Here is a 54,964-nt window from a genome sequence, read left to right on the forward strand (position 1 = left end):
GTCTCGGCGGAAATCGCGAATCCGAAGAAGAGATACTGCCCCACCGAACCGGTGGGTGCAGTCCTGCACAAACCCGGAGGCCCAGTGGCGAAACGAACGCACACGCCCTCGCGGAATCGGCGGTGGTAGCTGGCTGAATCGGCGCTCTCGCGCCGCTACCGTCTACCGCGTCCACCGACGAAACGATTCGGCTGAAATCGGCCATCGTTTAAGTTTCCTGGCCCCAAGTCGAAACGTACCGAACCAGGGCGTCGGCCGCCTCATCCGCCGAAAGCCGGTCGGTGTCGAGGACGAGGTCGGGATTGTGCGGAACGTCGAACTCGGCGTGGACTACCCGGACGCCCGTCTCGGATATCGGGTCGTCGCGGCGGTGGTTGCGCGCCAGGCACGTCTCCAGCGAGGCAGTCACGAAGACGAGGTGGGTGTCCGGGAGCGCGTGAAACCGTTCTTGCCACTCGCGTCGGTAGAAAGTACCGTCGAGAATCCAGTCGGCGTCCGGGTCGGCGTCGTCTCCGGCGACCTCGTCGTACAGGCGGTCGTACGTGTTCCGCGAGTAGTCGTCGGAGTGGAGCAGTCGGAAGTCGTACCCGGCCGCCGCGAGGCCCTCGCGGAGTCGCTCGGCGACGGTAGTCTTGCCCGCGCCGGGCGGGCCACAGAGCAGGAGTTTCACGGGGTCGGGCGAGTCAGCGTCGACCCGCGAGGGCCGGCGGGCACTTCTCGGCGGACGTTCACGACAGCGACTTCTCCATCTCGACGTGGGGGATTCCGGCCTCCTCGAAGACGTCGCTCGTCGTCTCGTAGCCGAGTTCTCGGTAGAACCCCTCGACGGGCGTCTGGGCGTGCATCACGAGCGTCGAGAACCCCCGCGCTTCGGCCGTGGCTTCGAGTTCGTCCATCGTCGCTCGGCCCCAGCCTTCGCCGCGCCGGGACTCAACGACCGCGATGCGCTCGACCTTGCCCACGCCGTCGTCGACCGCTCGGAGGCGACCCGCCGCGACCGGGACGCGCGAGTCCTCGCCCGACGCGTCGGCACGGTCGTCGGCGTACCCGACGAAGTGAATCGCCTCGTCGTCCCGGCCGTCGACCTCCAGCTCCTCGGGCACGCCCTGCTCTTCGACGAACACCTCGCGACGGACGCGGAGGGCGTCCTCGCGCTCGGCGTCGGTTTCGGCTCGGCGGACCTCTGGCGTCATCGGTCGTCGTTGCCTCCGGAGTGACCTGAACGTTTGGAAAGGAGAGAAGGAAGTCGGGCGTCGCTACTCGTCTACCTGCCTACTCGCCGGGGCTGTAGTTGGGCGCCTCGTCGGTGATCATCACGTCGTGGGCGTGGCCCTCGGTCTGACCGGCCGCCGAGACGCGCACGAACTCCGAGCGCTCCTTGAACGTGGGAATCGTCTCCGCGCCGACGTAGCCCATCCCGGATTTCATCCCGCCGACGAGCTGGTGGAGTTCACCTTCGAGCGTGCCCGTGTAGGGCTTGGCCGCCTCGACGCCCTCGGGGACGTACTCCTCCTCGTCGTCGGGTTCGTCCTTGAGGTAGCGGTCGCCGTCGCCGGATTTCATCGCGCCGACCGAACCCATGCCGCGGTACTGCTTGTACTTCTTGCCGTCGATGGTGATGACCCGGCCGGGCGCCTCGTCGGTGCCCGCGAAGTACGACCCGAGCATCACCGCGTCGGCGCCCGCCGCGATGGCCTTGATGGCGTCGCCGGAGTAGCGGATGCCCCCGTCGGCGATGACCGGCACGTCGTGGTCGACCGCCACGTCGGCGACCTGCGAGACGGCCGTAATTTGGGGCATGCCCGACCCGGAGACGACTCGCGTGGTGCAGATGGAACCCGGACCGATGCCGACCTTCAGCCCGTCGGCGAAGTCGACGATGTCCTCGGCCGCCTCCCGAGTACCGATGTTGCCGACGACCACGTCGGCCGCGACCGACTCCGCGATTTCGCGCGCGCCGTCGATGACGTTGAGGTTGTGGGCGTGGGCGCAGTCGATGAACAGCACGTCGGCGCCCGCCTCGTCGGCCGCTACCGCGCGGTCGGTCTCGAAGGGACCGACCGCGACGCCGCAGCGCAGGCGACCGTCGTCGTCGCGGGCGGCGTTGCCGTACTCGCGGCGCTGGAGGATACCCTGCATCGTGACCAGGCCAGTGAGTCGCTCGTCGTCGTCGACGACCGGGACGCGCTCTATCTTGTGCTCGTACATCAGTTCGAGCGCCTCGCGGGCGGTGACGTCCTCGGTGGCCGTGATGACCTCGTCGGTCATGGCCTCCCGGACCTCGTCGCGCTCGCCGACTTCGAGGTACGGCCGGATGTCGGTGCCCGAGATGATGCCGAGGACGCGGCCGCCGACGACTTCGTCGTCGTCTCGCTCGTCCGAGGCGTCGTCGACGGGGTCGACCACGGGCGCGCCCGAGACGCCCTCGCGGTCCATCATCTCGTCGACCTCCTGGACCGTCTGGTCGGGGCTGGCGGTGACCACGTCGCGGATGATGAGTTCGTCGGCGCGCTTGACCCGCTCTATCTCCTCGACCATCACGTCGACGTCCATGTTGCGGTGGAGGACGCCCAGGCCGCCGTGGCGGGCCATCGCGATGGCCATTCCGCTCTCGGTCACGGTGTCCATCGCGGCCGAGAGGACGGGGACGTTCAGTTCGACGTTGGTCGAAACCCGGGTCGAGACGTCGGCCTCGTCGGGTTCGACGCGGCTCTCCTTCGGGCGCAACAGCACGTCGTCGAACGTGAGCGCCTCGGGGACGCGGAGCTTGTCCGTGAACTTCCCGTCGGGTCGAGAATTCTTCTCCATATAAGCCGCACGCACCGACCTCTCAAAAACGTTGCGAGATACTGCCCGTTTGACGGACGATGGCAGCCAGGATGTGCACGGGCGTGCATCACCCCGATAGTCGAGCGCGGTCGCGTGTCGGCCGGTCCCGGGTCGAGCATCGGTCGAACGCGGCCGGACGCCGGTCGGACATCGGACGGGCACCGGTCGAACGACGCCGGAATTTCCCTTCGAGGATTCCCAGATTTCCGCCGCCGAATCTGAGGATTTCCAGTTCTGATTGAAGTACGTAAACGGATACGCTGTCGATTGAGGTTCTCTCTCACGCAACGTTTATACTCGAAACGGCATTCCAAACGAGTATGGACTCTACCAGTCCCTTCGCTGTACGCATTGCCGGTCAGCCGAGCGCCGACTCCGGCAGCTTCTTCAAACCGCTCTTTACGGGCGGAACGCTCACACTGGTAGAGAATATTTCCGTGGGACGACGGTGGAATCTCGGATTCTGCGGCGGCCGCTGCGACGACGGCCTCCACCACCGTAGGTACCGCGACTATCATCACCGTTCGGCCGCAGGGTACGGCCGCGCCAGCTAGTGCGCCATGAGTAGCTCCGAACACCCGGTCGCACTCAGTCTGGAGCGACAGGTAGGCGGCGCGACGAAGTTGCTGGCCACCGTCATGGGCCTTCCGCTGGTCGACGGTATCTTCCCCGCGCTCGTGTTGGCGGGCGCGCTCGACTCGACCGTCGGCATGGTCCAGGTCGGCCTGCTGGTCTTCGGCGGGAGCGCCACCGTGGCGGTCATCCTCGCCGAGATGGACGGCAGTCGCCGGGAGCAGATTACGTCGGTGCTGCTGGTCGGCGTCGGCCTAGTCGCACTGGCCAGCGTCGAGGCGTGGCTCGCGCCGACCATCGAGAGCGCACTCGACCCGAAGTTCAAGCGCTTCGCCGCACTGGTCATCGCAGCCATCGCCGCCAAGACCGCCAGTTCGCGCATCGGGGAGATACTCCCCCGGCCTGCGGTCATCGTCGGCCTGGGCTTCGTCGCCTGCCTCCAGCCCGCAGGCTTCCACATCGGGACCGTCGATTACGAACTCGTGTGGCGTGCGGCCGCGGCCGCCGGCTCGGGCGTCGCGTTCGCGCTGGCCGTCGCGATGGCCGGCCCGCACCTCCGGGGCGTCGTCGACATCGACCGCTTCCGGTTCGGTAGCTCCGTCGCGCTGGGCCTGCTGGCGCTGACGGTGGTGTTCCCGATGCCGGGCCACGCTCCGCTGGCCGTGCTGGTCGTGACCGCCCTACTGGCGTTCGACCCCGGCTCCGCCGATGCGGACCTCGCCGAGACGGACGACGACAACGCGTCCGAGGCGGCCGCGACCGCGGCCGCCGACTCGACGGTCGACCCGTCGGCCGAGGACGTGAGTGCCCGCGCAGACGCCGGAGATGCGGGCGCGGACGGAACGTCCGTCGGACGACTGGCCAAGCGCAAGGCCGCGAAGGCCCGGACGATGGCCACCGACGGCGCCGGCGACGAGTCGGATTCGCCGGGGTACGGCTACCCCGGCGAGGAGTCGACCGACGAGCGCGAACCGTGGCTGTGACCGGTCGGTAGCCCGACCGCGGACTTCGGCGGCCCAGTTCTTCTGCGGAATCCCAGTCGACAGCGATGCGAGCGCAGGCTTTCGGAGACGGGAATACTTACCCGTCCGGGGCGCTTTCGTCGGCCTATGAGCGATACCCGCGTCGTGCAGGGTCGGATGGTCACGCCGAAGGCGCTCGCCGAACTCATCGAGGGCGAGGACGTGATGGAAGCCGAAGCCATCGAGGACGCAGACCGCGAGTGCCCCGAGTGCGGCGGCGACGTCCTGGAGGTCGGCTACATGCCCAGCGTCACCTCGTTCGTGACCGGTTGGAAGTGCCAGGAGTGCGACTGGGCCGAGTCCGACGAGTCGTAGCGAATCGAAATCCCTTTAGGGCGGTTGGACCAACGGAAACCTGCGGGGTCGTGGCCAAGCCAGGGATGGCGACTGACTCCAGAGGCCACGCGCCCGGGACGAGACTCCAGCTGATATACCGAGCGAACCGACTGATCATCGGATCGCGACGACGACCCTCTGGAGTTCCGAGGCGCAACACCGGAGATATCAGTCGATCGGGGGTTCAAATCCCTCCGACCCCACTACCTTTTCGCGACGCAATGCGACGAATAATAGGCCGAGCCACTTCCAAAGCGCCGGACCAGCCCGTGTCTCGATACTACGTCTTAGACTGGACTCGCTACTCCTCGCCCGACCGCTGTACCTCGTAGGTAAGAACAGCAAAGACGTCTCCCTGTTTTTTCACGTCGGTCAGCTTCAGCGGCGGGGAGGTAATCGTGCGCGGCAGTAATGGCGCGCCCGAGGCGAGCGTGACGGGAGCGACGCTGAGAATGAGTTCGTCAAGCAGTTCTCGGTCGTGGAATTGTCCGACGAGGTCGCCACCACCGACGAGCCAGACGTTCTTGCCGTCTGCGGCCTCCACCATGTCCGCGTGGACGGGCGCGACGTCCCCCTGCACGAAGCGAACGTCGGCACCCGCCACCACCGGTAACTCCCGAGTGCTAAACACCCACGCCGGAACGTCGTACGGCCACTCTTCCGGATTCTCTAGAAGGTCCTCGTGCTCGAGTATCCACTCGTAGGTCGTCGAGCCCATCGCCAATGCACCTACTTGGTCGATGAACTGCGGGTAGTCGTCCTGCACGCCCTCGATGTCTCCGAACTGGAAGAGCCAGTCGAGCGAGTTGTCCTCGTCTGCGAGATACCCGTTGATGGTCGTCGCTGTGTAGTATTGGGTCTTCATCTGTTCGACCGCTACTCAGGAAGCGTTCTAGCGGTATAGTGATTTTCACCAGCGTTGCCGTGAGGTGCCGCTTTGGCCGGTCGTGAGCGCGCTATTCTAGTTCGGACTGGGCGGCGTGCTCTGGCGCGTCTTCGCCTACACGACAAGCCTCTGGGCGGTCCCGTTTGTGTTACTGCCGGTGGTCGCTGCGGCGTGGTGGCTTCGGCGCGTCGAGGCGACCTACGGACTCGGAGAGGGACTGCGAGCTAGTGGCTGGCTTCGCGGGCGGCCGGTGGCAATCTGTCTGCTGTGGTTGGGGAGCGTGCTGGCGGTGTGGGGTGTCCAGAGTCTGTTGGCGTTTCCGCCGTTCGGGGGAGGGACGAATACGTTGTCGCACATCGTGGGGGTCGTAGCGAGGCCTGGAATGTTCACATGATAATCCACGGAGGGGTGCTCCGTTTGACCAGGGAGGTTCCTTCAGATACCGGAACTTCTTCAGGTCAGGGTATGGCCCTCATCCTCTCGTGCAGTTCCTCCAAAACGGTTCTACACTCTCGGTACTGACCGTCAAGAATAATCTTTCGGAGCTACTATTCCCTAGTTCCATTGTTAACCCAATATAATGAGTGAAGCAATGAGAGGAAAACCGGTCAAGATTTCGATCGCGGTGTGCTAAGATGAATCGTTTACTTCCAATCCTCGGTTTTGTTATTTTTCTAGCTCTAGCAGGTTGTACAGTTCCCTCGTTGAATGGAGGATCTGGTCAAGAAACACCGGTAAGAGTACTTGTAAACAATTCCGATAATGTCTCCTACACGTTTGAAATATCCGTCGTGGAATTACCTGCGCAGATTACGGTCCGGAGAAGTGATGGTCTGGAGACATCAGCCAAAATCAGTCAAGGGCTAAGCGGCCACGAGTCCGGTGATTATCATACCTTCACAGGAGTTCAATTACCTGACTCAGCCAAGCTCACATCTACCCACACTCTCGAACCAGGGAATGAAACTCAAAGTACCATCAAAGAGTTCCCTCAGAACTTTGCTGTGGTGGTCGTCGTTCAAAAGGAAGAAAACGAAATCATCTCTTGGATAAGTGCGAACTGTGACGACTCTCCCTTAGTTGGTCTTCGAGTCAGGACGCGACCTAGTTCAGAAGGTGGTACCAGCGCAACGTATTCCTGTCATTAGCCCATCGCGGTCGTAGGCCTCCTTCGGAGCACGAGCGACCGTGATGCGTCACTGTGGCCGGTCGTGAACGTACTGTTCTGGCTCGGGCTGGCCGGCGGGTTTCCACACGTCTTTGCCTTGAACACGAGCTGGGCGAGCGAGGTGGAATTCTAATCAAGCCGTCGGGTGAAGAGACAGTTGGAGAACAAGAGTGAAAAATAAATGTGACCATACATTATAAACAGTGTTGATGTGACTACGAACTGATGGCAACAGCTGAGAAAATGATGAGCACGGCAGGCAATGAAATCAGCGACTACCTGATGAAGGGTGAGGAGATCGCGTACTCCTTCAAACACCGCCCTACTGGGCTAATACCGTGGTTGAAATCCCTGCTCGGATATGGAGAGAGCCACTGGTACGTTACGGACGACCGGCTCATCAAGTACGACAAGATGGCGGGCGGCTTCGGCTTCCGAGAAGTCCCCCTCGATAACATCACGTCAGTCGAGTACGGCCGACAAATCGACTTTCAAGCGTTGGTGCTCGGAGTTATCACGATACCGATTCTCATCGGTATCCTCATCATTCTCGTCGCACTCTTCCAGCGACCACAGGTTCTCGAGTTACACGTCTCTGGCGGATCGAACCTCAAAGTGGAAATCTCGAAGGGGACCGACATCGAGGAGGTTCTCTGATACCTGCCCGCCCAGCGGAAGATCGACTCGGCGAAGCACCGAGTGTAACTAGCATCCGGCGATCTATCTGCTTTGGTTGGGGAGCGTCGTGACGGTGTGGAGCGTCCAGGGAAGAGATGGTACACGGAACTCTCCTGATCGCGACCCCACCCCGACGGTCGATAGCGGCTATTCAACGCGAGTCCTGCTCTGCTCACGCATGAACTGCTGGAGGTACCAGTAGCCGCCGGCAAACTTGCCGGTCGTCCCGGAGAACTTCCAGCCGCCGAAGGGCTGGGCCTGCACGAGCGCTCCCGTGGTTGCGCTCTGGGTTCGGTTGGCGTAACACATTCCGGACTCGACCTCGTCGAACCAGCGCTCGACCTCCTCGTCGTCCTCCGAAAAGATGCCCGCACAGAGGCCGTAATCGCTGTCGTTGGACTTCTCGATGCCCTCCCGCAAGCCAGACACGGGATGAACGGTCACGAACGGGAGGAAGTGCTCCTCTCGAGCGAGGTCGTGCTCGTGGGGGATGTCGGTAACGACGGTGGGTTCGACGTATCGCCCCTCAGGCAGGTCATCGTCGTCGACGACGGACCCGCCCGTCCGGACCGTCCCGTCGGTCCGTGCCTGTTCGGTGATTCGCCGATATCGTTCGAGCGCACCGTCGTCGATGACGGGATTGACGACGGTTTCGAGTTTCTCACTGCGACCGATCCCCAACTGCTCGGTCGCGTCCACCAGTCGATCGGTGAACTCGTCGAAGATGTCCTCGTAGACGTACACGCGAGAGGTCGCCGAACACTTCTGGCCGCTGAACGAGAACGCGCCCTTCGTGACCCCTTCGACCGCACCGTCGAGGTCGGCCTCGTCGCTGACGATGACCGGATTCTTCCCCCCGAGTTCGGCGATGACGGGCCCGCGCTTGCCCCGCTCCCGGAACGTCCGCTCGATATCGAGGCCGACTTCGCGCGATCCCGTGAACGCCACACCCGCGACGTCCTCGTGTTCGGTGAGGGGTTGGCCGACCTCCCGACCGCCTCCCGTGACCAAGTTGCACACCCCGTCGGGAATCCCCGCGTCGGTGAGAATGTCGACGTACTTGTGAGCGATCAACGGCGTCGCGCTCGCGGGTTTGGCGACGATGGTGTTTCCGGTGACCATCGCACCGGTAGTCATTCCGACGAGGATGGCCAACGGGAAGTTGAATGGAGCGACGACCGCAAAGACGCCGTACGGGCGTAGCAGGTTCGTGGTGTGCTGGTGCGGCGTCGGTTGGCCGGTATCGAACCGATAGCCGTCGGAGCGCTCCAGTTCCCGGCTATAGAACCGGAGGAAGTCGATAGCCTCGTCGACGTCGGCCATCGCTTCGGTCCGATTCTTCCCGTTTTCGAGGGACATCGTCGCCGCCAACTCGAACTTACGGTCACGCATGCGGTCGGCGGCGGTCCGGAACACCTCGGTGCGCGCGTCGACATCGCGACGCTCCCACTCGGGGAACGCCGCCTTGGCGGCGCTCACCGCGGCGTTGACCTCCGATTCGCCGCCCGCGGCGAACTCGCCGATCTCGAGGTCGAAGTCCCCCGGACTCGTCACTTCGAATCGGTCGTCTGTATCGACGTTACTGCCGTCGATGTGTAGCCCGTGGTACGCTCCCAGATCAGCCTTCACGGACTCCACCGCTGTCTCGTAGGCCTCGTGGAACTCGTCCTCGTCTCCGTTCTGTTGATAGGTGAGAAGCGTCAGTTCGTTCTCGAACTCTTCGGGGTGCACGGGCCTATAAGGCCCTTGGCGTGTTTATATGTTCGTCTCACTATACTGGTGGATTCCACGTTTGCCCACCATATTCCCGCTCGAAGTCGGAACTTGCGTGTTTGAGCCTCAGTATAGGTGTTATCTGACGCTCCGAATCGGCTATTGACGGGGTGAGTGAGCTTAACCGAATACCACTCGAGGTGCTTCGAGGAGGTCACACCGAGGAGTGACCACACCGTTATCCGTATCGGTCGCCTACTGAGAAGGATGCCAGATGACAAACAGGGCCGAGATGAGAACGCGGATGACGAAGAGGGACGCCAGCCAGAGCGGGAGCAGGAGGAAGTACGTGACCGCGCCCATGAAGACCAAGCGAAGCTTGGCGACCCTAGTGGCCAGCTCGGTGACCTCGATGAAGCGCTCGAAGCACAGGAGTATCCAACCACGACGAACGAATTGGTCGAGGCCTACGGCGACTACGAGATCGAAACTCAGCGAGGGACGGAATCCCTCGAAGAAGTACTTGCTTCGACTGAGAACCAAACGTTCGACTCTGCCGATGACGTTCGAAGTCGGATACTGGGACTGATACACCGCTAGTGAACGCGGCCCAATCACCCCCGTCTCGCTAATCGGGACATCCCTGAATTTGAGACGTGTATTACTCTGTATACAGCCCGGCGGATACCAAGCTCTCTCGTGTGACTGTGGGGCGTACTGACCCGACGTACCGCGATGGTATTCAGCAGGTTCCCACGAAGGAAATGCTTTTCCTACTCAGGTACGGAGAAGGGGCAATGAGTTCTGGGGGCATCACTCTCGACGAAGTACTCGCCGCCTGTGAGCGAGTGGGGAAGGTCTGCGACCCGGTAACCGCCAGCGAAGTCGGAGAGGAGCTCGGATGTACGCGTCGTGCCGCCCTCAACAAACTCGACGAACTGGCCGAGCGTGGTGACATCGAAAGTAAGACGGTCGGCGCTCGGAGCCGCGTGTGGTGGCGGCCCCCCGACCGTAGCTCTGCTTACGAGCAAGCCGATACCGACGACGCTCCCGCGCCCAGTTCCGTCACAGTCGATGAATCACTCGATGAGATCGACAAACGCCTAGAAGCCGAACTCGACAAGGTGTTCGGTCGGATTTCGGAAGGATTCTACGCACTCGACAACCAGTGGAAATTTACGTATGTCAGCGAACGCGCGAAGGAGCTAATCGACGCCCAGGATATGGATCTCGTCGAAGAGAGTTTCTGGGAGGTGTTCGACGACGAGGCCGACACTGCGTTCTCCGAGAATTATCGGACCGCTATGGAGACGCAGGAACCGACCTTCTTCGAGGTCTACGACGAGACGCTCGACGCGTGGTACGAGGTCCACGCCTACCCCTCCGAGTCGGGCCTGTCGGTCTACTTAAGGGACGTAACCAACCTCGTCGAGCGCGAGCGCGAACTCGAGCAGTCCGAGCGCCGGTACCGGGCACTCGTCGAGCACTTTCCGAACGGCGCGGTCGCCCTGGTCGACGAGGACCTCCACTACCGGACTGTCGGGGGCAACCCCCTCGACGTTGCCGACGTCACTGTCGAGGCCATCGAGAATCGTCCGGTTCGAGAGGCGCTACCACCGAAGTTGGCCGACGAACTCGTCCCGCGCTACGAAGCCGCCATGGAGGGCGAGTCCAACTCGTTCGAGGCCGAGTACGACGACCGCACCTTCGAGTTCCACATCGTGCCGGTCCGGGACGATGACGGCAACGTCTTCGCTGCCTTGGGGATGTCCCAGGACGTCACCAAGCGGAAGGAGAGCGAGCGCGAGCTCGAACGGGCACTCGACCTGCTCGAACGGACTGAGCGAATCGCGGACGTCGGCGGCTGGGAAATCGACGTGGATACCCAGGACGTGTTCTGGACCGACCACATCTTCGAACTCCTGGAGGTGGACGCTGACGAGGAACCGCCGCTGGACGAGGCCCTCAACATGTACCACGAAGAGGACCAGCCAATCGTCGAGGCCGCCGTCGAGGACGCACTCGCCTCCGGCGACTCGTTCGACATCGAGGTGCGGATTCATACGGATCACAGCGGGATACGATGGCTGCGGCTCCAAGGCGTTCCTGAAACCGTCGACGGTGACGTCGTGTCGTTCCGCGGGGCAGCCCAGGACATCACCGAACAAAAAGAGCGTGAGCGGGAACTCCAGGAGCGCAACGACCGCCTCGACAGTTTCGCCAGTATGCTCGCGCACGAACTGCGCAATCCCGTCACCATCGGTCAGATCTACAGCCAGCAATTGCCCGACGAGACGGAGTCAGATGCGGTCGAGTACGTCACGGAGGCGTTCGACCGCATCGAGGATATGATCGATGTCTTGTTGGTGTTGACCCAAGGCCGCGAGGCGATTGGCGAGAGAACCCCAATTCACCTTGCGGACGCCGCACGCGAAGCGTGGGATAAAGTCGAAGCGCCGGAGGCGACGCTGAACATCGAATTTGATTACACGACTCAGGCCGACAAGACGTACGTCCAGCACCTGTTCCGGAATCTCTTCGAGAATGCTGTGGAGCACGGTGGTAGCGACGTCACGATTACGGTCGGCGGTCTCCCGACCGGGTTCTTCGTGGCCGACGATGGCCACGGAATCCCAGCGGGAGAACGAGACGGCGTATTCGAAGCAGGCTACACGACTGCCGCCGACCAAGGCGGCACTGGATTGGGATTGGCGTACGTAAAGGAGTTAGCCGAAGTGTACGAGTGGGAGTATACGGTGACCGAAAGCTCAACCGGGGGTGCACGGGTGGAGTTCACGAACGTAGACCAGGCCGCACCCAGTAACTGAGGACTGTCGGAGCAATGGGGAATCACGCTAGACCTAAGTATTGATGGTTCCCTGAGCGAGGTATGGGGGATGCCATGCGAGAAGCGAACAAAGCCGACCAAGGCGCTGTTCAACATCTGTACCGAGCACTAGAGAACTGCGATTCTAACGAAAAAGACTACCACGTCCGCCAGGCATTGCAACTACTAGGCGTTGCATCTGGCGATCAGAAGCAGTAAAGTTCGATTCTGTGACCTAGACCGTCTCCGATGCAGTCATTTCGGCTATCGCACCCACCAGAGGTGTGAACCCCGCACATCGTCTGTCGTACCGAGAGGGAACTTTCGTCTCATCAACTAGAAGTGCTCGTCCAGTGAAATCGGCCGGACTGTCGTCCCCCATCACGACGACAGCCACGAGGGATACTACGACGAGTTGCGCAAGAAGAGCCTCGAAGAACTCGTCAACCAACTCGATAGTTCACGTCCAGCGTTCGCTGATCGCCTTCGATACGGTACCCGAAATCTTCTCGAAAGCACTATCGCTTACCACGTACCCTCGGACGACGTTGACGAGTAGGCGGTAGTTTATAAACGTGTTCCATAATGAATGGTAAGCGGCAACCTCGTACTACGCGAAGGGATGAGTGAGAATGTGCGAAGAGTCTCCTACTGACGGAGCGATCGGCACCGAGAACGTCAATCTCGAATATCACATTAGCAAAGGTGAGACGGTGGTCGATGGGGTTCTCAATGCAGTAGAGAAGGCAAACAGCAATTCGGCTCAGTTGGAGGACGACTCGACAATTACCGACAGTGTGGGTGATTCGCTTCCGCCTCTTTTCGACGCAGTGGAACCGGTCGCTCTCAACAACCTCATTCTGACCTCATCCGGCCAAAATTTGGAAATCTCGTTCCCGTTTGCGGGATATGAAATCGTAGTCACCTGCCCCAATACCATACGAGTGCACGAGCATCCGTCAGCCGCAAGCGCGACAGAATGAGAGGGGAGCGTCGTGGCGGTGTGGAGTGTCCGGGGGTTAGAGGAGAATACGGTATAGAAGAACATCACCGGCCCGTGCAAGAGGCAGATACCGTAATCGTACTCGTTTTGTAGAATATAGATAAGCGCATCAGCACTGCTTCCATCTTCGAGTGTTGCTTGTGTGACTACCCGTTCGTAGTCTTCACCTTCAAATTCCGCTTATTTGGGATTATTTGCTAAAATCGGCCAGTTCCTGGTTGAGTTTCTCCTTTTCCTCGTAGAAGAGTGCATGTCCACTCTCCTCGAAGCGAACGAGTTCCGTGTCTTCGATTCCGTCGTGGAGCTTCTCTGCCGTCAGCTCGAACGGACAGGCCTGATCGTGGACACCGTGACAGATGAGCGTCGGCACAGAGATGTCCGCGAGGTCGGAACGGAGATCCATCTCGCCGACCGCTTCGATCGAATCGGCCATGGCTTGCGGCGACGATTCCATGCTCATGTTCTGGAACCAATCTTTCAGCTCTGGACTCGGTGCGGAGTGAAACATCGAATCGGCGAAGTCACTACTTACCTTCGCCCGGTCCTCGTAGCATCCCCTGGCAAGGTCCATGAACGCGGCTTCATCGGCGCCTTCCGGAAAGTCGGGTTTCTTGGCCAAAACGGGGCTCGCGGCACCGAGAAGCGCCAATTTTGCCACGTGTTCTTCGTTGTGGCGGCTCATATAGTGGGTGACGACTCCCCCACCCATCGAAAAGCCCGCGAGCGTAACGTTCTCGACATCGAGTTCGTCGAGAACCGCTTTGAGGTCGTCAGCGAACATATCGAAGTCGTATTCACTCCACGGTTTACTCGACTGCCCGTAGCCACGGAGGTCGACACCGATACACCTGATATCGTCTCTCGGGAGTTGGATGTACTGATATTCGAACATCCGATGGCTTAGTGGCCATCCGTGAATAAACACGATCGGTGTCCCCGATCCCCAGTCCTGAACGAACAGCTCGACCCCCTGTTCGACTTCTATTCGGGTCATGTTGACCACGCTCAAAATTGAGACTGTTATAAATAGTTATTTGCTGCGGTGATTCGGAGTACCGGTTATTACTCGTCAAGTGCGGTTGAACACCCCTGAGTAGCGTGAACGGCCAGGGTCCTGTCTGTTCGTCTACCGGTCAGGTGAAGTGTGACTGATGCCCGACCAAGTCGACGTAATTCGGATTGCATGCTACGTAAGCGGTGCGTCCTACCTCGCCAATCGCCGTCTCGGTCGTGGATGGCCGGAGCGGTATCGCACCATGTACGACGATTCACGGGTTTTCAAGACACCCGACCCGACGAGGGGAATCAGTCGAAACAACCCTCATCGTCTCGTCTCCGCCCGACGACACCCACTCTGCCAACACTCGCTAACTTAACCTGCATTACCTCCTCGCCACAACAATCACCCTGTTCCGGACCCACCTTCCCACATGACCAAAGAAGCCGCCCTCTCGTGGTTGCTGGAGCACGGTAGCGTCCCGACCGCGGTCCTGAAACCCGTCGCGACGAAACTCGGCATCTCGACCAACTACCTTGGCGCGGCGCTGTTCGCGGGCCAGGTCGTCTACGAGAACCAGGAAACCATCGTCACCTACGCCAACAAAGGCGGCATCACGGTGGGGCAGTTCCTCTACGAGCGCTCGCGAGAGCGCTACGGCGAGGACCACCCGTTGACCCGCCACCTGAAGGGGGACGTCGACGCGATTACCGAAGCGTTCGAGGGGACCGAGGAGGAAGCCCGCACCTTCGCGGCGTTCTACCGGCGATACCGCGCGGTGGACCGCCGGCACCGACTCACCGACGAGGTGGACCTCGACGCGTTCGAGTCGCTCGCGGAAAACGTGTCCGACGTCCGGGGGACGATGCCTGGTCTTTGGGAAACGACATCGGGGCTTCGGGAGACAACGTCGGGCCTCAGAGGGGCGACGTCGGACCTTCGGGAGACGGTCCCGGACCTCCGAGAGACGACGTCGGACCTTCGAGGAACGATGCCCGACGTCCGTGAGACGGTACCCGGCATCCGGAGAGACGCCCGAGACACAGATTCCGAGGAGTCGGTCGATATCCCCGTCACCGAACCCGAGTGAGGCCGGACCGACGACGGCGACGCGTCGAGTTCGAAGCCGGGACGGTGGTGGGAATCGCGCGCTTTCACTTCCGCCGCGGAGGGACACTACTTTACCCCCGCTTCGAAACGACTCCCGCATGGCGAGTCGAACTGCGACGACGGACGGCGACGAAGTCTTCGACCGGTTCTGCGACGCGCTCACCCGCGAGAAGGGCGGTAGCCACGTCTACCTCAAGGCCGCCCACGTCCTCGGGCGGAGCGTCGGCGACTGCTCGCTCGTCGGCCTCGTCGAGGGCGGCGACCGAGTCGCGTACCACTGGACGACCGACGAGGCGTTCGTCTCGGTCGTTCCGTTCGACGAAACCGGCGTCCACGCCAGCCGGGGAACGACGTTCGAACTTGAAGCCGACGTCGCGTCCGGAGCGAGCGTCGGGTCGGCGCTGGCCGACGTCGAGTTCGCGTGGCTCCACCCGGCCTACCGGGAACTGCTCGCTTCGGCGTAGCGCCCCCCCGACTACCGGGTGACGGGGACCGGCCGGTGTACTCGACAGGACCCAACTGTCACGGGGGAACATCCATAACCGTCCCGACCGTCAGTAGTGGTATGAGTTCTACCGACAGGCCGACCGCCCGAGACGTGATGTCGAGTCCGCTGGAAACCATCTCGAAAGACGCCACGGTGATGGACGCCGCGAAGCGGATGCGCGAGAAGGACATCAGCGCGCTGGTCGTCACGACCACGCCGCGGGCGATAATCAGCAGTACCGACGTGATCGAGGCCGTCGCCGACGGTCGCGACACGTCTGAGCTACAGGTGGCCGACGTGATGACCTCGAACGTCGAGACGGTCACGCCCGACCTCTACATGGAGGAGATCGCCGCGATGATGACGACCTACGGCATCAAGCACCTCCCGGTCGTCGACGACGAGTACCTCGGCATGGTCTCCTCGACCGACGTCACTGCCCACCTGTCGTAGGTGGCCGCCGAACCGTCCGTCGAGGGCGACGCCGCCGTCGCCACGCGCGGTCAACTCGCGCCGAATTCGTCGAAGCCGACCTGTTCGCCGATGTCAATCTCTTCGATGATATCGGGCGAGTCGTTCGCCGGGTCGTTCACCCGCTTCGAGACGGGGTACGCCCGGAGGTCGTCGTCCGGGTAGGGGTCCAGCACCGACTGCAAGCGAGTTTCGTCGGTGGCGGTCAGCCACGTCCGCTCGTCGGCCCGGTCGAGTATCACCGGCATCCGGTCGTGGACGTCCGCGACGGTTTCGTTCGCCTCGGTCGTGACGATGGTCGCGGTTTCTCGGACTCCGTCGGGTCCCTCCCACGTCTCCCACAGTCCGGCGAACGCGAACGGCTGGTCGTCGCGACGCGTGATTCGGTAGGGCTGTTTGGACCCTCGCCGACCCTTCCACTCGTAGAACCCGTCGGCGAGGACGAGACACCGGCGTTGCTCGAACGCCTCGCGGAACATCGGCTTCTCGACGACGGTTTCGGCCCGCGCGTTGATCGGCCGCGGCGAATCGTCGGGGTCGTCGACCCAGGACGGAATCAGCCCCCATTCGAACTGGTCGATTTCGTCGACGACGTCGTTCCGGACGGTCGCGAGGTCGTCGCCCGGCGCGACGTTGTACCGCGGGGTAATCGATTCGACCGCAGTCGCGTCGAAACGCTCTTCGAGGACCGACTGCGGGACGAAGAGCGAGGTTCGTCCGCACATACCACCGACTACGCGCGCCGGGAGCATAACGCCCCGGTTCGGCGACGGAGCGAGTCGCCAGTCCCCCGGAGTCTCACCCCCACGTTATCCGACGAGGCACCCCGGCGAGGAACCCCAGCGAGATTCCGTAACAGTTGAGTCGCCTCGGTGAACAGCGTCGCCAACTCCGATGCAATCCGTCGTCCAGTGGCTCGCGCCGGGTGCGGTCCTCCTCGCCACGCTGGTGCTGGGAGTCTGCGCCCACGAACTCCTGCACCTCGTCCCGCTCCGCCTCGCGAACGCCTCCTACACCGTGACCCTCCTCCCGGCGAACGACGTCGCCGACTCGTCGACCGCCTGGACCTCGCTCCAGAACGCTTTCGCCGGCGGACTCGTCCGAGTCGAGGTGACCCACGTGCCGCCGAGCGCGCCAGACTGGGCCGTTCGAATCGCCGCCATCCTCCCCGTCGCGCTGGCGCTCCCGCTCCTGCTGGTCGCGGCCGGCGTCCTCCCGAACCCCCTCGCGGCCGGCGACAGGGTCGCGACCGCGGCGCTCCTCGGCGCGACGGCCTGCGGCCTCCCCAGTCCCGCCGACTGGTCGGTCGTCTGGTACGGCGCCGACCGCCGTCTCGACGCCTCGACGCCCGAGGAGTGACGGTGTCGCCGACCGCGCCGTCCGAACCCCATCGAACTAACACCCTCCGTTTCGAACCGTCCCGCAGATGAAGTCCCACGAACACGCCGCGCTCGGGGCCGTCGCCTCCGGCGCGCTCGTTCTTGCGCTTCCCGACATCTCCCTCCCCGTCGAAGCTGGCGTCCTCTTCGCGTACGGCGTCATGCTGAGCGTCTTCGTCGACCTCGACCACTTCGTCGCGGCCAGGCTCCACGCCGGGGACTGGTCGCACCTCCGGCGGTGCGTGACCGACCCCGTGTTCGCGTTCACGCGCCAGGAGGAGGTGTTCGAGGGCGTGGACACGAACCGGCTCGAAACCCACCGCCTGCTCAGCCACGCGCTCGTCGGCGGTCTGCTCGTCGCCGCGGCGGCGTTCCTGGCGCCGGTCTACGCACTGTTCACCGCGGTCGTCCTCTACGTGCACGTCGTCGCCGACCTCCTGCGCGACGGCAGTATCGCCTGATTTCGCTCCTCTGCGCTCGCCGTCGGTCGGTTCGCCGCCTCGAATGCCGAGAATCGCCGCCCCCGGTCCGCGTCGGTATCTGTCGGTTCGCCTGCCGGAAAGCTCGCGTTTCGGACGAAGACTCGCGAACCGTTCACGCTCAGTCGATTCCTACTTTGGCGTGAACGAACGCCCGAGGGCGTGAACGTAATGAACGGGCAACCGAATTACTACCGTCAACGACGGACGCGACGTATGCGCTCACTGCGACGGCACCTTCCCTGGAGAACGCCCGACGACGAACCTTCGGTCGACGAGTCTCGTCCCGGCGAACCCCCGGTCGCCGCGGTCACCGTCGACGAACTCCCGATTGTCGAGGCCCCGACCACCGAAACCCCGAGCGACGTGAGGGCGACCGCCGGGAGGGGTCGATAGCGTGTCCGAAATCGTCGTCGGAGACGTGCGCGCCGAAGGCGAGCGCGTGACCTACGAGTACGCCTGTTCGCCGGACCTGCGGCGGTTCTTCGCAGACGACTTCTTCGTCGAGTACGACGTGGACGTCAGCGACGTCCCCGAGAGCCTCCTCGCCGTCCCGCTGGTGGCGAACCTCTGTCCGGTCGCGTGGGCGACCGGCGCGGACGTGTACGTCCCGACCGTCGACGCGACGTTCTTCCGCTCGCTTCGGAAGGTTCGTCGGGGGTTCGAGCGCATCCACCCCGAACTCGCTACCGAGGGCGGTCTCGGCGAGGTGTACGCGCGCAATCCGGTCGCGACTCGACGGGAACGCGACCTCGAACCGGACCGCGGGAGCGCGATGCTGTTCAGCGGCGGGGTCGACTCGGTCACGACCTACCTGCGCCACCGCGAGGAGGACCCGACGCTGGTCAGCGTCCACGGCTTCGACATCGGCCTCGACCAGAACGACCGCTGGACCGAGCGCCAACCCCACCTGCGCGAGTTCGCCCGGCGCCGCGACCTCGACAACCGCTTCGTCCGGACGAACATGCAGCAGTTCCTCGACCTCGTGATGCTCAACGCCCACTTCGGTCGGCACTACGACGACAACTGGATCACGTCGGTCCACCACGGCCTGGGCCTGCTCGGGGCGTGCGCGCCGCTGTCGGTCACCGAGGGGTTCGACACGCTGTACATCGCGGCGACTCACTCGGAGGGCTTCGAGTACGCCTGGGGCTCGCATCCGGCGACCGACGACGAGGTCGCCTGGGCCGACACGACGGTCGAACACGACGCCTACGAACTGACCCGCCAGCAGAAGCTCTACCGCATCGCCGACTACGTCCGGGTGGAGGCGCCCGACCTCGAACTACGGACCTGCTCGCTCGACAGCGAGAACTGCGGCGAGTGCGAGAAGTGCGTCCGGACCGAGGTCGGGTTGTTGCTGGCCGGACTCGACCCGGTCGACCACGGCTACCCGTTCGAGGGAAAGACGCTCGAACGCGCCCGCGACCACTTCGAGGAGGGTGACTGGCACCTCGGCGCCGACGAGCGGTTCATGTGGCGCGACGTTCAGACCCACGCCGAGCGAATTCCCCAGGACGACGACGCCGAAACGCCCGCCACCGGAATGCCTACCGCCGGAGCACCCGACACCGAAACGCCCGACTCCGACGTCGCGTGCCCCGTCGCCGAGTTCCCCTACCCCGAGGCGGCGGCGTTCTTCGAGTGGCTTCGCGACGCCGACATCGACGCGCTGGCCGCGCGGTCGTCGAACCCCGACTCGACCGATTCGCCCCGCAATCGGGCGGTGTACGCCGTCGCGCGGCGGACGCCCTACCCCGTCTACGCCGGCCTCGCGACGGCGTACTCGCACCTTGCCGAACTGCTGGCGGCGTGATCGGCCGCCGGCGGCGACCGCTCGACGATGGCGATGACGTCCGACCGCCCGCCTGCGGTCCAGATGATTTATCGGGGAGTGGGTCCGAACCCCCGACAATGGCCGAGGGAGGCCCGCGACTGCCCGGGACGCCCGACGAGGAGGGAGGCGACGCCATCGTGCTCCACGTGGACATGGACTGCTTCTACGCCTCTTGCGAGCGCCGCCGCGAACCCGAACTCCGCGGCGAACCGGTCGTCGTCGGCATGGGCTACGAGGACGGCGAGAACCACGGCGCGGTCGCCACCGCGAGCTACGAGGCCCGGGAGTTCGGCGTCGAGAGCGCCCAGGCCATCGGGCAGGCGCTCGAACGCCTGCCCCGGAAGGTCGACGCCGAGAACGACCCCGAAATCGATCCCGACGAAGCGGGCCACTACCGCCCGGTCGACATGGACTACTACCAGGAGGTGAGCGCGGAGGTCAAGGACATCCTCCACGACGCCGCCGACGTGGTCCGGGAGGTCAGCATCGACGAAGCCTACCTCGACGTGACCGACCGGACCGCCTGGGAGGTCGCCGAGGGGTTCGCCCGCCACGTCAAGAACCGCATCGACCGTGAGGTCGGCGTGACCGCGAGCGTCGGCGTCGCGCCGAACATGTCGGCCGCCAAGATCGCCAGCGACCACGACAAGCCCGACGGCCTCGTGGTGGTCGAACCCGGCGAGGTCAGGTCGTTTCTCGCGCCGCTCGACGTGGCCGAGATTCACGGCGTCGGTCCGGTCACGGCCCGAAAGCTCCGGGAGATGGACGTTGAAACCGCGGGCGACCTCGCGACTGCCGACCGCCGCGCGCTGGTCGCCCGCTTCGGCGAGCGCGGCGCGGAGATGCACCGCCGGGCGCGCGGCGAGGACGACCGCGAGGTGACCCCGCGCGGCCGGCCCAAGAGCCTCTCGCGCGAGTCGGCGTTCGTCGACCCCACCGACGACGAAGGGAAGAAACGCGAGCGGGTCCGGACGCTCGCGGCGGCCGTCGCCGACCGCGCGACCCGGAAGGGCGCGCTCTACCGGACCATCGGCATCAAAGCCGTGACGCCGCCCTACGACGTGAACACCCGCTCGAAGTCGCTGTCGGGGCCGGTCGACGACCCCGAACTGGTCGAGGAGGTCGCGCTCGAACTGCTGGAGGAGTTCGCCGACGACCGCGTCCGGAAGGTCGGCGTCCGGGTGTCGAACCTCGAGTTCTCGGAGGGCGAGCAGGCGAGCCTCGGCGACGGGTGGGACGACGCCGACCCGTCGGACGCCGAGGAGGTGACGGCGTCCGGCGAGTCGGGCGAATCCGACGAGACGACCGAATCCGACGAGACGACCGAATCCGACGAGGCGACCGAGTCCCGCGAATCCCGCGAGTCGAGCGAGTCCGGCGAACCGTCCGACTCTGACCCGACCGCCGAGGAGGGCGTCGCGCGCCCCGACGGAAGCCCGGACCTGCGCAACTTCGCCGGCGCGGGCGACGCCGACGCCGGCGACGACCGCGGAGAAGACGATACCGAGGGCGACGCCGACCCCCGGGGACAGTCGTCGCTGACCGACTTCTGAGCGCCGCGCCGCACCGCACGTCCTGCCGATTCAACCAGACTCAAGAGCGCCGACGAGAAGACCCACTTGTGACCAAGTGTGAACCGGACGAGTCGTGACGCGCGGAGACGCGACGCCGAACGGTCCCGGGCGGGCGAACGCCGCCTCGCGCCCCGGCCGGCGCCGGGGGCGGTGAGTCGATGAATCACAACGACCGCTCCATCGTGGGGCTGGTGATGGTCGCCCACGCGATGGTCCACACCTACGAGCTGTCGGTGCCGATTCTCGTGACCATCTGGCTCGACCGGTTCGGCGTGTCCGCCGGGACGATGGGGCTGGTCGTCTCCGCGGGATACGCGCTGTTCGGCCTCGGGGCGCTCCCCGGTGGCCTGCTCGCCGACGCCTACGGGTCGCGCCGGCTCATCATCGCCTGCCTCGCCGGGATGGGCGGGTCGTTCGCCCTGCTCAGCGTCGCGCCGAGCGTGCCGGTTATCGCGCTGGCGCTGGTGCTCTGGGGGCTGGCCGCGAGCGTCTACCACCCCTCGGGGCTGTCGCTCATCAGCACGGGCGTCTCCCGGCAGGGTACCGCGTTCGCCTACCACGGGATGGCCGGCAATCTCGGCATCGCGCTCGGCCCGCTCTCGACCGCGGTACTCCTGCTGTTCTTCGACTGGCGCGCGGTGGTCGCCCTGCTGGCGGTTCCGGCGGCGCTCGCGCTCCTGTTCGCGTTCACCGTCGAGTTCGACGAGACGGCCGGCGTCGACGAGTCCACCGCGACGGGCGGCGACGCCCGCGCCGACGGCGGCGTCTCGTCGCTCCCGGAGTTCGTCCGCGACACGAAGACCCTCTTCTCGGGCGCGTTCGTCCTGGTGTTCGTCGTGGTGATGTGCTCGGGGCTGTACTACCGCGGCGTGCTGACCTTCCTGCCGGAGATGCTGGCGAACCAGCCGCTGTTCGACCCCGTTTCCGTCGGGAGCCGCGAGATTCAACCCTCGCGGTACATCTACGCCGGCCTCCTGATGATCGGCATCGGCGGGCAGTACGTCGGCGGGAAACTAACCGACCGCATCCGGGTCGAGCGCGGCATCACCGGGGCGTTCGCGGCGCTCGCGGTCATCGCCGTCCTCTACCTGCCCGCACTGAACGCCGGCCTCGTCCCCCTGCTCGCGGCGAGCGCGGTCCTCGGGTTCGCGCTGTTCGTCGTCCAGCCGCTGTATCAGGCGGCGGTCGCGGAGTACACCCCCGCCGGGACCCGGGGGCTCTCCTACGGGTTCACCTACCTCGGCGTGTTCGGCGTCGGCGCGCTCGGCGCGGGCATCGCCGGATACGTCCTCGAACTGTTCTCGCCGACGGCGCTGTTCCTCGTGCTCTGCGGCTTCGCGCTCACGGCGACCGCGTTCGGGGCCATCCTCTCGATGCGGGTGCGCGCGTAGCGTCCGACCCCTTCACCGGCCCGCACCGCGGTACTTCGCCAGTTCGGCTGCGAGGTCCTTCTCCTTCAGCAGCAGGAAACCCGCGACGATGACGCCGAAGCCGACCAGGGTGGTCGCGGTGACCGGTTCGTCGAGGAACGCCCACCCCAGTGCGACCGAAACCACCGGGACGACGTAGGAGACGAGGTTGACCTCCAGCGGGCCGAACCGTTCGAGCAGGCCGAAGTAGATGACGAAGCCGACGCCGCTGGCGAGCACCGCGAGGTAGGCCACCGCCAGCGCGCCGAGGAGGGTGACGCGGACTCCGGCGGTAGACTCGCCCGCCGCGACGCTGGCGCCGTACTGGATGGCCGCGCCGACGAGCATCGCCCACCCGGTGAGGCCCACCACCGACATCTCGGGGTGGCTCCGCCGGACCAGCACCGTCCCGACGGTGACGCTCAGGGCGGCCAGGAAGACGAGCAGTCCGCCGACCAGTCCCGCCCGGAGGTCGACGGTCGTCGGGTCGACGACAACGGCGACGCCGAGGAACCCCACCAGCAGTCCGAGCAGTCCCCGCCGCGAGAGGTGCTGGTCGGGCAGTAGCGCCCACCCGACGACCACCGTGAGCACCGGAATCGCGCTGAAGATGACCGCGGCGACCCCGGCGGTCGTGAACTGCTGGCCGACGAACGTGAAGGCGGTGCCGCCGATGAACAGGACGCCGCCAGCGACGACCGCGCTCCAGTCGCCGCGCGAGCGGGGGAGCCACCGGTCGGTTCTCGCGGCCGCGTAGCCGAGGAGCAAGAGCGCGGAGGTGCCGTAGCGAATCGTCGCCAGCAGCAGCGGCGGCAGAATCCGGAGGCCGACCTCGATGGCCGGGAACGCCCCGCCGAACAGCAGCGTCATGAGCAGGAAACTGCTGACGTCTCGCGCGCGGGTCACGTGCGGTTCACGTCGCCGGATACGTTGCTCCGACGGAAAGACGGTGGGGCCGTGCGGGTGGCGTCGTCGGGCACCCCAACCGCTCGCGAGCCCCGACAGTTTATGAGGGTCGGGCGAAAGGAGACGAGCAACGAACACATGTCCGAAGAGACGATCGAAGTCGCGGAGGTGAGCGCCGGGGTAGGGGGCGACGCCGGCGAACCGGGCGACCCCGTCGAGTTGCCCGTCGTGGAGGTCCTGACCGGTCGCGCGTTCGTCACCGGCAAGTCCGGCAGCGGGAAGTCCAACACTGCGTCGGTCATCGCCGAGAAGTTGCTCGACGGCGGCTACCCCGTGATGCTGGTCGACACCGACGGCGAGTACTACGGGCTGAAAGAGGAGTACGAACTGCTCCACGCCGGCGCCGACGACGAGTGCGACATCCAGGTCAACCCCGAGCACGCCGGCAAACTGGCGAAGCTCGCGCTGGAGGACAACGTCCCCATCATCCTCGACGTCTCGGGTTACCTCGACGAGGACGAGGGCAAGGAACTGCTGAAGGCGGTGGCCCAGCAGCTGTTCGCCAAGGAGAAGAAGCTGAAGAAGCCGTTCTTGATGGTGGTCGAGGAGGTCCACGAGTACATCCCGGAGGGCGGCGGGATGGACGAGTGCGGCCGGATGCTCATCAAGATCGGCAAGCGCGGGCGCAAGCACGGCCTGGGCATCGCGGGCATCAGCCAGCGCCCCGCCGACGTGAAGAAGGACTTCATCACCCAGTGCGACTGGCTGGTCTGGCACCGCCTCACCTGGAACAACGACACCAACGTGGTCGGGCGCATCCTCGGCAACGACTACGCCGAGGCCATCGAGGACATGGGCGACGGCGAGGCGTTCATGACCACCGACTGGTCCGAGGAGACGCGCCGGGTCCAGTTCCACCGCAAGCAGACGTTTGACGCGGGCGCGACGCCCGGCCTGGAGGACTTCGAGCGCCCCGACCTCAAGTCGGTGAGCGACGACCTGGTTTCGGACCTCAAGGACATCAGCAAGGAGGAACGGCGCAAGGAGGACGAACTCGAGGAGCTTCGGATGGAACTGCGCGAGCGCGAGAACCAGATAGAGGACCTCGAACGCCAACTCAAGGAGGCCCGCGAGATGGAGGAGGTCGCCGACAAGTTCGCCAAGGCGATGCTCGACACCTCCCAGAACCGGCGGGCGAACCCGTACATCGATACGGGCCAGCAGGCTAGCCTCGGGAACTACGACCGGAACGCCGGTGCCGACGGCGGCGCGGGCCAGACCGCGAGTCCCGCGGGGTCGGCCGCCGCGGCGGCCGACTCCGCCGACGACGGCGGGGCGGTCGCCGAGTCAGACGACAACTCCGAAGAGTCGTCAACCGACCGCGACCCCCTGGAGGCCATCCGCGAGGAACTCGACGCGCTCGAACCGGTCGAGCGCGGGATGCTCGCCCACTACCTCCGGGACGGCCCCTCCTCGCCGGACGCCGCACACGTCGTCGCCGGCGGTCCCGACGACCGCGAAATCGCGTACAACCACAACCGGACGCTCCGCCAGCGCGGCTTCGTCCAGCACGCGGGCGGCGGCGAGTACGTCGCCGCGCTTCCGAGCCTCCTCGCGGCCCTCACCGACGGCGAACTCGACGACGACGACCGCAGGAAGGCGCTGGCTCAGGTGGCCGAGGATCTCCCGGACCTCGATTGAGACGACGGCTACTGGATTTTCGACGGCGTAAGCTCGGTCGACTATGCTATCGGAGGCGCTTCACGACACGAACCATCGGTAGCGCCCGGTGAACCGTCCGCCGACGTGCGCCAGCCTGACCGACCGAGGGGCGGGACTGAAAGGGGCCGCCCGCTCGCGTTTACTTGGTCGTCTGCGCGAGCAATTATTCGGGGAGGGCCGCAGGCCCGACTCGAATATCTCGCGCAGCGACCGCGAGCGGGCGGGGGCTTTCGAAGTGTTCTCCGCTGCTGTCGTCCGTGATAAGTTGGGGTTTTCACAGTGGTCGCGGTCCCAAGCAACTATGGCCTAACTCCCGAAAACTGCATTCCAAACGACGAGACACTTTTACAGCGCCTCCGAGTACCACGACGCATGAACACCCTGGCCCCGGCGGGCGAGAACCGCTGGAAGCTCCCCCAGCACGCTCACGTGGTCGTCTACGACGAGCGCGAGCGGGAGTTGCTCACTATCTACGACTGCGGGGCCGCCCAGAAACCGCCGTCGGCGCAGGTGCTCGGCAACCTCGTGCGCGTGCGGGCCGACCACGAGTTGGAGCGCACGCCCACCGGCTACGTGGTCCGGATGCGCGAGGCGGCGGTGCTGGAGCGCCAGGACGACGACCACTACGTGATTCGGAACGAGTGATCGCCGCTCGTCGAGGCTCCGACGACCGCGAGTTCGGACCTTCGCACCCCTATCCGGTCGCGAGCGGGACCGCGACGACCGGTCGGGTCGTGTTCTTCAGCACCTCCTGGGCCGTGCTGCCGAAGACGATGCGCTCGGTCACGCCGTGCTGGCGGAGTCCGACCACTATCTTGTCGGCGTCGACCTCGTTGGCGGTTATCAACAGCTCCCGGGACGGCGGCGTGCTACGGATGGGGTGGTGGAGTTCGACGGCCGCCTCGCGGCCGAATCGGTCGGTGAAGACCGCGAGGGCCTCCTCGCCGCGGTCGATGTCCTCCTGGCTGGGATTCGCCCCGAGCGCGTACAGGGCGTGGACCGTATCGCCCTCCGCGACCTCGTCGTCGAGATACTCGCCGAGACGCGTGCTCGTCCGGACGCCGTCCGTCCCTGCGAGGTACGTTACCATAGTTCAAGGGTACTCCGATGGTTCACATAACTCCACCGGGAGCTGTCGAATCGGATACCGTTAGAAAGGTGACGTGACGCGAATCCTCGCTCAGAGCGGCGCGACCAGGTCCTCCAGCGCCGCCCTCGGGTCGTCCGCCTTCGCCACACCGCTGGCCAGCAGGACGCCCTCCGCGCCCAGGTCGCCGGCGGCTTCGAGGTCCTCGCCGGTCGAGATGCCCGCGCCGCAGTAGACGTCGACCGAGTCGTCGACCGCCTCGGCGGCCGCCACGGCGTCGGTGACGACGTCCGGGTCGGCCTTGCTGACCGGCGTGCCCGTGCCGATGAGTTCGGGCGGTTCGACCGCCACGGCGTCCGGGCCGAGGTTCGCCGCCGCGCCGATTTGCTCGGGGTTGTTCGCGCAGACGCAGGTGTCGAGGTCGGCGCGCTCGGCGGCGTCGAGCGCGGCGTCGATGTCGGCGAGTTTGAGGCGACGCTCGGAGTGGTTGAGCAGGGTGCCGGTCGCGCCCGCGTCGGCGGCGGCCTCCGCGAGCGTCGAACCGGTGTGACTGCCGTGGTCGACCGGACTGACATGCTGGGCCCACGTCTCGACGCCCGTCTCGGCGACGCGCTGGAGGTGCGCGGCCTGCGGGGCGACGGCGACGCGGACGCCCGAGTCGTCGGCGACGTCCGCGGCGGCCGCGGCGACTTCGACGGGGTCGCAGGGGTACGCCTTCAGATTGACGAGAACGAACATACCGAAAGGTCCGGCGGGCGGGACAAATAGGTTGCGAGAGACGCCGATACTTACGCGGGGAGCGTCACTCACTGCCGTTCGAGTTGCTCGACAGGTAGTCGTCGACGACCGACTTGTGGGCGCGGCGCAGGCGCTCGGAGGCGGCCTGTCGGGAGATATCCAGTTGGTTGGCGACCGCCTCCAGGGTCGTCTCCCGGGGGACGTCGTAGTGTCCCATCTCGTGGGCGATGTTCAGAATCTCGTACTGTTCGGCGGTGAGTCCCCGGGGGCTTCCCGAGTCGATGTCGAGTCGGTGGATGTCGTACAGCGACGGCCGAAAGTCGTACTCCTCGAACTTGTCGTAGGCGTCGGCGAAGTCCGTGCGCTCGGGGAATCGGAGTAGCAACCGCCACGTCGAGTCGCTCCCCGCCACTTCGAGGATGGTGCCGTCGTGCTCGAAGATGATCTCCGAGAGGATGTGCATCCCGTCGACGAAGGTGACCTTGTAGAGGTACGATTCGTCCTGTTCGTCGACCTTCCGTACGTCCGTCGCGGTCGGGTCCTCGCGCAGCGCCGCCTCGACGTCCTCGCCGGCGACGCCGGACACCCAGACGAAGGGCATCACCTCCCCTTGTTCGGTCCCGACGACGTGCTCCATCCGGACCTCGATGTCGGGGAACCGCTCGAACGTATCCGCGAGAACCGTCGTCTCCGCGGGCACTTCCACCTCCGCGATAGTCGTCATCGTTCCGCAGATAGCGTGCGGGTCGATTTAATTCTATTTCTTCGGCGGACGCCGTCGACGAGTCAGTCCTTGCGCTTTACCACGTCGCCCAGCGTGTACTCGCCGGTCGAACTGCCGCCGCTCCACTCCTCGTCGTCGGTCGAACCGCCTGCCGTCAGCGAGATGTCGAGTTTGCGCTCGAGCTTCTGCTGAACCTCGTCGCTCGGCAAGATGTCGCCCCGCTCCAGTTTCCGGATGAGGCTCGCCTTCTCGTTGAGTTCGTTCGCGAGGTCCTCCTGGCTGAGTCCCGCGTTCTCGCGGGCCCGCCGGATGCGGTCGTCGTAGTCCTGGGCGACCTCGTCCATGTCGTCGAACATGTCGTTGCGCCGGGAGCGCGACGACCCGCCCGAGGTCGACCCCGACGAGGCGGAGGAGGAACTGCTCGACGACGAGGACGACGTCGAGTACTTGGTGGACGTGGACCCGGAATCGCTCTGGGTCTTCACCTCGGTGCCGAAGTCGGCACAGTTGTCGCAGACGTCCAACTCGGCTCCCTCGACCTTGATGGTCTTGGGCGAGCCCGTCTCGGCACCGCACATCTCACACTGAACCATACCCGTCGGTAGTCGCGCGGTACTCTTAAACTCCACGACGAGGATTCACACGACCGGACCTCCGATTCGGTCGGTCGCCACGAGCGTCGACGGCGCGCCGTCGACGCTCGCGGCGACTGTCGGGTCGAACGTTTCGCCGGACCGGACGTTCCGTCGGCCGGACGTTTGACCGAAACCCCGAACAGAACGTTCCGCCGGGGACCGTCACGGCAGGAGTTCGTCGTTGCGCTGGTCGCGGATGAACCCGAAGCCCTGCTTGACCTCGTCGTCGCGTTCGAAGTACTGGAGCAGTCGCCGACACGTCCCGCGGGGCAGGCGGGTTTCGCGGCTCAACTCGAACAGCGAGTCGACTCGCTCCGCGATTTCAAGGAACTCCTCGGCCGTGATGTGGCTGTTATCCGGCAATAGCTCGTCGAGGCCCACGCTGATGCCGGAGTCGCCGGGTCGTTGGTCGCTCAACGTTTTCACCTACCGATTGATTTCGACTACTCGCGAATTGAAAAAGTTAACTAATCGAAGGTGTGAGAGGCGGTGGCTCGGCGGTGAGAGCCGGTCACGCGAGGGCGCGCCAGGCGTAGTAGAACCGCTGGAGTGCGGTGACGTGTCCGACGACCGCGAAGACGACGAGGAGCCACCCGACCGGCGGGAGCCCCGCCACGGACTCGGTCACCACCGCCGCGAGGACGCCGGTCGCGCCCATCAGCGCGAGGCGGTCGGCCCGGCCCAGCAGGCCGCCGTAGACCCGGTCGAGGTCGACCGCCTGGGCCTGTGTGCCGAGATACGAGGTCATCAGCACGCCCGTCACGGCCGCGAGGCCGAGGGCGTACCGGTCGATTCCGGCGGCAAGACCCGCGATGACGACGATGTCGGCGTACCGGTCGAGCACGTGGTCGAGCAGGTCGCCGGCCTTCGAGTCGGTGCCGAGTTCGCGGGCGAGCGCGCCGTCGAGCAGGTCGAGCCATCCGTTCAGGAAAACCAGCACCGCGCCCGCGAGGTAGGCGGCGGGGGTCGCGACGTAGAAGGCCGCGCCCGCGCCGACCGCCAGCGCGAACGCGACGACGCTCACCGCGTCGGGGGTCAGGCCGAGCCTCGTCGAGACGCTGACGAACGGCCGGAGCAGGCGGTCCGCGACCGGGCGGAGTTGATCGAGGGTCATAGGTAGTCGAGGTAGTCGACCGTCCCGGCGCTCGGTTCGCGCTCGCCGGCGAGGACCGCCGCGATCTCCTCGGCGACCGCCTCCGGCGACCGGTCGGTCGTCTCCACCTCGTAGACGCGGTCGACGCCGTGAGCGTCGACGGCCTCCGAGAGAATCACGTCGAGCGCCTCGCTCTCTGCGTTCTCCCGCGCCTTGGCCTCGGATTCGCCGCGGTCGGTGAGTCGCCGCTCCAGTTCATCCGGGCGACAGCGGAGCACGACGACTTTGTCCGCGTCGAGGTGGTGGGCGAGGTGCGACTCCACGAGCACGCCGTCGCGGTCGGCGAGTCGCTCGCCGACCGCGTCGAGGTCGGCGACGAGGCTGTCGCGCTCGGCGTCGCGTTCGTCCCACAGCCCCTCCTCGCGAATCAGGTCGTTGAGGTGGACGACCGAGAAGTCGGGGCCGAGCGCCGATTCGAGGTCGTCGCCGAACTCGGCTTCGAGGCGCTCGACCGCGGTGGTCTTGCCCGTGCCGGGCGTGCCGGTGACGACGACCCTCACGACGACAGCACCTCGTTGAGTTCGGCGACCGCCTTCCTCGTCTCGACCTCGGTGCCGCAGGTGATGCGAACGCACTCCGGCAGGCCGAAACTGGTGCAGTCGCGGACGATGACCCCGCGGCGCTGGAGTTCGTCGGCGACGCCCGCGGCGTCGCCGACCTCCGCGAGCACGAAGTTTCCGTGGCTCTGCCAAGTTGGGGCGTCGAGGTGCTCGTAGATGTACTCGCGCGCCCATTCGGCGGTTTCGACGGTCTTCCGGGCGTGCTCGTCGTCGTCGAGCGCCGCGAGGCCCGCTCGACAGGCGATCTCGCTCGCGGCGAACGGCGTGTTCACGCGGGCGTAGGCGTCGGCCCACTCCGCGGGGACGATGCCGTATCCGAGGCGGACGCCCGCGAGGCCGTACACCTTCGAGAAGGTACGCAGGACCGCGACGTCGTCGCGGTCCCGCGCGAGTTCGACCGCGCTCGGCCCGTCGGCGAACTCGCCGTACGCTTCGTCGACCAGCACCAGCGTCCGCTCGTCGGTTTCCTCGGCGATCGATTCGACCGCGTCGAGGTCGAACCGGCCGCCGGAGGGGTTGTGGGGGCTCGTCAGGTAGACGATTCGCTCGCCACCGTCGGACTCAGCCGAAGTCCGACGAGGTCGAGAATCGTCCGATTCTCGACCGCCGTAGGCCGAGAGCACCGTCTCGGCGTCGAGCGCGAAGTCGTCGCCCTTCGAGAGTTCGTACTCGGCGACCTCGCCGTGGTGGAAGCGCGCGCTCATCCCGTAGTAGGCGAACCCGGGCGTCGGCACGAGCACCCGGTCGCCCGGTTCGAGCATCGCGCGGGCGAGGTAGTCGAGGACGCCGTCGCCGCCGTTGGCCAGCCAGACCTGCTCGGGCGCGACGTCCCAGCGGTCGGCGAGCTTCGCGGTCAGGTCGGTGTGAGAGGACTTCGGGTAGGAGTGGGCCGACCCGGCCGCCTCCCGGATGGCCTTGACCGCCGCCGGCGAGGGACCGAACGGGTTCTCGTTCGAGGCGAGTTTCACGAGGTCGTCGGGGTCCACCCCGAGTTCGCGGGCGACCTCCTCGATGCCCCGCCCGGCCTGGTACACCGCGTGCGCGGAGAGGTCCCGTGGTTCCATGTGCGAGAGGTGTGGGCCGCGCGCCTTAAGCGTGCTCACCTGCACCAGCGGCGGGTTCGTCGCGCCGCCCTCTAGCGATTGTCGTGTCAGTCGCTGGCCAGCACACATAAGGAAAACACTGGCGAGACATCTTACGGGGGATTCACTATGGCACGACAGAACGAAGATCACTGGGGGAACAGCGAGCACGAGCGGCGACGCGGGCAGGCTCACTCCGACGAACACGAACGAAGCGGCCGATACTCGTCGGGCGGTCGAGAGATGGGCCAGCAGGACCAGTACGGCCAGCAGGGTCAGCATCAGCAGACCGGCCAGCAGGGCCAACACCAGATGGGTGGCCGTGACATGCAGGGGCAGGGCCGCTATCAGGAACAACAGACCGGCCGACACCAGCAGTCCGGACAGCATCACCAGCAGGGTCAGCACCAGCAAACCGGTCAGCAGACCGGTCAGCAGCAGCAGACCGGCCAGCGCCAGACCGGTCAGCAGGGCCAACACCAACAGTCCGGACGACAGAACCGATACGGCCAGCGACGGAGTCAGCAGTCCGGCCAGCACCAACAGACCGGTCAGCGCCAGCAGGGCCAACATCAGCAGGACCGCCAGAGCCGCGGCGGCGACGTCCACGAGATGAGCCAGCACGGCGGTCAGGGCGGCCAGTACACCAGCCAATCCGACCAGCGACACGGCGTGGACCAGAACCAGGGCTGGGGCCAGTCCGGTCAGCAGGGCCAACAGGGCCAGCATCAGCAGTCCGGACAGCATCACCAGCAGGGCCAGCACCAGCAAACCGGCCAGCAGCAGACCGGTCAGCACCAACAGGGCCAGCACCAGCAAGGTGACCGATACGGCCAGCACCAGCAGTCCGGTCGTCACCAGCAGGGCCAGCGCGACCAAGGCCATAATCAGTACGGCGGTAGCTCCGAGAATCAGTTCAGCCCCGTCCAGCAGACGGCGATGCAGGGCCAGACCCGCCACGGTCGCCAGAGCGTCGACCGCTACGGCGGCGAAGGCACCGACCGACAGAGCCAGCAGGGTCGTCACGGCCAGCAGGGCGGCCAGGACCAGTACGGCGGTCGGCAGGACGAGAACCGCCGCGGGCACGAGCGCCACCAGACGCCGTACTGACCGCCGCGCTCGCGTCGCACGAGTCGCGCTTTTTTCGCGGGAGTCCGCGACGGTATCGGCAGGTAGTTCTATGGCGGTTCGTCCGCTAGAGACGGTTGGGTGGGGAGTGTTCGCTACGACCGGCGAGAAGCGGCGCTACCCTCGATTCCTCCGAGATTGATACGTATGAGCGAGACACGCAAATCCGACATCGACGCGGGCGTCGACGCCCGACCGGAACTCGAGCGAGGGGAAGCGGACGCCATCGAGGAGCTCCTCGGCGACCGGGTGGTCCGGCGCGAGAGCCACCTCAACACCGAAGGGTTCGTGATTCGGCCGGACGAGGTGGAGGAGGTCCTGCGGACCCTCCGCGACGATGCGGGCTTCGACCTCCTGTCGACGATCACGGCCCAGGAGTACCGCGACCGCTACGAGAGCATCTATCACCTGAGCAAGTACGACGACCGGACGCAGGAGGTCAGCGTGATCGTACCCGCCGACCCGGAGAATCCGGTGAGCGAGTCGGCCGCGGACGTCTACAAGACCGCCGAGTGGCACGAGCGGGAGGCCTACGACCTGGTGGGCATCGAGTACGACGGTCATCCGGACCTGCGGCGCATCCTGCTGCCGGAGACGTGGCAGGGCCACCCGCTCGCGCTCGATTACAATCAGGACAAGCCCCAGGTCGTCACGCTCAGAGAGCACGTCAATCCCCTCGCCGAGAGCGCCAAGGACAGCCAGTCCGACACGATGTTCCTGAACATCGGGCCGCACCACCCGGCGACCCACGGCGTGCTCCACTTGAAGACCGTCCTCGACGGCGAGCAGGTCGCGAACGTCGAACCCGACATCGGCTACCTCCACCGCTGTGAGGAGCAGATGTGCCAGACCAAGAACTACCGCCACCAGATCATGCCGTACCCCGACCGGTGGGACTACGCGGCGAACATGACCAACGAGTGGGCGTACGCGCGGGTGGCCGAGGACCTGAACGACATCGAGGTGCCCGAGTACGCCAAAATCCTCCGGACGCTGGGGGTCGAACTCTCGCGCATCATGGGTCACATGCTCGCGGTCGGCACCTTCGGCCTCGACATCTACGGGGACTTCACGGCGATCTTCATGTACGCGATGCGCGACCGCGAGATCGTCCAGAACATCCTCGAAGACCTCACCGGCCAGCGGATGATGTTCAACTACTTCCGACTCGGCGGCGTGGTCTGGGACCTGCCCGAACCCCGCGAGGAGTTCTTCGAGAAGATACGGAACTTCCTCGACGGCCTCCCCGAGCACGTCGAGGAGTACCACGACCTGATGACGAGCAACGAGATCTTCCAGGAGCGGACGGTCGACACCGGCGTCATCGACGCCGAGACGGCCAAGCAGTACGGCTGTACCGGGCCGGTCGCCCGCGCATCGGGCATCGACTACGACGTCCGGCGCGACGACCCCTACGGCTACTACGACGAACTCGACTGGGACGTCATCACCGAATCCTACGGCGACAACTACGCCCGGTTCCTCGTCCGGATGCAGGAAGTCGAGGAGTCGGCGAAGATGATCGGCCAGTGCGTCGACCTGCTCGAAGACTGGCCGGAAGACGAGCGCGAGATTCAGAGCAACGTGCCCCGAACGCTCAAGCCCGAACCCGACACCGAGGTCTACCGCGCCGTCGAGGCCGCGAAGGGCGAACTCGGCATCTACATCCGAAGCGACGGGACCTCCCAACCGGCGCGGTTCAAGATTCGGAGTCCGTGCTTCTGCAACCTCCACGCGCTGGAGGCGATGTCGGAGGGCGAATACGTCCCCGACCTCATCGCGTCGCTGGGAAGCCTCGACATCGTGCTCGGGTCGGTGGACCGCTGAGACGGCCGGTCCTTCGAACACGCAAGTCGTCCGGACGAGTCGGGGCTCTGCATCGGCCACAGCCCTCTTTGTCGCGTCCGGCGTGTCCCACCTATGGTCGAGTTCGGTTACACCCTGTCCAGCGAGGAGCACGCACCAAACGACCTCGTCGACCACGCCGTCCGGGCCGAAGAGGTCGGCTTCGACTTCGTCTCCATCTCGGACCACTACCACCCGTGGATCAGCCAGCAGGGCCACGCGCCGTACGTCTGGACGACCCTCGGCGGCGTCGCGAACGCGACCGACGAGGTGGACGTGGGCGTCGGGGTCACCTGTCCCATCATCCGCTACGAACCGGCCATCCTCGCGCAGGCGACGGCGACGGTCGCCTCGATGCTCCAGGACCAGGGCCGGGAGTTCTTCTGGGGCGTCGGGACGGGCGAGAACTTGAACGAGCACGTGACCGGCCAGAAGTGGCCGCCCCACCACGTCCGACTGGAGATGCTGGAGGAGGCGGTCGACGTGGTCCGGAAGCTCTGGACCGGCGACGTGGTCAACCACGAGGGGAAACACTACACCGTCGAACGGGCCCAACTGTACACGACCCCCGACGAAGCGCCGCCGGTGGTCGTCTCGGCCTACGGCGAACACGCCGCGCAGGCGGCCGCCGACCTCGGCGACGGCTTCTGGTCGGTCGGACCTCAGGACGTGGTGAGCACCTTCGAGGAGGCCGGCGGCGAGGGCCACAAGTTCAGCCAACTGACGGTCTGCTACGCCGAGGACGAGGACGAGGCGGTCGAGACGGCCCACGAGTACTGGCCCAACAGCCTCGTCCCGGGCGAACTCAGCTCCGAACTCGCCATCCCGAAGTACTTCGAACAGGCCAGCCAGCAGGTCACGAAGGAGGACGTCCGGGAGGCCGACAGCATCGTCACCGACCCCGACCCGCAGACCCACATCGACAACGTCCAGAAGTTCGTCGACGCGGGCTACGACCACGTCTACGTCCACCAGATCGGCCCGGACCAGGAGAAGTTCTTCGACTTCTACAAGGACGAAATCGTGCCGGAGTTCTGAACTCTCGTCCACTTTCCGGCCGCGGAGTCGCGCCTGAAATCGCGGAACGTCACAGTTTTCCGTGGGAATCCCCACGTTTCGACCGAACCCGGGCCGCCCGCCTCCCGTGCGGCCCGACCGAAACGATGTCGGAGAAACGTCTCACACCCTCGACCGACGAACCGTCGAGAGCACCGCCGACCCCCAGCGAAGCGTTCGACGCGCTCGCCGACTCGAGGCGACGGCGGGTCTGTCGGCTCCTCCTCGAACACCAATCGGCGCTCGCGCTGAGCGACGTCGCCGACGAGGTCGCCGCGGCAGAGCACGACGGGCGCTTCGCCGACATCCCCGAAACCGCGGTTGCCCGGACGTACACGTCGCTGTACCACACCGAAATTCCGCGGCTCGCGGACGCCGGCCTGCTCGAATACGACCAGGAGGTGGACGCTGTCGCGCCCACCGGGCACCTCGAATCGGTCGCTCCGTTGCTCGACCGCGCCCGGGAGTACGAGAAGCAAGCGTCCGAGCGCGACGGTGCGTCCGAGCGGAAGTGATACGGAGACCGGTCACTCGACCGGACAGCCGCGAATCTCGCCGCCGCGCATCCCGTCGGCGACCCAGAAGACCGAGAGCACGAGCGTCGCCAGCGCGAGCACCGAGAACTCCAGGCCCTCCAGCGGCAGGAACGTCCCGGCGCCCGCCGCGCCGAACAGCGAGAGGACGCCGGCGAGGACCGCCGACCCGCAGGCGGCACAGCCGGCGCCGAGCGCGCCGAGGGCAAGTCCGACCGCGCTCCCGCCGCTCTCGCGGGCGCCGAAGCCGTGCTCCCTGAAGTGGTAGACGACCATCGCGGCGTCGACGCCCGCGAGCGCGGCGACGCAGACGAGCGCGGCCCCGGTGACTGGCCCGTAGCTCGTCCCCAGAAACGGGTACACTCCCGCGAGAATCGAAATCCGGTCGTCGAGCGCGAGCGGACCGACGAGGGCGAACCGGGCGAGTTCGAAGTTCTGGGCGACCACGAACGCCGAGAGCGCGACGATGCTCGTCGCCAGCGCCCCGACGGCGTACGTCGGGACTCCGAGGACGAGACGGACGGTTCGGCCCATCAGTCGCCAGTCGCCCCGGCGAGTCGGCAGTCGCGGGCGAAGTCGCCGGGCGCTCATAGCCCGAGCGCGCTCGTGATCACGTCAAAACTGACGCTCCCCTTCGCGCTGGTCCGGAACTCGCCGTCGCGGAACAGGAACACCGTCGGTGTCGTCGACCCGGCGCCCGCCTCCTCGCCGGCAGAGAGGTCGGCCTGCACGGCGTCGTCGTGTTTCTTGGCCGCTGCGTCGGCCACCACGGCGTCGGCGTCGAGGTCGGTTTCCGTCGCGAGGAATTCTCGGGTCAGGTCGAGGACGTTGCCCTCGTCGAAGCGCGACTGGTTCTCGAAGTAGTGGCGAATCAGCTTCCAGGTCGCCACCGACCCCTGTTCGGCCCCGTACCGCGCGCCGCCGGTCGTCGTCTCGTCGGCCATCGTCGTCCCCGACTCGTTCATCGTCGTTCCGTCGCTCATCTCCTTCCCGGACCCCATCGACCCGACCTCGCGGGCGAACGCCGACTCGATGGCCTGGCTGGCGGGTTTCCCCCAGGGGTACACCACCGGGTAGCACCAGAACACCACCGAGACGCGGTCGGGGTGTCGCTCGCGAAGCTTCGACACGGTCCGTCTCTCGAACGCCGCACACCGGGGACAAGAGGGGTCCTCGAACGCGACGACGACGCCCTCGGCGTCGGTCGGCGCGGGGCCGAGTCGGGGCTGAGCGTCGAGCATCGTAGCCGCAGGGTGGCCGCCGAGAAGTGCGCCGGCGTCTTCCGTGGTCGCGGTGCTACCGGGTCCGTTTCCGGCGTTTTCGCCGGTCGTTCTTGCGGTCGTCCCGCCGGAGCCGCTTTCGTCCTGCGTTCCGGTACAGCCAGCGACGGTTCCGAGCGCCGCCGCGCCGCCGACGGCCAACAGGCGACGACGCGTCAAGGCCCGCGCGGACTCGCCGGAGAACTCCGGCGAGTCGGCGCGAGCGTCGCGTGAACGTTCGCGTGACATATCGGTTCGGTCGACCGACGGTATCAAAGGCGTTTTTCCAATTCCGGGGTGATTGTTTCCTGATTGGTTCCGGATTCGGTGCCGAAACGTCCCCGGCCGGACGGCCGAGTCGGCCCCCGGACCGCCCTCGTTCGTGAGTGAAACGCCGGTTTCACCCTTCCGCGCACTTATGTCGGCTCGGTGTGACGAGCCGCGTATGCCGATGTCAAAGCGTCGATGGGCGCTCGCGCTCGCGGTGGCCGCGCTCGTCGTCCTCGCCGGATGCTCGGGGAGCAGCGGCGACGCCGGGTCGATGAGCGGGGGCGGCGCGCCCCAGACTGCGAGCGCCGACGCGGGTTCGAATTCGAAAGCGACGGGCTCGAACGGCGAACGGGCGTTTCAGAGCCAGAACCTCGTCCTCCAGCAGCGCACGTTGATACGAACCGGCAGGGTCGACCTGCGAGTCGACGACTTCGAGGCGTCGCGCCGGAACCTCACCCGTGAGGTGCGAGCGCTCGGCGGGTTCGTCAGCGACTCGTCGGTCCAAGTTCGGGGCACCGAGAACCGGTCGTGGCGGACCGGTCGTGTCGTCTTCCGCGTGCCGAAGGAGAACTTCTCAACGTTCCTCTCCCGGGCGAAGGCCGAGGGTCGCGTCGAGCAGTCGAACACGAAGTCCGAGGACGTGACCGAGAAACTGGTCGACCTCGAAGCACGGCTGAAGAACCTGCGCGCCCAGCGCGAGCGACTCCGGGCGCTCTACCAGGACGCCAACGATACCAGTACCGTCCTCGAAGTCCAACAGCGCCTCTCGGAGGTCCAGTCGGAGATCGAACGGATCGAAGCCCGGCGCAAGTCCCTGCGCCAGCGGGTCGCCTATTCGACGGTCACCGTGAACTTGCGCGAGTCGTCGCCCGACGCCCCGTACGCCGAACACCGGTCGTGGTACGAGACGGGACTGCTGGCGGCGTTCCTCGAATCGGTGAACGGCGTCGGCGTCGTCCTCCGCGGGCTGGCGGTCGGAACGGCCTACGCCGCGCCGTACGTGCTGGCGTTCGGCGTCCCGGTCGGTGGCGTTCTGGCGGCGTGGCGTCGATTCGGATAGCGAGTTCGAGGGCAATTCCAACACAACCGCAACGCCCTTGCTCGAACGCGGTCACTCTTCTCGTGTATCCGCTGATGGACGAACGGCTCGCTGCGGCGCTCGACGCCGCGTTCACCGACCGCGAAGTCACCGAGTTGGGGTCGACCGGCCCCTCCTGGAACGACCATAATCGGACGGTCCGGGTCGAGTTCGCCGACGGACGGGCGGCGTACCTGAAGTACGCGACCGACGGAGACGGCTCGCGAGTCGCGCGCGAGCGGGCGGTGCTGGAGTACGTCGGCGCGAACTCCGAGGTCCCCGTGCCGACGGTGCTCGCGAGCGACGCCGATGGGACGCCGCTCGAAAGAGGCGACGGGGCAGTCCCGTACCTCTCGACGGCCCCGGTTCGGGGAGCGAATCTTCTCGACCGCTGGTCCGGCGCGAGTCCGGACGAACGAGCGGCGCTGGCCTGGGAGGTCGGCGCGGCCCTCGCGGGCGTCCACGAACGACGCTTCGACGGTCACGGCCACGTCGTCGGCGGCGGAGCCGGCGGCCTCGAACTCAGGACGGGACCGTGGACCGGCGTCCTCGTGGACAAAATCGGGGAGATGCGCGCGATGGCACCCGCCGACCGCTTCGACCACCACTTCGACGAGGTGGCCGCGGCCGTCGAGGCGAACCGCGACCTGCTGGACGACGCCCCCGCGGCGTTGCTCCACGGCGACACCGCCCAGCCGAACTGCTTTCGCGGCGAGTCGGGCGTCGGCTTCCTCGACTGGGAGATCGCCCACGTCGGCGACCCTGCCAGGGACCTCCACCGGGCGTGCGACCAGCAGTTCGGTTCACTCCGCGGCGACGCCCCCGAGGAGCTAACGTCCGCGTTGTACGAGGGCTACCGCGAGCGGGCGGGCGGCCTGCCGGACGGCTACGAAGACAGGCGACCGGTCTACGAGGCGGTCCGGTTCTTGGGCACCTCGGGATACGTTGAGAAGGTCGCCGAGTACGCCGACGAACCGGTCGAGGAACTCGCGGCGTGGGTCGACGAGGAGATGGACCGGCGACTCGCCGCGATTCGGTGAGCCGTCGGCCGCACGGGACCGCGAACGCGTCGTCTCGGGCCAACATCATTTAAGTGTAAACCGGTGGTATCTCGTCGTGCAATGAAACTCACCTGGTACGGCCACTCGACGTGGCACGTCGAAGTCGGCGACACGGAACTTCTCATCGACCCGTTCTTCGACAACCCCAAGACCGACACCGACCCCGAGGAACTCGACCCCGACTACCTCCTGCTCACCCACGGCCACGCCGACCACATCGGAGACGTGGACCGCTACGAGGGGACCGAACTCGTCGCGACCCCCGAGGTCGTCGAGTACTGCCGCGACGAGTACGGCGACTTCGACGCGGTCGCCGGGACGGGGATGAACCTCGGCGGCACCGTCGAGTGCGACGACGCCTTCGTGACGATGGTCCGGGCCGACCACACCAACGGCCTGGACACCAGTTACGGCACCTCCGGGGGCGTGCCCGCCGGCTTCGTCATCAGTGACACCAAGCCCACGCAGGTCTCCGACGAGGAGAGCCAGACGTTCTACCACGCGGGCGACACCAGCCTCCAGACCGAGATGCGCGACGTCATCGGCCCGTTCCTCGAACCCGACGCCATGGCGGTGCCCATCGGCGACCACTTCACCATGGGGCCGTGGCAGGCGGCCGTCGCGGTCGACTGGGTCGACCCCGACGTGGCGTTCCCGATGCACTACGACACCTTCCCGCCGATAGAGCAGGACCCCGAGGACTTCGCCGAAGAGGTGAAGGCCGCCGGGAGCGACGTCGAGGTTCGCGTCCTCGAAGGCGACGAGACGTACGACCTCGAAGAGGAACTCGGCTACTGAGTCGGTCCGATTCCGCTTTTTATCGGTTGCGTTTCCCGCCGGAGAAGCAATACTTAGGAGTCTGGCGAGTGACGGTGAACCCGTATGCCCAAGGAAGCCACCACCGTCTCCGAGGAGGGGTACGCGAGCGAGAACGACATCCGAGACTTCTCGATCACCATCGACGCGACGGGCGAGGACGCGCCCGACACGCTCGAAGCGCTGATCGCGTCCTACGGCTCGTGTTACGTCCCCGCGCTCCGCGTGGCCGCCGAACAGCGCGACGTTGGCGACCTCGGTCGCGTCGAAATCGACGCGCGCGGCTCCCTCAACGACGACGACAAGCTCGACGCTGTCGCGTTCACCGTCCGGACCGAGGCGGAGATGGACGACGACCAGTCCCAACAGGTCGTCGAGCGCGCCAACGAACTCTGCAAGGTCCACGACGCGCTGAAGAGCGACCTCGAAGCTGACGTCACGGTCGAAGGCGGCGCGTTCTGACGGTCGGGAAGCGTCCACCGAGTCAGCTTTTTTTGTCGGTCGACGAACCGAGAACGAGAAATCGGAGTCCGACGGCGCCTACGTGAGTCCGATGCCGAGACCGAGCGCCCAGCCCTGAAGACCGAGCGCCGCGATGGCGAGTGCGCCGCCGGCCATCGCGACGTTCTTCAGGAACTGGTTCATCTCGTCCTGCTGCTGGTCCTCGGGGACGGCCCAGAAGTCGTGCATCAGGAGCGCCGAGACGACGAGGAAGACACCGACGGCGAGCGCGGAGACGACGGGGAAAGCGCCCACGAAGATGCCGATACCGCCCAGCACCAGCAACGCGCCGGAACCCAGCACCGACAGCTTCGGGGCCGGGAGTCCCTTGTGCCGTGCGTAGCCCGTCATCCCCTCGGTCTGCGTGAAGTGGTTCAGTCCGGTGAAGGCGACAACCGCGCCGAAGAGAACGCGGGCGGCCACGAGGAGGACGGTTTCGAGGCCGGCGAGCGACATCAGGCGCTCACCTCCCGGGACGGACTGGACTGTTCGACGGTCGGTGCGTCTGCGTCGGTGTCGTTTTGGAACTGCAGTTTCACAACGTTACCTACTGCGGAACCGAACCTATATATCCGTTCGGCGACAACGACGTCAGTAGATAACCCCCGTGTCGTCCACACATAATTCATCCGAAACGACGGTCGAACAGCAAAACGCCGACGCCTGCTCTGTCGTCGAGGCCATCGAACAGATCGGGTCGCAGTGGCGACTCGTCGTGCTCCACGACCTCGACGACGGCGAGAAGCGATTCAACGAACTCAAGCGCTCGACCGGCGCGAGTTCCCGCACGCTCTCGCGCGTCCTCGACGACCTCCAGGACGCCGACCTCGTCGCTCGGCGGGTCGAGGAGAAGCCCATCGCGACCTACTACAGCCTCACCGAGAAGGGCGCGGCGCTCTGTCCGGTCTTCTCGGACCTCGAAGCCTGGGCCGACGAGTGGATGTAGCGTAGTGGGGAATGCGCCTCGGCGTGCGTACACGCCGAGGCGCATTCCCGACCGGCCGCGGAACTGGGCCGACCGCAGAACTGGGACGGCCGTACGACCGGGTCGACCGCACGGCCGACCCGGCGTCGAGTAGGAAAACTCTCATACCGATTCCGACGGAAGGTACCATCCATGAGCAGCAGAGATTGGCAGGACATGATCGTCGGCGACCGGATGGCCGTCGACCGGGAGTTCGCCCAGCGCGTCTCGGACTCGGACTTCTCCCGTCAGGAGTGGGGTCTCGTCATGACCGCGGTCGAGTTCGAAATCGAGAACGCCGCCGACGACGAGCGGGCCCGCATCGTCGCCGACACCTCGAAGGTCGAGCAGGTGATGCCCGAGATGGAGAACATCCGCTCGCAGATGAACGCCATGGGCGGCGGTGGCGGCGGAGGCGGGAAGAAGAAGAAGGGCGGCGGCGGCATCTTCGGCTCGGTCAAGGACGCGCTCGGCCTCGGCGGTGGCGGTGGCGGCACCGACCAGCAACGAATCCAGGAGGCCGACCGACTCGCCCAGGAGTACGCCGACGAACTCCAGCAGCGACTCGAATCGCAGGGCAAGTGGGACCAGGTTCGCGAGGCCGCGCGGACGTGACGGCCGACGCGACGCGTCGGCCGTCCGACGAAGAAAGTGGGAAGTTCGCACCCGGCGCGTGGCGCTACGCCGCGGTTCCGCTCGTGCTGGCGCTCCCCGCGGCGGTGCTCTCGCCGCTCGGGAGCCTCGCGGCGCTGGTACTCGCGGCGGCGGTCCTGCACTTCCACCGGAACCCCGAGCGGACGCCGCCGGAGTCGGGCGTCGTCTCGCCCGCCGACGGTCGAGTCTCCGTGATTCGCCGGGAGGGTGACCGGGTCCGGGTGGGCGTGTTCATGAACGTCACCGACGTCCACGTCAACCGCGCGCCGCTGGGCGGGCGCGTCGAGGAGGTCGTCCACGAACCCGGCAAGCATCGGCCGGCGTTCTCGAAGGAGTCGGACAACAACGAGAAACTCCACCTCCGATTTTCGGACCACGAGGTGACGCTCATCGCAGGCGCGTTCGCCCGGCGCATCCACCCCTACGTCGAACCGGGCGCGGAACTCCGGCGGGGCGAGCGACTGGGCCACATCTCGTTCGGCAGTCGCGCCGACGTGCTCCTGCCCCCGGAGTTCGAACTCGCCGACGTGGCCGTCGAGCGCGGCGAGCGGGTCCGTGCGGGAGAGTCGATAGTCGCACAATCGGTGGCCTCGACCGACCGGTAGTCGACCGAAACCACCCAGGAGTCCTTCGAGAGAACGACGTGGCGCGACTCGAACTCAGTACTCGTCGGGACCGTGGAACAGCGTCAGTTCCTCGGCCTCGTAGATGTTGATGAGCTCGTTGATGAGTTCGTCGTAGGACTCGTCCTCGGTCTGGAGGGAGTCCAGGCGGTCGATCGTCTCTTCATTGAGGTCTACTTTCGGCATGGGCGGAGGTACGTCCTCGTTCCGCATAAACGACGGGGGCGAGCGCTCACCGAGTCGGCGGCCGACCCCTTCGGCTCCCGGCGGTCGGAGGTCCGACCGCCGAAAACGATGTCGGAACGCGGACTCCCCGGTTCGTAATCCTCGAAGTCCGGAGGACCATCGCCATTCTCGTTCACCTTATTTAAATTAGTGGGTCGGTTCCGCAATTAATCGTCCGGCGGTACGCGCGTAACATTCGGTTACCAGGCCTGGTAGCGGCGGATTACGGGGGCGTAGGTACTGGATAACAAAGTGCCTCTGGTGGTGTGTAATTATCGCTGAGGAGGCAGGCATGACCACTACCGACGACAGACTCACCACGGGGAACGACACGATGGCGGAGAATCGATGCCAGAGCTGCGGTTCGTTCGTGACGCGCGACTTCGCTCGCGTGTTCGGGAACAACAAAAACGAGGTCTTCGGCTGTCTGGAGTGCATGACGGCTACAGAGGTCAAGAAGGGCGGTGCGCGCGCCGAAACCGTCGATACGACCAATCTCATCGGCGGGCGCGAACCGCTCCGATAGCGCCGCCGCCACGTCAAGGTAGCGTCGTTCGGGTGGGGACCCGGCAGAAGACAGGACTTCTCGTCTCGTTCTACGACTTCGACAGCGCCGCAGTCGCGTCTTTGGCGGGCGACGGTGACCGCGCGTCGGCCTACAACCGCGACAGCACCGCGTCGGTCACGTCGCTCGTGGTCGCCTCGCCGCCGAGGTCCGGCGTCCGGGGGCCGGACTCCAGCGTCTCGGTGACGGCCGCGCGGACGCGCCGACCGGCGTCGTCGTACTCGAAGTACTCCAGCAGCATCGCGGCCGACAGCATCGCCGCGGTCGGGTTGGCGACGCCCTCGCCCGCGATGTCGGGCGCGGTGCCGTGGACCGGTTCGAACAGCGCGCGCTCGTGGCCGACGTTGGCGCTCGGCAGCAGGCCGAGACCGCCGACGAGGCCGGCCGCGAGGTCCGAGAGCACGTCGCCCGCCAGGTTCGGACAGACGACGACCTCGAAGTCCTCGGGGCGCTGGACGAGGTACATCGCCAGCGCGTCCATCAGCGCGTCGTCGTAGTCGACGTCGTACTCGGCCGCGACTTCGCGCGCAGTGTCCAGGAACAGGCCGTCGGTGACGCGCATCACGTTCGCCTTGTGAGCGATTGTCACGCGCTTTCCGCGTTCGGCGGCGTATTCGAAGCCGTAACGGGCGATTTCCCGGGAGGCCGCCTCGGTAACCACCCGTGTCAGGGTGGTTACGCCCGGCGCAATCTCGGCCTCGTGGCCGGCGTAGACGCCTTCCGTGTTCTCACGGACGAAGACGAGGTCGGTTTCGGGGTGCGGGGCGTCGGTGCCGGGGTAGGCTTTGACCGGTCGGACGTTGGCGAACGAGTCGACCGCGCTCCGGAGGGGGAGGATGACGTCGGCCGCCGTCTCGCCCGCCGCGCCGAACAGCGTCGCGTCGGCGTTCGCCGCCAGGTCGCGAGTCTCCTCGGGAAGCGCTTCGCCCGTTTCCTCTTTCACGTGGTCGCCCGCGTCCGCCTCGACGAACTCGAAGTCGGCCGCCGAGACGGCCTCCAGTACCTCGCGGGCCGCCGGGACGACCTCCCGCCCGATTCCGTCACCCGGAATCACGGCTATCTCGTGGGTCATGCGTGGAATTCGCTCGCGCGGTAAAAAGAGGGTGTCGATGTGACTGCCGGCGGCCGGTCACCCGACTCGGCGACGATGGGGGATGGCCTATTGCAAGAACGGTGAATCCCCTGAGTCCCTCTCCAAGGACGGGGCGTTATGTAGAATCGTATGCGAGCGTCGAAAGCGAGCGAGGGTCTGCGAATCGATACTCGCGGAACGCTAGGACAGAATCGGAATCAAACTGGTGGTGCGAACCGGCGACGGAGTCAGTCCGAGCGCGATTTCTCGACGTAGGGCAACTCGGCAGCCGTCTCGGCGACCGCCTCGGCGTTCGACTTCAGGAGCGCGGTCGTGTCCCAGACGCCCTCGACGAGCGCCTTGCGCTGGGCGTCGTCGACCGTCGCGTCGATCTCCGTGTCGTCGTAGCGGACCGTCTCGTCAGCCACGTCGACCTCGATTTCGGCGTCGGGGTTGTCGTCGACGTAGTCCTGGAGCGCCTCGATGTCCTCCTGGTCGGCGGTGACCGTCGGCACGCCGAGCGCGAGGCAGTTGCCCGCGAAGATCTCGGCGAAGCTCTCGCCGACGACGGCGTCGATGCCCCAGCGCTTGAGCGCCTGCGGCGCGTGCTCGCGCGAGGACCCGCAGCCGAAATTGGCGTTGACGACCAGCACCGAGGCGTCCCGGAACTGGTCCTCGTTGAACGGGTGGTCCTTGGGTTCGTCCTCGTCGTCGAACCGCTGGTCGTGGAACGCGAACTGGCCCAGGCCGTCGAAGGTGACGACCTTCATGAACCGCGCGGGGATGATCTGGTCGGTGTCGATGTCGTTTCCGCGTACGGGCACGCCCGCGCCCGCGACGTGTTCGACGGTCTCGATGTCGTCGTTCACGCCTTCGTCACCTCCGAGTCGGGGAGGTCGGTTTCCTCGAGTTCGCGCACGTCGGTGACCTCCCCGCGAATCGCGGCCGCGGCGACCATCCGGGGGTTCATCAGCACGGTCTTGCCGTCCTTGCTCCCCTGTCGCCCGACGAAGTTGCGGTTCGACGAGGAGGCGCAGGCCTCGTCGCCCTCCAGTTGGTCGGGGTTCATCCCCAGACACATCGAACAGCCGGCTCCGCGCCAGTCGAAACCGGCCTCTTCGAAGACCTCGTCCAGCCCTTCGGCCTCTGCGGCGGCCTTCACGCGCTGGCTGCCGGGGACCACCATCGCGCGCACGTCGTCGTGAACCTCCCGGCCGGCGACGACGCGCGCCGCCCGACGCAGGTCGGGCAGACGCGCGTTCGTGCAGGAACCCAGGAACGCGACCTGGATGGGGTAGCCCTCCATCGTGTCGCCGGGTTCGACGCCCATGTGCTCCTGGGCGCGCCGGGCGGTGTCCTGCTTCTCGGCGGGTAGTTCTTCGGGGTCGGGAATCGGCTCGGTGACGCCGACGCCCTGGCCGGGCGTGGTGCCCCAGGTCACCGTCGGTTCGAGTTCGGAGCCGTCGATGACGACCTCGTCGTCGTACTCGGCGTCGGGGTCGGACCTGACGGACTCCCAGTAGGGTTTGAGCTTCTCGAACTTCTCGGGGTCGTCGCGGAACGCGTCGGTGTCGGCCAGCCACTCGTAGGTCTTCTCGTCGGGGTTGACGTAGCCCGCGCGGGCGCCGCCCTCGATGGACATGTTGCAGATGCTCATCCGCCCCTCGACGTCGAGGCTCTCGATGGCCTCGCCGGCGTACTCGTAGACGTGGCCGACGCCGCCGTCGGTGCCGAGTCGGCGGATGACCTCCAGGATGATGTCCTTGGCCTCGACGCCCTCGCCGAGTTCGCCCGTCACGCGGATGCGCCGGACCTTCTGTTTCTCCATCGCGACGGTGCCGGTCGCGAGTACGTCCCGAATCTGGGAGGTGCCGATGCCGAACGCCAGCGCGCCGAACGCGCCGTGGGTCGAGGTGTGACTGTCGCCGCAGACCACGGTCATCCCCGGCTGGGTCAGCCCCTGCTCCGGGCCGATGACGTGGACGATGCCCTGGTCGCCGGTGTCCGGACTGGAGAAGTCGATGCCCGCCTCGCGGACGTTCTCCTCCAGTTCGGCCATCATCTCCTCGGCCGCGCCCTCGTAGGGCCGATCGCGGTCCTCGGTCGGGACGATGTGGTCGACGGTGGCGTGGGTGCGCTCGGGGTAGGCGACCTCCAGGTCGCGCTCCCGGAGCATGCCGAACGCCTGGGGGCTGGTGACTTCGTGGACGAGGTGGAGGCCAACGAACAACTGGGTCTGGCCGGTCGGGAGTTCGGTCACCTTGTGGCGGTCCCACACCTTGTCGTACAGGGTGCCCTCGCTCATGCTGACCACCGGGTGTTCACTACGGCGGAATACCCCGCACTATGCGTCTCTACGTCCGAAAATGCGCGTACGAAGTTCATCGTGGGCTCCCGGTTACTCCTCTACCGCCTCGTTTTCCGCGCCGCGCTGGAAGACTCGATTCGCACCCTCGCCGTAGGGCGGCGTGTGGTCGACGTCCTCCATGGTGGCCGAACCCGCTGGTTCGGCCTCCGGGCGTCCGCCGTCGGCGGCCACGACCGGGCCGCGCTCGAACGGCCGGTTGATGGCCCCGCGGGCGGTGTACGGGTGGGTGTGGTTGACGTCGCTCATGGTTCGGTCGGTCGATTCTCGCGTCGCGTCGGGTCGGTCGGTTCGGTTCATCGGTTTCAGTCGTCGGCTTGCACTCGCGTCTTCTCGGACTCGTCGTCCTCGTTCGATTCCTCGGCCTGCTCGTCGGCCCACGCGAAGAGGTCGCGCAGGCGCGCGCCCACGTCCTCGATGTCGTGGTTGACGTCGGCCTCCTTGTGCTGACGGTAGACCGGCCGGCCGGTCTGGTTCTCGGCGATCCACTCGCGGGCGAACTCGCCGTTCTGGACCTGTTCGAGCGCCTCCTCCATGTTCTCGCGGACGCCCTCGTCGACGATGGCGGGGCCGCGGGTCAATCCGCCGTACTCTGCGGTGTCCGAGACGGAGTCCCACATCTCGCGCATCCCGCCCTCGTACATCAGGTCGACGATGAGCTTCATCTCGTTCAGGCACTCGAAGTAGGCCATCTCGGGGCTGTAGCCGGCGTCGACCAGCGTCTCGTAGCCCACTTTGATGAGTTCGGTGATACCGCCACAGAGCACCGCCTGCTCGCCGAACAGGTCGGTCTCGGTCTCCTCGCGGAACGAGGTTTCCACGACGCCCGCGCGGGCACAGCCGATGGCCTGCCCGTAAGCGAGCGCCTCCTGCTTGGCGTCGCCGGTCGCGTCCTGGTAGACCGCCAACAGGCCGGGCGTCCCCTCGCCGTTCTCGTAGTTCCGCCGGACGAGGTGGCCCGGCGACTTCGGCGCAATCATCGTCACGTCGACGTCCTCCGGGGGCTCTATCTGGCCGTAGTGGATGTTGAACCCGTGGGCGAACTGGAGCGTGTCGCCCGCCTCCAGGTTCTCCTTGATGTCCTCGTACACCGCGGACTGGACCGTGTCGGGCACCAGCACCGAGACGATGTCGGCGTCGGCGGCGGCCTCCTTCGGGGTCGTCACCCGCAGACCGTCGGCCTCCGCGGCGTCCCGCGACGAGGAGTCCTCGCGCAGACCCACGATCACGTCCACGCCGCTGTCGGCGAGGTTCTGGGCGTGTGCGTGGCCCTGGCTGCCGTAGCCGAGTACGGCCACGGTCTTGCCTTCGATGTGCGAGCTATCGGCGTCGTCGTCGTAGTACACTGTCGTGTCGAATTCGTCAGTCATCGTCTGAAGTCTCCTTCTGTATCTGCAGGTCGGTCTGGTTGACGGTGCTCTCGGCCGACGCGGCGGGTGATTCGCCCGGGGTGGTCGGCGTGTCGCCCCGCGAGAGGGCGGTCTGGCCGGTCCGGGCGATTTCGATGATGCCGAACTGCCGGAACGCGTCGACCGCGTCGTCGATCTTCTGGTGGTCGCCGGTGATCTGGACCGTGATGGTCCGCGGGCCGGCGTCCAGCGTCTGGCCCTCGTACATTTGGGTGATGGCGTGGACCTTGTCGGGTTCCTCGCCACGGACCTTCAGCAGGACGAGTTCGGCCCGGACCGCGTCGTCGTCGAGTTCGCCGACGGCGATGACGGGCACGAGCTTCTCGACCTGCTTCTTTATCTGGTCGATGCCGGCGTCGGTTTCCTCGACGACCAGGGTGATGCGGGCGTGGCCCTCGACCGTGGTCGAGCCGACGGTGAGGCTCTCGATGTTGAACTGGCGCCGGGAGAAGAGTCCCGACACCTTCGCCAGCACGCCCGGTTCGTGCTCGACCAGCGCCGAGACGACCGCTTTCCGGGTGTCCTGTTCAGCGTGGGCCTCAGGGTCGATGCGCTCGCCCTGGGCATTGCGCCGACCCGTCGGTTGGGGGCGCTCCTCGGGCGCGGGCCCTTGCAGTCCCCCGGTCACAGCTGACCCTCCTCCAGCGCGAACTCGCCGTTGGCGCCGCCCGAGGGGACCATCGGGTAGACGTTCGCGTCGGGGTCGATGCGGAAGTCGATGACCGACGGACCGTCGTATGCCATCGCGGCCTCGACGGCGTCGGCGACCTCGTCGTAGTCCGAAACCGCGAAGCCCTGCGCGCCGAACGCCTCGGCGATCTTGTCGAACTCGGGGCACCAGTCGTACTCGGAGGCCGAGTGGCGGCCCTCGAAGAAGGCGTCCTGCCACTGGCGGACCATCCCGATGTACTCGTTGTTGAGCACCGCGACCGTGATGTCGAGGTTCTCGCGGACCGCGACCGCGAGTTCCTGGAGCGTCATCAGGAACGAGCCGTCACCTTCGACGGCGACGACCTGTTGGTCGGGCGCGGCCAGTTTCGCGCCGATGGCCGCGGGCAGGCCGTAGCCCATCGTCCCCAGGCCGTGGCTCGAAACCCACGTCCGGGGCTGGGTGAACGTCCAGTACTGGACCGCCCACATCTGGTGCTGGCCGACGCCGGTCGTGACGATGGCGTCGTCGTCGGTGGCCTCGTCCAGCGCCTCGACGACGAACTGCGGTTTCAGCGGTTCGTCGTCGGGCGTCTGATAGTCCATCGGGTATTCGGCCTTCCACTCGCGGCACTGCTCGCGCCACGCCTCGGCGTCCGGGGCGCGCTCCATCTCGGCGCCGACCTGTTCGAGGACGGTGCCGGCGTCGCCGACGACCGCCACGTCGGCCTTGACGTTCTTCGAGATCTCGGCGGGGTCGATGTCGACGTGGACGACCTCGGCCTCGGGCGCGAACGTCTCGACGCCGCCGGTGAGTCGGTCGTCGAACCGACAGCCGATGGCGAACAGCACGTCGCAGTGGGTCGTCGCCATGTTGGCGTAGCCGGTGCCGTGCATCCCGACCATCTCCATCGCGAGTTCGTCGTCCTCGGGGTAGACGCCCACGGCGGGCATCGAGGTGGCGACCGGAATGCCGTACTCGCGGGCGAACGCCCGCAGTTCCTCGCTGGCGTCCCCCTTGACGACGCCGCCGCCCGCCAGGATGACGGGCTTCTCCGCGCGTTCGAGCGTGCGCGCGGCCGCGGCGACCGACTCGGCGTCGGCCTCGGTCGCGGGGTTGTACGTCTCGGGCGTCGCGGGTTCACCCGGGTCGGCCGCCGTCTGGGCGTTGGTCACGTCCTTCGGCAGGTCGACCAGCGTCGGCCCGGGTCGCCCTTCGGCGGCCAGTTCGAAGGCCTCGCCCACCGTCGGCCCCGCCTCGTCGGCGGTCTGGGCGAAGTAGTTGTGTTTGGTGATGGGCGCGGTCATCCCGGTGGTGTCCGTCTCCTGGAAGGCGTCGCTCCCGACGAAGTTCGTCGGGACCTGGCCGGTCAGCGCGACCATCGGGTCCGAGTCCATGCTGGCGTCGGCGAGGCCGGTCGCGAGGTTGGTCGCGCCCGGTCCCGACGTCGCCAGGCAGACGCCGGGCGTACCCGAGACGATGCCGTAGGCGTCGGCGGCGTGGGCGGCCGCCTGCTCGTGGGCCATCATCACGTGGCGCAGTTCCGAGTCGTACAGCGCGTCGTAGACGGGCATGATGGCTCCGCCCTGGACGCCGAACAGCGTCTCGGCGCCCGCGCGTTCGAGCGCGGCGATGACGGCCTGAGCGCCCGTCCGAACGGGATTCGGCTCGGCTGCGCCGTCTTCGGACGCGGCGTCCGCGGATTCGGACTCGTCGGCGTCGGCGGACTCGGCGTCCGCCTCGTCCTCGGTCCGTCGCGGCGACGCGGACTCACTCACGGGTGGTCCCTCCGTTGGTCGGGGTTCGATACTGCTGTCGTGTCTGTGTGGTATTTCGTGTCACGTTCGGCGGTCGAGCGCGCGCTGGCTCTGGAGACGATGCAAACTGGAAACCGATTCGGAGGAGAGGTGTAGTAGGGGCTCAGGCCCCTACAATAATCACGCGCTCGACGGCCGCGACGCTCTCGGTCTGCGAGGGCGTCTGCGGAGCGTACGGCGACCGTCGCATCGTTATGGACAGTGTACCGTGCCGGAAGGTTATAACCCTTACTCGCCGGGCAACGATTGCGCGAACCGGCCGACCCTGTCACGCCCGCCGCGCGCGGCTGGCGGGTCGGGGCGAACGCCGGAACGGGCATTACGCGCTCGCCTCCCGTTCCTTCCGTGAGACGCCGACCTCGCGGGCGAACCGCTCCAGGTCGGCGACCGTGACGCGGTTCTTCTCCGCGCCGTGGTCCTTGACCCGGCGCGTGACCTCCCGGACCTCGTCGTCGGTCGGCGAGAAGCCCCGCTCGTCCAGGCGCTTGCGCACCGAGTTGGTGCCGGTGTGCTTGCCCAGCACGAACTCCCGCTGGGCGCCGACCATCTCGGGGGTCATGCAGCCCGGCTCGAAGGTGTCGCTGTTCTCGATGACGCCCGCCGCGTGGATGCCGCTCTCGTGGGCGAAGGCGTTGTCGCCGATGACCGGCTTGTTGGCCGGCACCGGCACGTCGCTGTAGGTTTCGACCATCGAGGAGATCTCGGCGATGCGAGTCGTCTCGATGCCGGTGTCGACGCCGTAGACGGCCTCGGCGGCCATCACGACCTCCTCGTAGGCCGCGTTGCCCGCGCGCTCGCCGATACCGTTGATCGAAACCTGGGCCTGGTCGGCCCCGGCCTCGAAGCCGGCCAGCGCGTTGGCCGACGCCAACCCGAAGTCGTCGTGGGTGTGGACGTCGATGCGCGCGTCGGTGTGCTCTTTGACCGTCTTCACCAGGTCGGCGAAGCGCGTCGGCGTGGCGACCCCGCAGGTGTCGGGGATGTTGATCCACTCGACGCCCGCCTCGGAGACGGCCTCGACCATCTCGACGAGGAACGCCTCGTCGGTCCGAGTGGCGTCCATCGGCGAGAACATCGGCGTCGCGCCCGACTCCGCGACGCGTTCGACGGCGCTCACGGAGCGTTCCTTGACCTCTTCGCGCGTAGCGTGCATCGAATCCTCGATCTGGACGTCGCTGGTCGACGCGAAGACGTGGACCATCTCGACGCCGGAGTCGATGGCCGCTTCGACGTCCTTGTCGACGACGCGCGCCAGCCCGCAGGTCGTCGCCGACGTGCTCGCGGCGATGTCGCTGACGGCCTCGAACTCGGCGTCCGAGTTGACCGGGAACCCGGCTTCGATGACGTGGGTGCCCATCTCGTCGAGCGCGGCCGCGATGGCGCGTTTCTCGTCGTAGGAGAAGGATGTACGCGGTGCCTGTTCGCCGTCGCGCAGGGTGGTGTCGAAGACCCGTACAGACTCGAACTCAGTAGTGGTAGCTAACGTACCCTCGAAGAACTCGACCCCCCCGACTGGTGTCGGAGGAGTGCATGTCGTGATCTGACATTGTACTCTGACGTGGGGCCATTCTCCTATTTAAGGCTACCGCTGAGACAGGTGCGGTCGGGCGCGAGACAGGTCCGGACGGACACCGGACAGACAAAACCGCAAGCAAGCAACGACCTGATACTGTGGATACGTCTTTATACATCCTAATACGCCTGCGTCGGATAGCTGACTTAAGGTGGAGTCCGGCGCGGGATTCGGACGGACGTCACGGGTTCGCGCAGTGGCGCGCGACTCGCGTGCCACTGCGGAGCGACGGTCGGGGTACTACTCGCACAACGTCGGGCCACTTCGAGCCACGGTCCGGCACCTACCGACGCCCACTGCCCGGTCGTACTCGAAACGGCGCTTTCCGGGGGGCCACACGCCTAAGTGTGGGGGCGTCGTAGCTCCGATGCTATGGCGAACGAGGAAGTTACCGACCTGCTGAAGAAGGCTTACGCCGACGAGATCGAGACAGTGATGAACTACCTGACCAACTCCATCGTCCTCGACGGCGTGAGCGCCGAAGAGGTCAAGGAGAGCCTCGAAGCCGACATCCAGGAGGAGCTCGGCCACGCCGAATTGCTCGGCCAGCGGCTCAAGCAACTCGACGAGCGCCCGCCGGCCTCCTACGACTTCGAGGCCCGGCAGGAGAGCCTCCAACCGCCGGAGAACAGCACCGACGTGCTGTCGGTCATCAATGGCGTGCTCGACGCCGAGGAGGACGCCATCGAAACCTACCGGTCACTCATCACGGCCGCGGGCGACGAGGACCCCGTGACCGAGGACATCGCGGTCACCATCCTGGCCGACGAGGAGGCCCACCGGACGGAGTTCCGCGGCTTCAAGCGCGAGTACGAGAGTTAGTAACGTCGCGACAGCATCGAGTCGCGCTTCACACGGCCGCGGCCGAGCGAGCGACGGCGAAATTTTATCGGCGTTCCGCGGACGCTTCGACGGGCGATGTTTCGGGGAAACCGACGTTCTCCCGAGCGCCCGACCTGACCCGAAACTCCGAGCGATATTAGCAAACGTTCCGACATTTCAGCAGGGGCAAGGATTTTGCCGGGGGAGTGCGAGCGACCGCGTATGACTAGTGGTTTCGACCTCGACCTCCAGACGGTCGAGCAGGAGATACAGCCCGAAAGCGACGAGGAGACGCCCGGAGAACGCCGAATCGTCCTCGGCGTGCTCGACGCGACGAGCGACCAGCGCGAGTGGTTCGACGTCGTGGACCGCGGCGACGTGCTCGTCCTCTCGGTCGACGGCGACCTGAGCGACCTGGCCGGCGACCTCGCGCCGATGGTCAAAGAGCGCGGCGGCAACGTCGTGCACTTCCGACAGTTCCTCATCGTCTCGCCGGCCGACGTGAGCATCGACGCCGACCGACTCCGATAGCCGGCCGAGTCGCATCCCACCGCCGGTCGGCGGCGGGACGCAAATCGGACGTATAGCAGCCGTCGGTAGCATGGTTTCTTTATTCATAACTGTCCGTGTAACCGTCGCTCAATACAGAGCGTGTGTCTATCACTGCCACCGACGACTTGACCTACAGTTGTTAGAAACAGCGTGCTGAATAGAGGGCGCGTATCTCGCAAGAGATGGTCCAAAGCTTGCTACTGGAATCGTTCGATACAGAGGGTGAGTGTAGCATAGGAGTACGTTCGATTCGGCATGGACGATCGAAACAGGCGATAGGTACGTTCTATTAGCCCGTGTGCGCTTTACTATCGCCACGAGCGTCGAGCCAGAGTGTCGCCGTCCCAGTTATCACGACGAGGCCTGCATTTACGACGAGTAAGAGCAGGCCGCCACTGGCCTTGGCAGGCGCTCGTGACAGTAATGTTATTCCCCCAGCAGCTGCGGCCGGGACGAGTGCGAGGGCAGCGACGACGCCGACTAGCGTGTCTGTCCGATCTTCGTCGGTCGCTATCCCCGCCGCGATACCCGCCGCGGCAGCAGCAACGACGCTGTACCAGCCGACCGTAACGCGTTCCTCGAGTAGTGGTTTCTCGATGAGGTTCGCCTCAGGTGGGAGAACTCCTGTCGTGTTCAGTATCATCGTCGTGACGATAGCCCCAGCAGTCGCAGCCAAAAGACCGACGAACGCGACCAAGACCCCGAATCCGGCTCGATTCAACCGGTTGGCAGCAAGGCCAGC

At 66.1% G+C, this 54,964-nt stretch carries 63 protein-coding genes and 1 tRNA gene (1 of these 64 running past the window's edge); 34 read left to right on the forward strand and 30 right to left on the reverse strand.

All coding sequences use genetic code 11. The features are described 5' to 3' along the window. Positions 1-208: 208 nt before the first annotated feature. From NGM07_RS02365 to guaB, 3 genes are all read right to left on the reverse strand, one after another. Complete coding sequence (locus NGM07_RS02365; RefSeq protein WP_253516341.1) at positions 209-670, reverse strand: AAA family ATPase; 462 nt, start codon at positions 668-670, stop codon at positions 209-211. Positions 671-728: 58 nt separating this feature from the next. Beyond that, a complete protein-coding gene (locus NGM07_RS02370) occupies positions 729-1,193 on the reverse strand; it encodes a GNAT family N-acetyltransferase (protein WP_253516344.1) in 465 nt (154 codons plus the stop codon). 79 nt (positions 1,194-1,272) lie between these two features. After that, on the reverse strand, positions 1,273-2,808 hold the full coding sequence (guaB, locus tag NGM07_RS02375) for an IMP dehydrogenase (protein WP_253516346.1): 1,536 nt from the start codon (positions 2,806-2,808) through the stop codon (positions 1,273-1,275). Between the two features lie 341 nt (positions 2,809-3,149). Between guaB and NGM07_RS02380 the strand changes: the two genes are divergently transcribed. From NGM07_RS02380 to NGM07_RS02395, 4 genes are all read left to right on the forward strand, one after another. Next, positions 3,150-3,383: a DUF8099 family protein gene (locus tag NGM07_RS02380; RefSeq protein WP_253516349.1), complete on the forward strand. Its 234-nt coding sequence runs from the start codon at positions 3,150-3,152 to the stop codon at positions 3,381-3,383. 6 nt (positions 3,384-3,389) lie between these two features. Then, positions 3,390-4,385 (forward strand): DUF5794 domain-containing protein, encoded by a 996-nt coding sequence (locus tag NGM07_RS02385; RefSeq protein WP_253516352.1) that lies wholly within the window; start codon positions 3,390-3,392, stop codon positions 4,383-4,385. Positions 4,386-4,511: 126 nt separating this feature from the next. Continuing rightward, positions 4,512-4,739: a DUF5795 family protein gene (locus NGM07_RS02390; protein ID WP_253516354.1), complete on the forward strand. Its 228-nt coding sequence runs from the start codon at positions 4,512-4,514 to the stop codon at positions 4,737-4,739. Between the two features lie 44 nt (positions 4,740-4,783). Next, positions 4,784-4,963: transfer RNA gene (locus NGM07_RS02395), tRNA-Trp, on the forward strand. A gap of 98 nt (positions 4,964-5,061) precedes the next feature. On the opposite strand, the gene NGM07_RS02400 is transcribed toward NGM07_RS02395, so the two are convergent. Then, complete coding sequence (locus NGM07_RS02400) at positions 5,062-5,625, reverse strand: dihydrofolate reductase family protein (RefSeq protein ID WP_253516356.1); 564 nt, start codon at positions 5,623-5,625, stop codon at positions 5,062-5,064. 656 nt (positions 5,626-6,281) lie between these two features. Between NGM07_RS02400 and NGM07_RS25595 the strand changes: the two genes are divergently transcribed. Further along, the gene (locus tag NGM07_RS25595; protein WP_497007267.1) at positions 6,282-6,794 is read left to right on the forward strand and encodes a hypothetical protein; all 513 of its coding nucleotides are present in this window, start codon (positions 6,282-6,284) and stop codon (positions 6,792-6,794) included. A 245-nt stretch (positions 6,795-7,039) separates the two neighbouring features. Further along, on the forward strand, positions 7,040-7,471 hold the full coding sequence (locus NGM07_RS02405; RefSeq protein WP_253516359.1) for a PH domain-containing protein: 432 nt from the start codon (positions 7,040-7,042) through the stop codon (positions 7,469-7,471). A 168-nt stretch (positions 7,472-7,639) separates the two neighbouring features. Here NGM07_RS02405 and NGM07_RS02410 read toward each other — a convergent pair whose 3' ends face one another. Continuing rightward, entirely contained in the window at positions 7,640-9,223 is a 1,584-nt protein-coding gene (locus NGM07_RS02410) for an aldehyde dehydrogenase family protein (RefSeq protein WP_253516361.1), read from the reverse strand. Positions 9,224-9,472: 249 nt separating this feature from the next. On the opposite strand from NGM07_RS02410, the gene NGM07_RS02415 reads away from it, so the two are divergent. Continuing rightward, a complete protein-coding gene (locus tag NGM07_RS02415) occupies positions 9,473-9,805 on the forward strand; it encodes a DUF5789 family protein (RefSeq protein WP_253516364.1) in 333 nt (110 codons plus the stop codon). 56 nt (positions 9,806-9,861) lie between these two features. Further along, a complete protein-coding gene (locus NGM07_RS02420) occupies positions 9,862-12,033 on the forward strand; it encodes a PAS domain-containing protein (protein ID WP_253516367.1) in 2,172 nt (723 codons plus the stop codon). Positions 12,034-12,267: 234 nt separating this feature from the next. On the opposite strand, the gene NGM07_RS02425 is transcribed toward NGM07_RS02420, so the two are convergent. Beyond that, positions 12,268-12,483 (reverse strand): hypothetical protein, encoded by a 216-nt coding sequence (locus NGM07_RS02425; protein ID WP_253516369.1) that lies wholly within the window; start codon positions 12,481-12,483, stop codon positions 12,268-12,270. On the opposite strand from NGM07_RS02425, the gene NGM07_RS25430 reads away from it, so the two are divergent. Together NGM07_RS25430 and NGM07_RS02430 are read left to right on the forward strand one after the other, a co-directional pair. Next, complete coding sequence (locus tag NGM07_RS25430; RefSeq protein WP_368410225.1) at positions 12,448-12,591, forward strand: hypothetical protein; 144 nt, start codon at positions 12,448-12,450, stop codon at positions 12,589-12,591. The two genes, NGM07_RS02425 and NGM07_RS25430, sit on opposite strands and share 36 nt — an antisense overlap. 73 nt (positions 12,592-12,664) lie before the next feature. Next, entirely contained in the window at positions 12,665-13,015 is a 351-nt protein-coding gene (locus NGM07_RS02430; protein WP_253516372.1) for a HalOD1 output domain-containing protein, read from the forward strand. A gap of 210 nt (positions 13,016-13,225) precedes the next feature. Here NGM07_RS02430 and NGM07_RS02435 read toward each other — a convergent pair whose 3' ends face one another. After that, a complete protein-coding gene (locus NGM07_RS02435; protein ID WP_253516378.1) occupies positions 13,226-14,029 on the reverse strand; it encodes an alpha/beta fold hydrolase in 804 nt (267 codons plus the stop codon). Positions 14,030-14,465: 436 nt separating this feature from the next. Here NGM07_RS02435 and NGM07_RS02440 point away from each other — a divergent pair, with 436 nt between their 5' ends. From NGM07_RS02440 to NGM07_RS02450, 3 genes are all read left to right on the forward strand, one after another. After that, the gene (locus NGM07_RS02440; RefSeq protein WP_253516392.1) at positions 14,466-15,122 is read left to right on the forward strand and encodes a hypothetical protein; all 657 of its coding nucleotides are present in this window, start codon (positions 14,466-14,468) and stop codon (positions 15,120-15,122) included. 118 nt (positions 15,123-15,240) lie between these two features. Then, on the forward strand, positions 15,241-15,606 hold the full coding sequence (locus NGM07_RS02445) for a hypothetical protein (protein ID WP_253516394.1): 366 nt from the start codon (positions 15,241-15,243) through the stop codon (positions 15,604-15,606). A 101-nt stretch (positions 15,607-15,707) separates the two neighbouring features. Further along, entirely contained in the window at positions 15,708-16,082 is a 375-nt protein-coding gene (locus tag NGM07_RS02450) for a CBS domain-containing protein (protein WP_253516407.1), read from the forward strand. Positions 16,083-16,132: 50 nt separating this feature from the next. Here NGM07_RS02450 and NGM07_RS02455 read toward each other — a convergent pair whose 3' ends face one another. After that, positions 16,133-16,825 (reverse strand): SOS response-associated peptidase, encoded by a 693-nt coding sequence (locus NGM07_RS02455; protein WP_253516410.1) that lies wholly within the window; start codon positions 16,823-16,825, stop codon positions 16,133-16,135. A 169-nt stretch (positions 16,826-16,994) separates the two neighbouring features. Between NGM07_RS02455 and NGM07_RS02460 the strand changes: the two genes are divergently transcribed. The 5 genes from NGM07_RS02460 to NGM07_RS02480 all read left to right on the forward strand — a co-directional run bounded on the left by NGM07_RS02460 (position 16,995) and on the right by NGM07_RS02480 (position 22,760). Next, positions 16,995-17,459, forward strand: a complete 465-nt coding sequence (locus NGM07_RS02460) for a hypothetical protein (protein WP_253516413.1) — start codon at positions 16,995-16,997, stop codon at positions 17,457-17,459. A gap of 67 nt (positions 17,460-17,526) precedes the next feature. Further along, positions 17,527-17,940: a hypothetical protein gene (locus NGM07_RS02465; RefSeq protein ID WP_253516417.1), complete on the forward strand. Its 414-nt coding sequence runs from the start codon at positions 17,527-17,529 to the stop codon at positions 17,938-17,940. 415 nt (positions 17,941-18,355) lie between these two features. Further along, a complete protein-coding gene (locus NGM07_RS02470) occupies positions 18,356-19,774 on the forward strand; it encodes a hypothetical protein (RefSeq protein WP_253516420.1) in 1,419 nt (472 codons plus the stop codon). A 98-nt stretch (positions 19,775-19,872) separates the two neighbouring features. Continuing rightward, positions 19,873-21,348, forward strand: a complete 1,476-nt coding sequence (dinB, locus tag NGM07_RS02475) for a DNA polymerase IV (protein WP_253516423.1) — start codon at positions 19,873-19,875, stop codon at positions 21,346-21,348. A gap of 179 nt (positions 21,349-21,527) precedes the next feature. Then, positions 21,528-22,760, forward strand: a complete 1,233-nt coding sequence (locus tag NGM07_RS02480) for an MFS transporter (protein WP_253516425.1) — start codon at positions 21,528-21,530, stop codon at positions 22,758-22,760. Between the two features lie 12 nt (positions 22,761-22,772). Here NGM07_RS02480 and NGM07_RS02485 read toward each other — a convergent pair whose 3' ends face one another. Next, the gene (locus NGM07_RS02485; RefSeq protein WP_253516428.1) at positions 22,773-23,684 is read right to left on the reverse strand and encodes a DMT family transporter; all 912 of its coding nucleotides are present in this window, start codon (positions 23,682-23,684) and stop codon (positions 22,773-22,775) included. A 138-nt stretch (positions 23,685-23,822) separates the two neighbouring features. On the opposite strand from NGM07_RS02485, the gene NGM07_RS02490 reads away from it, so the two are divergent. Together NGM07_RS02490 and NGM07_RS02495 are read left to right on the forward strand one after the other, a co-directional pair. Next, entirely contained in the window at positions 23,823-25,385 is a 1,563-nt protein-coding gene (locus NGM07_RS02490; protein WP_253516430.1) for an ATP-binding protein, read from the forward strand. Between the two features lie 393 nt (positions 25,386-25,778). After that, positions 25,779-26,051: a hypothetical protein gene (locus tag NGM07_RS02495; RefSeq protein WP_253516432.1), complete on the forward strand. Its 273-nt coding sequence runs from the start codon at positions 25,779-25,781 to the stop codon at positions 26,049-26,051. A 49-nt stretch (positions 26,052-26,100) separates the two neighbouring features. Here the strand turns inward: NGM07_RS02495 and NGM07_RS02500 are convergent, their stop codons facing one another. The 8 genes from NGM07_RS02500 to hisC all read right to left on the reverse strand — a co-directional run bounded on the left by NGM07_RS02500 (position 26,101) and on the right by hisC (position 31,367). Next, complete coding sequence (locus NGM07_RS02500) at positions 26,101-26,496, reverse strand: universal stress protein (RefSeq protein WP_253516435.1); 396 nt, start codon at positions 26,494-26,496, stop codon at positions 26,101-26,103. 90 nt (positions 26,497-26,586) lie between these two features. Next, positions 26,587-27,231 carry a triose-phosphate isomerase gene (gene tpiA / locus NGM07_RS02505; RefSeq protein WP_253516438.1) on the reverse strand — a complete coding sequence of 215 codons (645 nt, stop codon included), beginning with the start codon at positions 27,229-27,231 and terminating at the stop codon, positions 26,587-26,589. A gap of 64 nt (positions 27,232-27,295) precedes the next feature. Next, complete coding sequence (locus NGM07_RS02510) at positions 27,296-27,955, reverse strand: bacterio-opsin activator domain-containing protein (protein ID WP_253516441.1); 660 nt, start codon at positions 27,953-27,955, stop codon at positions 27,296-27,298. A gap of 62 nt (positions 27,956-28,017) precedes the next feature. Beyond that, positions 28,018-28,548: a multiprotein bridging factor aMBF1 gene (locus NGM07_RS02515; protein ID WP_253516443.1), complete on the reverse strand. Its 531-nt coding sequence runs from the start codon at positions 28,546-28,548 to the stop codon at positions 28,018-28,020. 204 nt (positions 28,549-28,752) lie between these two features. Beyond that, positions 28,753-29,007 carry a hypothetical protein gene (locus tag NGM07_RS02520; protein WP_253516444.1) on the reverse strand — a complete coding sequence of 85 codons (255 nt, stop codon included), beginning with the start codon at positions 29,005-29,007 and terminating at the stop codon, positions 28,753-28,755. A gap of 94 nt (positions 29,008-29,101) precedes the next feature. Further along, positions 29,102-29,704, reverse strand: a complete 603-nt coding sequence (locus NGM07_RS02525) for a CDP-alcohol phosphatidyltransferase family protein (RefSeq protein ID WP_253516447.1) — start codon at positions 29,702-29,704, stop codon at positions 29,102-29,104. Next, positions 29,701-30,243 carry an adenylate kinase family protein gene (locus tag NGM07_RS02530; protein WP_253516450.1) on the reverse strand — a complete coding sequence of 181 codons (543 nt, stop codon included), beginning with the start codon at positions 30,241-30,243 and terminating at the stop codon, positions 29,701-29,703. Before NGM07_RS02530 ends, NGM07_RS02525 begins: the two co-directional genes overlap by 4 nt. Further along, complete coding sequence (gene hisC / locus NGM07_RS02535; protein ID WP_253520135.1) at positions 30,240-31,367, reverse strand: histidinol-phosphate transaminase; 1,128 nt, start codon at positions 31,365-31,367, stop codon at positions 30,240-30,242. Before hisC ends, NGM07_RS02530 begins: the two co-directional genes overlap by 4 nt. Before the next feature lie 957 nt (positions 31,368-32,324). Between hisC and NGM07_RS02540 the strand changes: the two genes are divergently transcribed. From NGM07_RS02540 to NGM07_RS02555, 4 genes are all read left to right on the forward strand, one after another. Next, positions 32,325-32,495 carry a hypothetical protein gene (locus NGM07_RS02540; protein ID WP_253516453.1) on the forward strand — a complete coding sequence of 57 codons (171 nt, stop codon included), beginning with the start codon at positions 32,325-32,327 and terminating at the stop codon, positions 32,493-32,495. 165 nt (positions 32,496-32,660) lie between these two features. After that, positions 32,661-34,340, forward strand: a complete 1,680-nt coding sequence (locus tag NGM07_RS02545; protein WP_253516461.1) for an NADH-quinone oxidoreductase subunit D — start codon at positions 32,661-32,663, stop codon at positions 34,338-34,340. A 93-nt stretch (positions 34,341-34,433) separates the two neighbouring features. Beyond that, positions 34,434-35,396, forward strand: a complete 963-nt coding sequence (locus tag NGM07_RS02550) for a TIGR03557 family F420-dependent LLM class oxidoreductase (RefSeq protein ID WP_253516473.1) — start codon at positions 34,434-34,436, stop codon at positions 35,394-35,396. Positions 35,397-35,521: 125 nt separating this feature from the next. Next, a complete protein-coding gene (locus NGM07_RS02555; RefSeq protein WP_253516476.1) occupies positions 35,522-35,929 on the forward strand; it encodes a DUF7344 domain-containing protein in 408 nt (135 codons plus the stop codon). Positions 35,930-35,941: 12 nt separating this feature from the next. On the opposite strand, the gene NGM07_RS02560 is transcribed toward NGM07_RS02555, so the two are convergent. Together NGM07_RS02560 and NGM07_RS02565 are read right to left on the reverse strand one after the other, a co-directional pair. Continuing rightward, positions 35,942-36,538, reverse strand: coding sequence for a hypothetical protein (locus tag NGM07_RS02560; RefSeq protein ID WP_253516479.1), 597 nt, complete (start codon positions 36,536-36,538; stop codon positions 35,942-35,944). Next, positions 36,535-37,455, reverse strand: a complete 921-nt coding sequence (locus tag NGM07_RS02565; RefSeq protein ID WP_253516482.1) for a DsbA family protein — start codon at positions 37,453-37,455, stop codon at positions 36,535-36,537. Before NGM07_RS02565 ends, NGM07_RS02560 begins: the two co-directional genes overlap by 4 nt. A 196-nt stretch (positions 37,456-37,651) precedes the next feature. Here NGM07_RS02565 and NGM07_RS02570 point away from each other — a divergent pair, with 196 nt between their 5' ends. From NGM07_RS02570 to NGM07_RS02585, 4 genes are all read left to right on the forward strand, one after another. After that, a complete protein-coding gene (locus NGM07_RS02570) occupies positions 37,652-38,536 on the forward strand; it encodes a DUF4349 domain-containing protein (RefSeq protein ID WP_253516485.1) in 885 nt (294 codons plus the stop codon). Between the two features lie 74 nt (positions 38,537-38,610). After that, on the forward strand, positions 38,611-39,594 hold the full coding sequence (locus NGM07_RS02575) for a phosphotransferase family protein (RefSeq protein WP_253516496.1): 984 nt from the start codon (positions 38,611-38,613) through the stop codon (positions 39,592-39,594). An 81-nt stretch (positions 39,595-39,675) separates the two neighbouring features. Then, positions 39,676-40,413 carry a metal-dependent hydrolase gene (locus tag NGM07_RS02580; RefSeq protein ID WP_253516501.1) on the forward strand — a complete coding sequence of 246 codons (738 nt, stop codon included), beginning with the start codon at positions 39,676-39,678 and terminating at the stop codon, positions 40,411-40,413. Between the two features lie 84 nt (positions 40,414-40,497). Then, complete coding sequence (locus NGM07_RS02585) at positions 40,498-40,893, forward strand: OsmC family protein (protein ID WP_253516504.1); 396 nt, start codon at positions 40,498-40,500, stop codon at positions 40,891-40,893. A 78-nt stretch (positions 40,894-40,971) separates the two neighbouring features. On the opposite strand, the gene NGM07_RS02590 is transcribed toward NGM07_RS02585, so the two are convergent. Continuing rightward, positions 40,972-41,388, reverse strand: a complete 417-nt coding sequence (locus tag NGM07_RS02590) for a DoxX family protein (protein ID WP_253516518.1) — start codon at positions 41,386-41,388, stop codon at positions 40,972-40,974. A gap of 151 nt (positions 41,389-41,539) precedes the next feature. Between NGM07_RS02590 and NGM07_RS02595 the strand changes: the two genes are divergently transcribed. The 3 genes from NGM07_RS02595 (at position 41,540) to NGM07_RS02605 (ending at position 43,155) form a co-directional block, all read left to right on the forward strand. Next, positions 41,540-41,878 (forward strand): winged helix-turn-helix transcriptional regulator, encoded by a 339-nt coding sequence (locus NGM07_RS02595; protein ID WP_253516520.1) that lies wholly within the window; start codon positions 41,540-41,542, stop codon positions 41,876-41,878. A gap of 171 nt (positions 41,879-42,049) precedes the next feature. Then, positions 42,050-42,511 carry a DUF5799 family protein gene (locus NGM07_RS02600; RefSeq protein WP_253516521.1) on the forward strand — a complete coding sequence of 154 codons (462 nt, stop codon included), beginning with the start codon at positions 42,050-42,052 and terminating at the stop codon, positions 42,509-42,511. Beyond that, positions 42,508-43,155 (forward strand): protein sorting system archaetidylserine decarboxylase, encoded by a 648-nt coding sequence (locus tag NGM07_RS02605; protein ID WP_253516523.1) that lies wholly within the window; start codon positions 42,508-42,510, stop codon positions 43,153-43,155. The genes NGM07_RS02600 and NGM07_RS02605 overlap by 4 nt, the downstream gene beginning before the upstream one ends. 54 nt (positions 43,156-43,209) lie before the next feature. Here the strand turns inward: NGM07_RS02605 and NGM07_RS02610 are convergent, their stop codons facing one another. Then, positions 43,210-43,359, reverse strand: coding sequence for a DUF7557 family protein (locus tag NGM07_RS02610; protein WP_253516525.1), 150 nt, complete (start codon positions 43,357-43,359; stop codon positions 43,210-43,212). A 331-nt stretch (positions 43,360-43,690) separates the two neighbouring features. Here NGM07_RS02610 and NGM07_RS02615 point away from each other — a divergent pair, with 331 nt between their 5' ends. Next, entirely contained in the window at positions 43,691-43,924 is a 234-nt protein-coding gene (locus tag NGM07_RS02615; protein WP_253516527.1) for a DUF7563 family protein, read from the forward strand. Positions 43,925-44,054: 130 nt separating this feature from the next. Here the strand turns inward: NGM07_RS02615 and NGM07_RS02620 are convergent, their stop codons facing one another. From NGM07_RS02620 to NGM07_RS02655, 8 genes are all read right to left on the reverse strand, one after another. Next, the gene (locus NGM07_RS02620; protein ID WP_253516530.1) at positions 44,055-45,035 is read right to left on the reverse strand and encodes an isocitrate/isopropylmalate dehydrogenase family protein; all 981 of its coding nucleotides are present in this window, start codon (positions 45,033-45,035) and stop codon (positions 44,055-44,057) included. 248 nt (positions 45,036-45,283) lie between these two features. After that, the gene (leuD, locus tag NGM07_RS02625) at positions 45,284-45,904 is read right to left on the reverse strand and encodes a 3-isopropylmalate dehydratase small subunit (protein ID WP_253516533.1); all 621 of its coding nucleotides are present in this window, start codon (positions 45,902-45,904) and stop codon (positions 45,284-45,286) included. Beyond that, positions 45,901-47,340, reverse strand: a complete 1,440-nt coding sequence (gene leuC, locus NGM07_RS02630) for a 3-isopropylmalate dehydratase large subunit (protein ID WP_253516534.1) — start codon at positions 47,338-47,340, stop codon at positions 45,901-45,903. The genes leuD and leuC overlap by 4 nt, the downstream gene beginning before the upstream one ends. Before the next feature lie 93 nt (positions 47,341-47,433). After that, positions 47,434-47,700: a DUF7989 family protein gene (locus NGM07_RS02635; protein ID WP_253516537.1), complete on the reverse strand. Its 267-nt coding sequence runs from the start codon at positions 47,698-47,700 to the stop codon at positions 47,434-47,436. Between the two features lie 5 nt (positions 47,701-47,705). After that, positions 47,706-48,770 (reverse strand): ketol-acid reductoisomerase, encoded by a 1,065-nt coding sequence (gene ilvC / locus NGM07_RS02640; RefSeq protein ID WP_253516539.1) that lies wholly within the window; start codon positions 48,768-48,770, stop codon positions 47,706-47,708. Further along, the gene (gene ilvN / locus NGM07_RS02645) at positions 48,763-49,437 is read right to left on the reverse strand and encodes an acetolactate synthase small subunit (protein WP_253516548.1); all 675 of its coding nucleotides are present in this window, start codon (positions 49,435-49,437) and stop codon (positions 48,763-48,765) included. Before ilvN ends, ilvC begins: the two co-directional genes overlap by 8 nt. Beyond that, positions 49,434-51,236 carry a biosynthetic-type acetolactate synthase large subunit gene (ilvB, locus tag NGM07_RS02650; RefSeq protein ID WP_253516550.1) on the reverse strand — a complete coding sequence of 601 codons (1,803 nt, stop codon included), beginning with the start codon at positions 51,234-51,236 and terminating at the stop codon, positions 49,434-49,436. The genes ilvN and ilvB overlap by 4 nt, the downstream gene beginning before the upstream one ends. A 358-nt stretch (positions 51,237-51,594) precedes the next feature. After that, entirely contained in the window at positions 51,595-52,815 is a 1,221-nt protein-coding gene (locus NGM07_RS02655) for a LeuA family protein (RefSeq protein ID WP_253520137.1), read from the reverse strand. 405 nt (positions 52,816-53,220) lie between these two features. On the opposite strand from NGM07_RS02655, the gene NGM07_RS02660 reads away from it, so the two are divergent. Together NGM07_RS02660 and NGM07_RS02665 are read left to right on the forward strand one after the other, a co-directional pair. Then, positions 53,221-53,670, forward strand: coding sequence for a ferritin-like domain-containing protein (locus tag NGM07_RS02660; protein ID WP_253516559.1), 450 nt, complete (start codon positions 53,221-53,223; stop codon positions 53,668-53,670). A gap of 222 nt (positions 53,671-53,892) precedes the next feature. Continuing rightward, positions 53,893-54,201: a DUF5779 family protein gene (locus NGM07_RS02665; RefSeq protein WP_253516561.1), complete on the forward strand. Its 309-nt coding sequence runs from the start codon at positions 53,893-53,895 to the stop codon at positions 54,199-54,201. 310 nt (positions 54,202-54,511) lie between these two features. Here NGM07_RS02665 and NGM07_RS02670 read toward each other — a convergent pair whose 3' ends face one another. Next, positions 54,512-54,964 carry the 3' portion of a DUF389 domain-containing protein gene (locus NGM07_RS02670; protein ID WP_253516563.1) on the reverse strand. The gene runs 192 nt beyond the window's last position, so only the last 453 of its 645 coding nucleotides appear in the window; its start codon lies off the right edge, out of view — the gene reads right to left on this strand; it ends in the stop codon at positions 54,512-54,514.

Origin of the sequence: Halorussus vallis (assembly GCF_024138165.1) — an archaeon.
GTDB lineage: Archaea > Halobacteriota > Halobacteria > Halobacteriales > Haladaptataceae > Halorussus > Halorussus vallis.

Coding starts and splice junctions, on each gene's coding strand:
- NGM07_RS02370 (WP_253516344.1), bottom strand. CDS start 1,193: ATGACGCCAGAGGTCCGCCGAGCCGAAACCGACGCCGAGCGCGAGGAC.
- guaB (WP_253516346.1), bottom strand. CDS start 2,808: ATGGAGAAGAATTCTCGACCCGACGGGAAGTTCACGGACAAGCTCCGC.
- NGM07_RS02380 (WP_253516349.1), top strand. CDS start 3,150: ATGGACTCTACCAGTCCCTTCGCTGTACGCATTGCCGGTCAGCCGAGC.
- NGM07_RS02385 (WP_253516352.1), top strand. CDS start 3,390: ATGAGTAGCTCCGAACACCCGGTCGCACTCAGTCTGGAGCGACAGGTA.
- NGM07_RS02390 (WP_253516354.1), top strand. CDS start 4,512: ATGAGCGATACCCGCGTCGTGCAGGGTCGGATGGTCACGCCGAAGGCG.
- NGM07_RS02400 (WP_253516356.1), bottom strand. CDS start 5,625: ATGAAGACCCAATACTACACAGCGACGACCATCAACGGGTATCTCGCA.
- NGM07_RS25595 (WP_497007267.1), top strand. CDS start 6,282: ATGAATCGTTTACTTCCAATCCTCGGTTTTGTTATTTTTCTAGCTCTA.
- NGM07_RS02405 (WP_253516359.1), top strand. CDS start 7,040: ATGGCAACAGCTGAGAAAATGATGAGCACGGCAGGCAATGAAATCAGC.
- NGM07_RS02415 (WP_253516364.1), top strand. CDS start 9,473: ATGCCAGATGACAAACAGGGCCGAGATGAGAACGCGGATGACGAAGAG.
- NGM07_RS02430 (WP_253516372.1), top strand. CDS start 12,665: ATGTGCGAAGAGTCTCCTACTGACGGAGCGATCGGCACCGAGAACGTC.
- NGM07_RS02435 (WP_253516378.1), bottom strand. CDS start 14,029: ATGACCCGAATAGAAGTCGAACAGGGGGTCGAGCTGTTCGTTCAGGAC.
- NGM07_RS02440 (WP_253516392.1), top strand. CDS start 14,466: ATGACCAAAGAAGCCGCCCTCTCGTGGTTGCTGGAGCACGGTAGCGTC.
- NGM07_RS02445 (WP_253516394.1), top strand. CDS start 15,241: ATGGCGAGTCGAACTGCGACGACGGACGGCGACGAAGTCTTCGACCGG.
- NGM07_RS02450 (WP_253516407.1), top strand. CDS start 15,708: ATGAGTTCTACCGACAGGCCGACCGCCCGAGACGTGATGTCGAGTCCG.
- NGM07_RS02455 (WP_253516410.1), bottom strand. CDS start 16,825: ATGTGCGGACGAACCTCGCTCTTCGTCCCGCAGTCGGTCCTCGAAGAG.
- NGM07_RS02460 (WP_253516413.1), top strand. CDS start 16,995: ATGCAATCCGTCGTCCAGTGGCTCGCGCCGGGTGCGGTCCTCCTCGCC.
- NGM07_RS02465 (WP_253516417.1), top strand. CDS start 17,527: ATGAAGTCCCACGAACACGCCGCGCTCGGGGCCGTCGCCTCCGGCGCG.
- dinB (WP_253516423.1), top strand. CDS start 19,873: ATGGCCGAGGGAGGCCCGCGACTGCCCGGGACGCCCGACGAGGAGGGA.
- NGM07_RS02480 (WP_253516425.1), top strand. CDS start 21,528: ATGAATCACAACGACCGCTCCATCGTGGGGCTGGTGATGGTCGCCCAC.
- NGM07_RS02490 (WP_253516430.1), top strand. CDS start 23,823: ATGTCCGAAGAGACGATCGAAGTCGCGGAGGTGAGCGCCGGGGTAGGG.
- NGM07_RS02495 (WP_253516432.1), top strand. CDS start 25,779: ATGAACACCCTGGCCCCGGCGGGCGAGAACCGCTGGAAGCTCCCCCAG.
- NGM07_RS02500 (WP_253516435.1), bottom strand. CDS start 26,496: ATGGTAACGTACCTCGCAGGGACGGACGGCGTCCGGACGAGCACGCGT.
- tpiA (WP_253516438.1), bottom strand. CDS start 27,231: ATGTTCGTTCTCGTCAATCTGAAGGCGTACCCCTGCGACCCCGTCGAA.
- NGM07_RS02510 (WP_253516441.1), bottom strand. CDS start 27,955: ATGACGACTATCGCGGAGGTGGAAGTGCCCGCGGAGACGACGGTTCTC.
- NGM07_RS02515 (WP_253516443.1), bottom strand. CDS start 28,548: ATGGTTCAGTGTGAGATGTGCGGTGCCGAGACGGGCTCGCCCAAGACC.
- NGM07_RS02525 (WP_253516447.1), bottom strand. CDS start 29,704: ATGACCCTCGATCAACTCCGCCCGGTCGCGGACCGCCTGCTCCGGCCG.
- hisC (WP_253520135.1), bottom strand. CDS start 31,367: ATGGAACCACGGGACCTCTCCGCGCACGCGGTGTACCAGGCCGGGCGG.
- NGM07_RS02540 (WP_253516453.1), top strand. CDS start 32,325: ATGCAGGGCCAGACCCGCCACGGTCGCCAGAGCGTCGACCGCTACGGC.
- NGM07_RS02545 (WP_253516461.1), top strand. CDS start 32,661: ATGAGCGAGACACGCAAATCCGACATCGACGCGGGCGTCGACGCCCGA.
- NGM07_RS02550 (WP_253516473.1), top strand. CDS start 34,434: ATGGTCGAGTTCGGTTACACCCTGTCCAGCGAGGAGCACGCACCAAAC.
- NGM07_RS02555 (WP_253516476.1), top strand. CDS start 35,522: ATGTCGGAGAAACGTCTCACACCCTCGACCGACGAACCGTCGAGAGCA.
- NGM07_RS02560 (WP_253516479.1), bottom strand. CDS start 36,538: ATGAGCGCCCGGCGACTTCGCCCGCGACTGCCGACTCGCCGGGGCGAC.
- NGM07_RS02565 (WP_253516482.1), bottom strand. CDS start 37,455: ATGTCACGCGAACGTTCACGCGACGCTCGCGCCGACTCGCCGGAGTTC.
- NGM07_RS02570 (WP_253516485.1), top strand. CDS start 37,652: ATGCCGATGTCAAAGCGTCGATGGGCGCTCGCGCTCGCGGTGGCCGCG.
- NGM07_RS02575 (WP_253516496.1), top strand. CDS start 38,611: ATGGACGAACGGCTCGCTGCGGCGCTCGACGCCGCGTTCACCGACCGC.
- NGM07_RS02580 (WP_253516501.1), top strand. CDS start 39,676: ATGAAACTCACCTGGTACGGCCACTCGACGTGGCACGTCGAAGTCGGC.
- NGM07_RS02585 (WP_253516504.1), top strand. CDS start 40,498: ATGCCCAAGGAAGCCACCACCGTCTCCGAGGAGGGGTACGCGAGCGAG.
- NGM07_RS02590 (WP_253516518.1), bottom strand. CDS start 41,388: ATGTCGCTCGCCGGCCTCGAAACCGTCCTCCTCGTGGCCGCCCGCGTT.
- NGM07_RS02600 (WP_253516521.1), top strand. CDS start 42,050: ATGAGCAGCAGAGATTGGCAGGACATGATCGTCGGCGACCGGATGGCC.
- NGM07_RS02610 (WP_253516525.1), bottom strand. CDS start 43,359: ATGCCGAAAGTAGACCTCAATGAAGAGACGATCGACCGCCTGGACTCC.
- NGM07_RS02615 (WP_253516527.1), top strand. CDS start 43,691: ATGACCACTACCGACGACAGACTCACCACGGGGAACGACACGATGGCG.
- NGM07_RS02620 (WP_253516530.1), bottom strand. CDS start 45,035: ATGACCCACGAGATAGCCGTGATTCCGGGTGACGGAATCGGGCGGGAG.
- leuC (WP_253516534.1), bottom strand. CDS start 47,340: ATGAGCGAGGGCACCCTGTACGACAAGGTGTGGGACCGCCACAAGGTG.
- NGM07_RS02635 (WP_253516537.1), bottom strand. CDS start 47,700: ATGAACCGAACCGACCGACCCGACGCGACGCGAGAATCGACCGACCGA.
- ilvC (WP_253516539.1), bottom strand. CDS start 48,770: ATGACTGACGAATTCGACACGACAGTGTACTACGACGACGACGCCGAT.
- NGM07_RS02660 (WP_253516559.1), top strand. CDS start 53,221: ATGGCGAACGAGGAAGTTACCGACCTGCTGAAGAAGGCTTACGCCGAC.
- NGM07_RS02665 (WP_253516561.1), top strand. CDS start 53,893: ATGACTAGTGGTTTCGACCTCGACCTCCAGACGGTCGAGCAGGAGATA.